51 protein-coding genes (2 of these 51 running past the window's edge) are annotated in these 57,118 nt (G+C 65.3%); 29 read left to right on the plus strand and 22 right to left on the minus strand.

Annotated elements, in window-relative coordinates:
- A protein-coding gene (recQ, locus tag ACE04A_RS10235) for a DNA helicase RecQ (RefSeq protein WP_100852943.1) crosses the window boundary here: on the plus strand, positions 1-327 show its end. It extends 1,503 nt beyond the left edge of the window; 327 of the gene's 1,830 nt are visible here — the last part of the coding sequence; its start codon lies off the left edge, out of view; it ends in the stop codon at positions 325-327.
- Between the two features lie 365 nt (positions 328-692).
- On the opposite strand, the gene ACE04A_RS10240 is transcribed toward recQ, so the two are convergent.
- Positions 693-1,748, minus strand: a complete 1,056-nt coding sequence (locus tag ACE04A_RS10240) for a cytochrome d ubiquinol oxidase subunit II (RefSeq protein WP_448715899.1) — start codon at positions 1,746-1,748, stop codon at positions 693-695.
- The gene (locus ACE04A_RS10245) at positions 1,745-3,088 is read right to left on the minus strand and encodes a cytochrome ubiquinol oxidase subunit I (protein WP_448715898.1); all 1,344 of its coding nucleotides are present in this window, start codon (positions 3,086-3,088) and stop codon (positions 1,745-1,747) included. Before ACE04A_RS10245 ends, ACE04A_RS10240 begins: the two co-directional genes overlap by 4 nt.
- A gap of 136 nt (positions 3,089-3,224) precedes the next feature.
- Between ACE04A_RS10245 and ACE04A_RS10250 the strand changes: the two genes are divergently transcribed.
- The 4 genes from ACE04A_RS10250 to minE all read left to right on the plus strand — a co-directional run bounded on the left by ACE04A_RS10250 (position 3,225) and on the right by minE (position 7,279).
- Positions 3,225-4,994, plus strand: coding sequence for a glutamine--tRNA ligase/YqeY domain fusion protein (locus ACE04A_RS10250; protein ID WP_438857567.1), 1,770 nt, complete (start codon positions 3,225-3,227; stop codon positions 4,992-4,994).
- Between the two features lie 158 nt (positions 4,995-5,152).
- Positions 5,153-6,046, plus strand: coding sequence for a septum site-determining protein MinC (gene minC, locus ACE04A_RS10255; RefSeq protein ID WP_259252345.1), 894 nt, complete (start codon positions 5,153-5,155; stop codon positions 6,044-6,046).
- A gap of 153 nt (positions 6,047-6,199) precedes the next feature.
- Positions 6,200-7,015, plus strand: coding sequence for a septum site-determining protein MinD (gene minD / locus ACE04A_RS10260; RefSeq protein ID WP_100852948.1), 816 nt, complete (start codon positions 6,200-6,202; stop codon positions 7,013-7,015).
- A gap of 3 nt (positions 7,016-7,018) precedes the next feature.
- On the plus strand, positions 7,019-7,279 hold the full coding sequence (gene minE, locus ACE04A_RS10265) for a cell division topological specificity factor MinE (RefSeq protein WP_259252348.1): 261 nt from the start codon (positions 7,019-7,021) through the stop codon (positions 7,277-7,279).
- A 73-nt stretch (positions 7,280-7,352) separates the two neighbouring features.
- On the opposite strand, the gene ACE04A_RS10270 is transcribed toward minE, so the two are convergent.
- From ACE04A_RS10270 to ACE04A_RS10285, 4 genes are all read right to left on the minus strand, one after another.
- A complete protein-coding gene (locus ACE04A_RS10270; RefSeq protein ID WP_100852949.1) occupies positions 7,353-7,577 on the minus strand; it encodes a YMGG-like glycine zipper-containing protein in 225 nt (74 codons plus the stop codon).
- Positions 7,578-7,766: 189 nt separating this feature from the next.
- Positions 7,767-8,300: an isochorismatase family protein gene (locus ACE04A_RS10275; RefSeq protein ID WP_259252352.1), complete on the minus strand. Its 534-nt coding sequence runs from the start codon at positions 8,298-8,300 to the stop codon at positions 7,767-7,769.
- Positions 8,301-8,640: 340 nt separating this feature from the next.
- Positions 8,641-10,314: an energy-dependent translational throttle protein EttA gene (ettA, locus tag ACE04A_RS10280; RefSeq protein ID WP_100852953.1), complete on the minus strand. Its 1,674-nt coding sequence runs from the start codon at positions 10,312-10,314 to the stop codon at positions 8,641-8,643.
- 86 nt (positions 10,315-10,400) lie between these two features.
- A complete protein-coding gene (locus ACE04A_RS10285; RefSeq protein WP_279994791.1) occupies positions 10,401-11,327 on the minus strand; it encodes a DMT family transporter in 927 nt (308 codons plus the stop codon).
- A 65-nt stretch (positions 11,328-11,392) separates the two neighbouring features.
- Here ACE04A_RS10285 and ACE04A_RS10290 point away from each other — a divergent pair, with 65 nt between their 5' ends.
- The gene (locus ACE04A_RS10290) at positions 11,393-11,518 is read left to right on the plus strand and encodes a hypothetical protein (RefSeq protein ID WP_448715897.1); all 126 of its coding nucleotides are present in this window, start codon (positions 11,393-11,395) and stop codon (positions 11,516-11,518) included.
- A gap of 125 nt (positions 11,519-11,643) precedes the next feature.
- The gene (locus tag ACE04A_RS10295) at positions 11,644-12,165 is read left to right on the plus strand and encodes a hypothetical protein (protein ID WP_259252357.1); all 522 of its coding nucleotides are present in this window, start codon (positions 11,644-11,646) and stop codon (positions 12,163-12,165) included.
- A gap of 95 nt (positions 12,166-12,260) precedes the next feature.
- Here ACE04A_RS10295 and ACE04A_RS10300 read toward each other — a convergent pair whose 3' ends face one another.
- From ACE04A_RS10300 to ACE04A_RS10325, 6 genes are all read right to left on the minus strand, one after another.
- The gene (locus ACE04A_RS10300) at positions 12,261-13,250 is read right to left on the minus strand and encodes an ABC transporter ATP-binding protein (protein ID WP_259252360.1); all 990 of its coding nucleotides are present in this window, start codon (positions 13,248-13,250) and stop codon (positions 12,261-12,263) included.
- Positions 13,247-14,227 carry an ABC transporter ATP-binding protein gene (locus ACE04A_RS10305; RefSeq protein WP_259252362.1) on the minus strand — a complete coding sequence of 327 codons (981 nt, stop codon included), beginning with the start codon at positions 14,225-14,227 and terminating at the stop codon, positions 13,247-13,249. The genes ACE04A_RS10300 and ACE04A_RS10305 overlap by 4 nt, the downstream gene beginning before the upstream one ends.
- 7 nt (positions 14,228-14,234) lie before the next feature.
- Positions 14,235-15,149: an ABC transporter permease gene (locus ACE04A_RS10310; RefSeq protein WP_259252364.1), complete on the minus strand. Its 915-nt coding sequence runs from the start codon at positions 15,147-15,149 to the stop codon at positions 14,235-14,237.
- Positions 15,149-16,138, minus strand: a complete 990-nt coding sequence (locus ACE04A_RS10315; RefSeq protein ID WP_100852959.1) for an ABC transporter permease — start codon at positions 16,136-16,138, stop codon at positions 15,149-15,151. The genes ACE04A_RS10310 and ACE04A_RS10315 overlap by 1 nt, the downstream gene beginning before the upstream one ends.
- A gap of 67 nt (positions 16,139-16,205) precedes the next feature.
- Positions 16,206-17,777 (minus strand): ABC transporter substrate-binding protein, encoded by a 1,572-nt coding sequence (locus ACE04A_RS10320; RefSeq protein WP_279994788.1) that lies wholly within the window; start codon positions 17,775-17,777, stop codon positions 16,206-16,208.
- A 201-nt stretch (positions 17,778-17,978) separates the two neighbouring features.
- The gene (locus tag ACE04A_RS10325) at positions 17,979-18,485 is read right to left on the minus strand and encodes a MarR family winged helix-turn-helix transcriptional regulator (RefSeq protein WP_259252368.1); all 507 of its coding nucleotides are present in this window, start codon (positions 18,483-18,485) and stop codon (positions 17,979-17,981) included.
- Between the two features lie 369 nt (positions 18,486-18,854).
- On the opposite strand from ACE04A_RS10325, the gene ACE04A_RS10330 reads away from it, so the two are divergent.
- The 14 genes from ACE04A_RS10330 to ACE04A_RS10395 all read left to right on the plus strand — a co-directional run bounded on the left by ACE04A_RS10330 (position 18,855) and on the right by ACE04A_RS10395 (position 36,186).
- Positions 18,855-21,101 (plus strand): thiamine pyrophosphate-dependent enzyme, encoded by a 2,247-nt coding sequence (locus ACE04A_RS10330; RefSeq protein WP_279994786.1) that lies wholly within the window; start codon positions 18,855-18,857, stop codon positions 21,099-21,101.
- Between the two features lie 13 nt (positions 21,102-21,114).
- Positions 21,115-22,659, plus strand: coding sequence for an indolepyruvate oxidoreductase subunit beta family protein (locus ACE04A_RS10335; RefSeq protein ID WP_485820083.1), 1,545 nt, complete (start codon positions 21,115-21,117; stop codon positions 22,657-22,659).
- 34 nt (positions 22,660-22,693) lie between these two features.
- Positions 22,694-23,671, plus strand: a complete 978-nt coding sequence (locus ACE04A_RS10340) for a PDR/VanB family oxidoreductase (protein ID WP_279994783.1) — start codon at positions 22,694-22,696, stop codon at positions 23,669-23,671.
- A gap of 30 nt (positions 23,672-23,701) precedes the next feature.
- Entirely contained in the window at positions 23,702-25,021 is a 1,320-nt protein-coding gene (locus ACE04A_RS10345; protein ID WP_485820084.1) for an aromatic ring-hydroxylating dioxygenase subunit alpha, read from the plus strand.
- Entirely contained in the window at positions 25,018-25,509 is a 492-nt protein-coding gene (locus tag ACE04A_RS10350; protein WP_279994780.1) for an aromatic-ring-hydroxylating dioxygenase subunit beta, read from the plus strand. The genes ACE04A_RS10345 and ACE04A_RS10350 overlap by 4 nt, the downstream gene beginning before the upstream one ends.
- A gap of 9 nt (positions 25,510-25,518) precedes the next feature.
- On the plus strand, positions 25,519-27,168 hold the full coding sequence (locus ACE04A_RS10355) for an AMP-binding protein (protein ID WP_485820085.1): 1,650 nt from the start codon (positions 25,519-25,521) through the stop codon (positions 27,166-27,168).
- Positions 27,165-28,334, plus strand: coding sequence for a thiolase family protein (locus ACE04A_RS10360; RefSeq protein WP_485820086.1), 1,170 nt, complete (start codon positions 27,165-27,167; stop codon positions 28,332-28,334). The genes ACE04A_RS10355 and ACE04A_RS10360 overlap by 4 nt, the downstream gene beginning before the upstream one ends.
- Positions 28,331-29,572, plus strand: a complete 1,242-nt coding sequence (locus tag ACE04A_RS10365) for an SDR family NAD(P)-dependent oxidoreductase (RefSeq protein WP_259252375.1) — start codon at positions 28,331-28,333, stop codon at positions 29,570-29,572. The genes ACE04A_RS10360 and ACE04A_RS10365 overlap by 4 nt, the downstream gene beginning before the upstream one ends.
- A gap of 92 nt (positions 29,573-29,664) precedes the next feature.
- Entirely contained in the window at positions 29,665-30,450 is a 786-nt protein-coding gene (locus ACE04A_RS10370) for a cyclase family protein (protein WP_100852969.1), read from the plus strand.
- Between the two features lie 35 nt (positions 30,451-30,485).
- Positions 30,486-31,214, plus strand: a complete 729-nt coding sequence (locus ACE04A_RS10375) for an SDR family NAD(P)-dependent oxidoreductase (protein ID WP_259252376.1) — start codon at positions 30,486-30,488, stop codon at positions 31,212-31,214.
- Between the two features lie 186 nt (positions 31,215-31,400).
- On the plus strand, positions 31,401-32,552 hold the full coding sequence (locus tag ACE04A_RS10380) for an ABC transporter substrate-binding protein (RefSeq protein ID WP_279994773.1): 1,152 nt from the start codon (positions 31,401-31,403) through the stop codon (positions 32,550-32,552).
- Between the two features lie 18 nt (positions 32,553-32,570).
- The gene (locus ACE04A_RS10385) at positions 32,571-33,611 is read left to right on the plus strand and encodes a branched-chain amino acid ABC transporter permease (RefSeq protein ID WP_447988033.1); all 1,041 of its coding nucleotides are present in this window, start codon (positions 32,571-32,573) and stop codon (positions 33,609-33,611) included.
- Positions 33,608-35,401 carry a branched-chain amino acid ABC transporter ATP-binding protein/permease gene (locus ACE04A_RS10390; protein ID WP_448715891.1) on the plus strand — a complete coding sequence of 598 codons (1,794 nt, stop codon included), beginning with the start codon at positions 33,608-33,610 and terminating at the stop codon, positions 35,399-35,401. The genes ACE04A_RS10385 and ACE04A_RS10390 overlap by 4 nt, the downstream gene beginning before the upstream one ends.
- On the plus strand, positions 35,401-36,186 hold the full coding sequence (locus ACE04A_RS10395) for an ABC transporter ATP-binding protein (RefSeq protein WP_448715890.1): 786 nt from the start codon (positions 35,401-35,403) through the stop codon (positions 36,184-36,186). The genes ACE04A_RS10390 and ACE04A_RS10395 overlap by 1 nt, the downstream gene beginning before the upstream one ends.
- On the opposite strand, the gene ACE04A_RS10400 is transcribed toward ACE04A_RS10395, so the two are convergent.
- Positions 36,183-37,118 carry a glycosyltransferase family 2 protein gene (locus ACE04A_RS10400; RefSeq protein WP_259252380.1) on the minus strand — a complete coding sequence of 312 codons (936 nt, stop codon included), beginning with the start codon at positions 37,116-37,118 and terminating at the stop codon, positions 36,183-36,185. The two genes, ACE04A_RS10395 and ACE04A_RS10400, sit on opposite strands and share 4 nt — an antisense overlap.
- Positions 37,119-37,342: 224 nt before the next feature.
- Here ACE04A_RS10400 and ACE04A_RS10405 point away from each other — a divergent pair, with 224 nt between their 5' ends.
- Entirely contained in the window at positions 37,343-38,308 is a 966-nt protein-coding gene (locus ACE04A_RS10405; protein ID WP_448715888.1) for a LysR family transcriptional regulator, read from the plus strand.
- Positions 38,309-38,429: 121 nt separating this feature from the next.
- Here ACE04A_RS10405 and ACE04A_RS10410 read toward each other — a convergent pair whose 3' ends face one another.
- Complete coding sequence (locus ACE04A_RS10410; protein WP_006226408.1) at positions 38,430-38,558, minus strand: hypothetical protein; 129 nt, start codon at positions 38,556-38,558, stop codon at positions 38,430-38,432.
- Between ACE04A_RS10410 and ACE04A_RS10415 the strand changes: the two genes are divergently transcribed.
- Positions 38,557-38,721 carry a hypothetical protein gene (locus ACE04A_RS10415; protein WP_448715887.1) on the plus strand — a complete coding sequence of 55 codons (165 nt, stop codon included), beginning with the start codon at positions 38,557-38,559 and terminating at the stop codon, positions 38,719-38,721. The two genes, ACE04A_RS10410 and ACE04A_RS10415, sit on opposite strands and share 2 nt — an antisense overlap.
- 24 nt (positions 38,722-38,745) lie before the next feature.
- Here the strand turns inward: ACE04A_RS10415 and ACE04A_RS10420 are convergent, their stop codons facing one another.
- The 3 genes from ACE04A_RS10420 to ACE04A_RS10430 are packed head-to-tail and all read right to left on the minus strand — an operon-like array spanning position 38,746 to position 41,132.
- Positions 38,746-39,684, minus strand: a complete 939-nt coding sequence (locus tag ACE04A_RS10420) for a sugar kinase (RefSeq protein WP_279994767.1) — start codon at positions 39,682-39,684, stop codon at positions 38,746-38,748.
- Complete coding sequence (locus ACE04A_RS10425; protein WP_100852978.1) at positions 39,677-40,324, minus strand: bifunctional 4-hydroxy-2-oxoglutarate aldolase/2-dehydro-3-deoxy-phosphogluconate aldolase; 648 nt, start codon at positions 40,322-40,324, stop codon at positions 39,677-39,679. Before ACE04A_RS10425 ends, ACE04A_RS10420 begins: the two co-directional genes overlap by 8 nt.
- A 22-nt stretch (positions 40,325-40,346) precedes the next feature.
- Positions 40,347-41,132 (minus strand): IclR family transcriptional regulator, encoded by a 786-nt coding sequence (locus ACE04A_RS10430; RefSeq protein ID WP_485820087.1) that lies wholly within the window; start codon positions 41,130-41,132, stop codon positions 40,347-40,349.
- 254 nt (positions 41,133-41,386) lie between these two features.
- Here ACE04A_RS10430 and uvrA point away from each other — a divergent pair, with 254 nt between their 5' ends.
- From uvrA to ACE04A_RS10445, 3 genes are all read left to right on the plus strand, one after another.
- Positions 41,387-47,167 carry an excinuclease ABC subunit UvrA gene (gene uvrA, locus ACE04A_RS10435; protein WP_485820088.1) on the plus strand — a complete coding sequence of 1,927 codons (5,781 nt, stop codon included), beginning with the start codon at positions 41,387-41,389 and terminating at the stop codon, positions 47,165-47,167.
- Positions 47,168-47,172: 5 nt separating this feature from the next.
- Positions 47,173-48,309: an aminodeoxychorismate synthase component I gene (locus ACE04A_RS10440; protein WP_485820089.1), complete on the plus strand. Its 1,137-nt coding sequence runs from the start codon at positions 47,173-47,175 to the stop codon at positions 48,307-48,309.
- A gap of 384 nt (positions 48,310-48,693) precedes the next feature.
- Entirely contained in the window at positions 48,694-49,326 is a 633-nt protein-coding gene (locus tag ACE04A_RS10445; RefSeq protein WP_259252387.1) for an aminotransferase class IV family protein, read from the plus strand.
- 52 nt (positions 49,327-49,378) lie between these two features.
- Here the strand turns inward: ACE04A_RS10445 and ACE04A_RS10450 are convergent, their stop codons facing one another.
- Complete coding sequence (locus ACE04A_RS10450) at positions 49,379-50,317, minus strand: LysR family transcriptional regulator (protein ID WP_448715882.1); 939 nt, start codon at positions 50,315-50,317, stop codon at positions 49,379-49,381.
- A gap of 111 nt (positions 50,318-50,428) precedes the next feature.
- Between ACE04A_RS10450 and ACE04A_RS10455 the strand changes: the two genes are divergently transcribed.
- From ACE04A_RS10455 to ACE04A_RS10465, 3 genes are read left to right on the plus strand one after another with little or no spacing between them, the layout of a single operon-like run.
- Complete coding sequence (locus tag ACE04A_RS10455) at positions 50,429-51,667, plus strand: aromatic ring-hydroxylating dioxygenase subunit alpha (RefSeq protein WP_448715881.1); 1,239 nt, start codon at positions 50,429-50,431, stop codon at positions 51,665-51,667.
- Positions 51,668-51,669: 2 nt separating this feature from the next.
- The gene (locus tag ACE04A_RS10460) at positions 51,670-52,143 is read left to right on the plus strand and encodes an aromatic-ring-hydroxylating dioxygenase subunit beta (RefSeq protein ID WP_268082508.1); all 474 of its coding nucleotides are present in this window, start codon (positions 51,670-51,672) and stop codon (positions 52,141-52,143) included.
- A 16-nt stretch (positions 52,144-52,159) separates the two neighbouring features.
- Complete coding sequence (locus ACE04A_RS10465; RefSeq protein ID WP_259252664.1) at positions 52,160-52,471, plus strand: non-heme iron oxygenase ferredoxin subunit; 312 nt, start codon at positions 52,160-52,162, stop codon at positions 52,469-52,471.
- Positions 52,472-52,538: 67 nt separating this feature from the next.
- Here the strand turns inward: ACE04A_RS10465 and ACE04A_RS10470 are convergent, their stop codons facing one another.
- The 4 genes in view from ACE04A_RS10470 to ACE04A_RS10485 are tightly spaced (at most 48 nt apart) and all read right to left on the minus strand, a layout consistent with a single transcriptional unit that may run on beyond the window.
- Positions 52,539-53,378 carry a tRNA threonylcarbamoyladenosine dehydratase gene (locus tag ACE04A_RS10470; RefSeq protein ID WP_448715880.1) on the minus strand — a complete coding sequence of 280 codons (840 nt, stop codon included), beginning with the start codon at positions 53,376-53,378 and terminating at the stop codon, positions 52,539-52,541.
- A gap of 48 nt (positions 53,379-53,426) precedes the next feature.
- Complete coding sequence (locus tag ACE04A_RS10475) at positions 53,427-54,848, minus strand: efflux transporter outer membrane subunit (RefSeq protein WP_259252392.1); 1,422 nt, start codon at positions 54,846-54,848, stop codon at positions 53,427-53,429.
- 5 nt (positions 54,849-54,853) lie between these two features.
- Entirely contained in the window at positions 54,854-56,812 is a 1,959-nt protein-coding gene (locus tag ACE04A_RS10480) for a MacB family efflux pump subunit (protein WP_438859526.1), read from the minus strand.
- A 1-nt stretch (position 56,813) separates the two neighbouring features.
- Positions 56,814-57,118, minus strand: the final stretch of a protein-coding gene (locus ACE04A_RS10485; RefSeq protein WP_448715878.1) for an efflux RND transporter periplasmic adaptor subunit. 898 nt of this gene lie beyond the right edge of the window; 305 of the gene's 1,203 nt are visible here — the last part of the coding sequence; the start codon falls outside the window, past its right edge; its stop codon occupies positions 56,814-56,816.

Consider the following 57,118-nt stretch of genomic DNA (forward strand, 5'->3'; position numbering starts at 1 on the left):
GGCGAACGCCAGTTGATGCTGCGCCGGGAATCCGAAAAGAAGACAAAGTCGGGCAAGACGAGCAGTGGCCGTACCAAGGCGGCGGCAATTGACCTGCCGGCTGAATTGCAACCGGTGTTTGAAGCACTGCGCGCCTGGCGCGGCGAAGTCGCCAAGAGCCACGGCGTGCCGGCCTACGTCATTTTCCACGACGCCACGCTACGCGAAATCGCCCTGGCCCAGCCGGATTCGATGGATGCCCTGAGCCACATCAGCGGCGTAGGCGCCCGCAAGCTGGAAGCCTACGGCGAAGAGATTCTGCAGCGGGTGGCAAGACCGGTGTTGTGACGGAGGGACGCCCACGGCGTGCGCGGAGGTGGATGGGTCGTCATGGGGCGTGGGGGGTGGTCCGGGATGTGATCCGTGGCCGTGGTCCGTGATGCGGTCCGTGGCCGTGGTCCGTGATCCGCGGTCGTGATCCGCAGTCGTGATCCGTGATCTTGATCTTGATCGTCGATTGTAGGATGGGTGAAGCGCGGCAGGCCTCATGGAAGAATGCCGACCTGAATCGCGCGTAACCCATCAGGCGGCCGCCCCACCGTAGCCCGCATTGCAAAAAATTCGGGGCGTTGCATGATGGGTTGCGCGCGATCGATGCCAGGGATTTTGCATCGACCTTCTCGCGCTACACCCATCCTACTGTTCGGACCATATCAATACGAGGGTGGCGGCAATAGCGGGACCGGTGCGCGTTCCTTGCCGAAGACCGACCGGTACGCCAGGATGTTGAACACCAGCACCACCGGCACCCCCACGACCGCGCCGGCCATGACCAGGCGCATCGAACCGAGCGCGCCCGCGCCGTCCCAGAGCGTCATGTCGTCCAGGATCAGATACGGGAACAGGCTGTAGGCCAGGCCGCTCAGCATCAGCAAGAACAGCCCCACGCACAGCACGAACGGCAGCCAGCTGAAACGCTCCGCCCGGCCGGGCAAGCGGGCCAGCAGCATCTCGGCCGCGACATACCCCGCCAGCATCAACACCCACACGCTTGCAGCCAGGCTCAGGTGAGCGATGTTGCTCCACTTGTAGAAGATGCCCGCGTTGGCCAGCCCCAGCGTCACCGCAATCGCCACCATGCCCACCGCCGTCCAGCGGATGGCATGCCGAGCCCAATAGGACGCGCGGCGTTGAAGATCGCCGTCCACCCGCATGACCAGCCACGATGCGCCCAGCAGCACATAGGCCGCCACGGCGCACAGGCCCACGAACATCGCGAACCAGCCATAGCCCGCGTCAGATTGATAGCCGGTGGCGATGCGCCCCAGCAGCACTCCCTGCCCGAACGCCGTAATGATGGAACCGGCCCAGAACCCGAAGATCCAGCGCGGCTTCATCTCGTTGCGCGCGCGGATGCGGAATTCGAACGACACGCTGCGCAGCACCACGCCCAGCACCATGAAGGTCAGCGGCCCGTACAGCTTGCCCAGCACCGCGCCCCATGCAAAGGGGAAGGCCGACGCGAACAGGCCCATGCCCAGCAGCAACCAGAATTCGTTGGCATCGCGCCAGGGGCTCAAGAGCGACATCATGCGGCCGCGCTCATGTTCGGGGGCCAGTTGCAGCAAAATGCCCACGCCCAGGTCAAAGCCATCCAGCACCATGCCCGCGGCAATCACCACGAACAACAGCCCCATGAAGGCCAGTGGCATCCAGAATGATGGGTCTTCGGGGCTAAGCCCCTGCGACGCGGCCAACATGGCGATCATGGCGATCCTCCGCCCAATTTACGCACCGGCACCACGCCGTAGCGGGCCGCGTGGAACAGCATGCCCGTGAAAGCGGCCAATAGCAGGGCATAAAGCAGGCCATAGCCCACCAATCCATAAAGCACCGTGCTTGCCGGCACCTGCCCCAGCACTTCGGACTGCGTAATGGTGCCGTTCACCACGAACGGTTGCAGGCCGATGATGGACACCCACCAGCCCGCCACCACGGCGATACCGCCCGAAAACATCATGCCGCACAGCACGCGCTGCCACCACACCGGCAGGGTCGAGGGGTCCATCCCGCGTCGGAACGTCCACAGAAACGTCACGCATGCCACGGCCAGCATCAGCAGGCCCAAAGCGACGGCCACGCGCAGCGACCAGAACGTCAGTGCCACGGGCGGCAGCATCCCGGAAAATTTATCCAGCCCCTCGTAGGTGCCTTCCGCATTGCGATGCAGCCAAGCGCCCCCCGCATTGCGCAGGGTCACGTCAGACACATTGGTGTGGCTGCGCGCATCGGGCCAGCCGAACAGCACCAGTTGCGGTTCGGGGCCGCTTTGCCAGAAACCCGCCGCCGCCGCGGCCTTGGCCGGTTGCAGCTTGGCCATGACATGGCCGGTGCCGGTGGCGACCGGAATCTGCATGAATGCGGCGACCACACCGATGACCAGCGCCGTCTTGAACGCGTTGCGCTCGCCATCGCCCAGCGGGCGGCGCAAGGCCTGCAACGCGGTCACGCCCATCATCAGGAACGAGACGGCCAGCGCCGCCCCTACCGCCACCATGGCCATGCGCCAACCCACCGACGGATTCAGCACCACGGCCACCCAGTCGTAGACCTGGTAGCGCCCGTCGACAAGAATGGCGCCGTCGGGCGTCTGCATCCAGGATTGCAAGGCCAGCACCCAGAACACCGCCACCAACTGGCCCACCGCCACCATCAGCACCGCCAGCGTGTGCGCGGTATCGGACACGCGGCGCTGGCCAAACAGCATCACACCCAGGAAGCATGACTTAAGGATGAAGACCGACAGGATGCCGTAGCCGAGCAAGGGGCCGGCCACGTTGCCGATCTTGTCCATCAGGCCCGCCCACAGGCTGCCGATCTGGATCAGCACGGGCACGCTGGCGGCAAGCGTCAGGACGAAAGCCAGGGCGAAAATGCGCACCCAGAAGCGGTAGGCGGCGGTCCAGCCCGGGCGGCCGGACCAGCGGGCGCGCACCTTGAAAAACAGCAGCACCCAGGCAAGGGCCAGGGAAACCGCCAGGAACAGCGCCAGAAAGCTCAGGCTGGCCACGAACTGCGCACGGGCCAGGGAAAGGGTGGATATATCCATGATGGCCCGTAGTGTAGAGCCAGTTACATGGCTGTGGGGACAGTTTGAAACCGGTTGCACCGGGTTCAAAAAGGCCCCGGTTGCGGAACGTGGCAAAATTGACGCTTTGTCGCCGCTTTTTCCTATTCTTTCAAGAATGACCTCCGCCACGACGCCGACCCCAGCTGCATCCAATTTCCTGCTTAACATCGTCCAGGACGACCTTGAAGCCAATCGCTTCCAGGGCAAACGCTGGGCGGGCAAGCCTGGCCCGGCCGACGTGCAGGCGCAGGGGACGGCCGATCCGGCCCGCATCCGCACCCGCTTCCCGCCGGAGCCCAACGGCTATCTGCACATCGGTCACGCCAAGAGCATCTGCGTGAACTTCGGCCTGGCGCGCGACTTCGGCGGGGTCTGTCATCTGCGCTTTGATGACACCAACCCCGAAAAGGAAGACCAGGAATACGTCGACGCCATCATCGAAGCCGTGCATTGGCTGGGCTTTGACTGGAAGGCCGACGACGGCCAGGAAAACCTGTACTTCGCTAGCGACTACTTCGGCTATATGTACGAGTTCGCCGAAGCCCTGGTCGAAGCCGGCCATGCCTACGTCGATGCGCAAAGCCCCGAAGAAATCCGCGCCAACCGTGGCACCCTGACCGAACCCGGCACCGATTCGCCCTGGCGCAACCGCCCGGCCGCGGAATCGATTGCCCTGCTGCGCGAAATGCGCGATGGCAAGCATCCGGACGGCAGCCTGGTGCTGCGCGCGAAGATCAACATGGCGTCGCCCAACATCAACCTGCGCGACCCGGTCATGTACCGCGTGCGCCACGCCACCCACCACCGCACGGGCAACCAATGGTGCATCTACCCGATGTACAGCTGGGCGCACCCGGTGGAAGACGCGCTGGAAGGCATCACGCACAGCGTCTGCACGCTGGAATTCGAAGACCAGCGCCCGTTCTACGACTGGATCCTGACGCGCCTGGCCGAACTGGGCAAGCTGGCCCAGCCGCTGCCGCACCAATATGAATTTGCCCGCCTGAACCTGAGCTACGTCGTCACCAGCAAGCGCAAGCTGCTGCAACTGGTGCGCGAAGGCCATGTGGACGGCTGGGACGACCCCCGCATGCCGACCATCTTCGGCCTGCGCCGCCGTGGGTACACGCCGGCCTCGATCCGCCTGTTCTGCGACCGTACCGCCGTGTCCAAGTCGGATTCGCGTATCGACTACAGCCTGCTCGAACAAGCCGTGCGCGACGACCTCGACCCCATCGCCGCCCGCTCCGTGGCCGTGCTGGATCCGATCAAGCTGGTGATCACCAACTACCCGGAAGGCCAGACCGAGCTCTGCACCGCCCCGCGCAACCCGCATGATCCGGAAGCGGGCGTGCGTGAATTCCCGCTGTCGCGCGAGCTCTGGATTGAACGCGACGACTTCCGCGAGGAAGCGCCGAAGAAGTATTTCCGCCTGTTCCCGGGCAACACCGTGCGCCTGAAGTACGGCTACGTGGTGCGATGCACCGGCTTCACCAAGAACGAAGCGGGCGAAGTCGTGGAAGTCCAGGCTGAATACCTGCCCGAAACCAAGAGCGGCACCCCGGGCGCGGACAGCGTCAAGGTCAAGGGCAACATCACCTGGGTCAGCGCGGCCCATGCGGTAGCCGCCCAGATCCACCTGTACGACCGCCTGTTCGCCGACGCGCGTCCCGACGGCGGCGACAAGGACTTCCTGACCTGCCTGAATCCGAACTCCAAGCAGACCGTCACGGCCTGGCTGGAACCGGGCACCGTCGCCACGCCGGGCGCCACCTGGCAATTCGAGCGCCTGGGCTATTTCACGGCCGACCTCAAGGATTCCACGGAAGCCGCTCCGGTGCTCAACCGCATCGTGACGCTCCGCGACTCCTGGGCTCAGGGCTAGGCATCCGCGCGCGTATCACGGGAAAAGGCGCCTTGTGCGCCTTTTTCTTTCAGTTTTCAGCCCGCGCGCCCCGGCGTTGGGCGGGTTATCATGCCCGACATCCCGCAGCCGGTTGAACGCGCCTTTTTTCGGCGCCCGGACCGCCAGCCAACATCAAGATGAACACTGAATCCCTAGCCCTGGACTTCAAAAGCGCCACCCTTTATGCCATCCGGGTGGTACTGCACAGCGCGGACCCCGAACGGCTCGCCGCCGCCCTTGCCAAGCGCATGGCCGACGCCGGCAGCTTCTTCGAAAATGAACCCGTGGTCATCGACGCCAGCCGCGTCGACGAAGCGGTCGACTGGAAAGCGCTTGTCGCCGCGCTGCGCGCGCACAACCTGCCCGCGATCGGCGTGGTGGCCGAAGGCGCCAACCTTGCGGCCGCGCGCGAAGCCGGCCTGACGCCGGTTGAGCTTTCCACGCCGCCCGCGCGCCCCGCTCCCGTCGTGGATACGGCGCCGCCCAACGATGTGTCGACGCCCGTGCCGTCGGTGCCGGCCGCCGCCGTTGAAACCGCGCCCGCGCCCACCGACACATCGGCTGCCGATGGCGCATCAAGCGACACCCCCGCCACGGACACGCCGGCCAAGCCCGCCTCGGCCGAACCGCTGCCGGCTCGCGAAGCCAGCGGCACCACCTCCGCCGCCACGCCCACGCAGGCCGCGCCGCATTCGGCGTCGGCACTTGTCATCACCAAACCCTTGCGATCGGGCCAGCGCGTGTACGCGCGCCACACGGACCTGGTCGTGATCGGCATGGTGAGCCAGGGCGCGGAAGTCATTGCCGATGGCAATGTGCACGTCTACGGCCCCTTGCGCGGCAAGGCCATGGCGGGCGCGCGCGGCGACACATCGGCCCGCATTTTCACGACGCATCTGGACGCCGAGCTGCTGGCCGTGGCCGGGGTGTACCGTGTCGTGGAAGACAAGCTGGACCGCACGTTGCAAAACCAGCCGGCGCTGGTGCGCCTGGATGGCGACACGCTGCGGATCGAAGCTTTGAAAAGCTGACGCGGTGACTGCTGCGCGGCGTGTGCGCCGGCGCGGTATCGCCGTCGAACATCAGCATCGAACATCAAGTCTCAACACATTCTGTAAGAAGCCTTACACAGGCTTTTTGCTTTACGATAACGCGGTTTCTTCGAACATAAGGGTTTGATCGTCATGACACGCATTGTTGTGGTGACTTCCGGCAAAGGCGGCGTGGGTAAAACCACGACGAGCGCCAGTTTTTCCGCGGGCCTCGCGATGCGGGGCCACAAGACCGCTGTCATCGACTTCGATGTCGGCCTGCGCAATCTCGACCTCATCATGGGCTGCGAGCGTCGCGTGGTGTACGACTTCGTCAACGTGATTCAGGGCGAAGCCACCCTCAACCAGGCGCTGATCAAGGACAAGCAGCTTGAAAACCTGTTCATCCTGCCCGCCTCGCAAACGCGCGACAAAGATGCGCTGACGCAGGAAGGCGTGGAAAAGGTCATCAACGACCTGAAGGAAATGGGTTTCGAATACATCATCTGCGACTCGCCCGCCGGTATCGAAACGGGTGCGCTGATGGCCGCCTATTTTGCCGACGACGCGCTGGTCGTGACGAACCCGGAAGTCTCGTCGGTGCGCGACTCCGATCGCATCCTGGGCATCCTCGCGGCCAAGTCCAAGCGCGCGGTGGATGGCGGTGAACCCGTCAAGGAATTCCTGCTGCTCACGCGCTACAACCCCAAGCGCGTGGTCGACGGTGAAATGCTGTCCTTGGGCGATATCGAAGACATCCTGCGCATCAAGCTGATCGGTGTCATTCCCGAATCGGAAGCCGTGCTGCAAGCGTCGAACCAAGGCCTGCCGGCGATTCACTTGAAAGAGACCGACGTTTCCGAAGCCTACAAGGATGTCGTGGCCCGCTACCTGGGCGAAGACAAAGCGCTGCGCTTTACCGACTACGAAAAGCCCGGTTTCCTGAAACGCCTGTTCGGAGGCAAGTAAGCAATGTCCTTCCTGTCGTTTCTGCTTGGTCAAAAGAAAACTTCCGCTTCCGTTGCAAAGGAAAGGTTGCAGATCATCCTGGCCCACGAGCGGGGCCGCGGCGACTCGCCCGACTACCTGCCGCAGTTGCAGCAGGAACTTATCGCGGTGATTTCAAAATACGTGAAGATCAACCCTGAAGACATCAAGGTGCACCTGGAACGCCAGGACACACTTGAGGTGTTGGAAGTGAAGATCGAGATGCCGCAAAACGAACAACCGTAATGCAGCTTGGCCGCCCTCGCGGCCATAAAAAAAAGCCCGGTATTGCCGGGCTTTTTGCATCAAGGACAGGCGTTTAGCGCTTGCCGACCTGATCGCCGATGACGCCGCCGATCGCCGCTCCACCCACCGTACCCAAGACGCCGCCGTTGGTGATCACGGCGCCTGCGACACCGCCCAATGCGGCGCCGCCCACTGTGCTCTTTTGGCGATGGCTCATGCCGTCCCAGGACGAGCAGCCCGCCATGGCGGCGGTCATCGCCAGTGCGACACAGATTTTGGAAAGAGATGCGATTTTCATGTTGAGGCTCCTATTCTTATCCCAGGGGCCGCACCATGGACCTGACGCGAGCGCGCGATCCCCATATGGGTTTAGAAACTTCAGGATCTCAAAATATTGGTGCGCGCGGTGTTAGGTTTGCCCAGGAATTGTGTCAAACAGCGAGAGAATCTTTGCGCGCCCCTGGGACGATGTTGCAAGCGCCGTCGGCTATTTGACTAGACGTAACACATCGCGAAAGCGCGGGTGCTCGCACGTTTCCATCCACTCAAATATGGCCATTTCCGAGGTGACGATATCGGCGCCATGCGCCCGCGCGCGCCGCAGGGCAGCGTGATGATCCGAGGGCTTGCGCGACCCCGCCGCGTCTGACACCAGCACGGCCTTGTAGCCCATGTCCACCAGGCCGATCACCGTTTGCAGCACGCAGATATGCGCTTCGCAACCGGCCACCAGAATGGTTTTTCGCGCCGCCGGCAACCACGCTTCAAAGCCAGGTTCGCGCGTGGAAGAGAAGTGCATTTTCTGAAAGGTGGACTGCACAAGGTCACGCAGGGGATCCACGGTAACGCCCAGCATCTTGCCGTGGTGTTCCGTGGCGACAACCGGCACATCAAGTATCCGCGCGGCTTGCGCGAGTTTGTGCGCGGTATGCAGCACGGCTTCGTTATCGTGAATGGCGGGCATCAACCGGCCCTGCATATCGACGATGAGTAACGTGGAGTCTGAGGCTTGCAGCAGCATGATGAGTGGCTCCCAAGTGGATGCCTAGAATCTACAGCAGGTCGTAGGATGGGTGAAGCGCGATACGACAAAGAAAAGAATGCGATATCAAACGCGCGCAACCCATCAAGCAACGGTGGACCATGGGGAGATTGGCCATAACGCGATGGTTGCGTGATGGGGTTGCGTGATGGGGTTGCGTGATGGGGTGCGTGATGGGTTGCGCGCGTTGGGGCGGCGGGGTTTTTGTGCAAACCGTACCGCGCTTCACCCATCCTACAAGGCATACAAGTCCTACAAGGCATACGCACAAAAAAATCCCGGCAATGCCGGGATTGTTTTCAACCACCTACTGCAAGGCTTACTTCAGTGCCTTGTAGCGCAGGCGCTTGGGCTTGGCGCCCTCTTCGCCCAGGCGGCGCTTCTTGTCGGCTTCGTACTCTTGGTAGTTGCCGTCGAAGAACACCACTTGCGAATCGCCTTCGAATGCCAGGATGTGGGTGGCGATGCGGTCCAGGAACCAGCGATCGTGGCTGATGACCATGACGCTGCCGGGGAACTCCAGCAAGGCGTCTTCCAGCGCGCGCAGCGTTTCAACGTCAAGGTCGTTGGACGGTTCGTCAAGCAGCAGGACGTTGCCACCGGCGATCAGCGTCTTGGCCATGTGCAGGCGGCCGCGTTCACCGCCGGACAGTTGGCCCACCACCTTGTTCTGGTCGCCGCCCTTGAAGTTGAAGCGGCCCAGATAGGCGCGCGACGACATTTCAAACTTGCCCACGGTCAGGATGTCGGCGCCGTCGGCCACCGCATCAAACACCGTCTTCTTGTCTTCCAGCGCATCGCGCGACTGGTCCACATAAGCCAGCTTCACGGTCTGGCCGATGGTGACCTCGCCCGAATCCGGCTGTTCGCGGCCCGCGATCATGCGGAACAGCGTGGACTTACCGGCGCCGTTGGGGCCGATGATGCCAACGATGGCGCCGGGCGGAATCTTGAAGCTCAGGTCGTCGATCAACAGGCGATCGCCATAGGCCTTGCTGACGTTCTTGAATTCAATGACCTCGTTGCCCAGGCGCTCGCCCACGGGAATGAAGATTTCCTGGGTTTCGTTGCGCTTCTGGTATTCGTAGGACGACAGTTCCTCGAAGCGGGCCAGACGCGCCTTGGCCTTGGCCTGACGGCCCTTCGGGTTCTGGCGCACCCATTCAAGTTCTTTCTTGATGGTCTTCTGGCGGGCCGATTCCGACGATTCTTCCTGCTTCAGGCGGTCTTCTTTCTGTTCCAGCCACGAGCTGTAGTTGCCCTTCCAGGGAATGCCGTAGCCACGGTCCAGTTCCAGGATCCATTCAGCGGCGTTGTCCAGGAAGTAGCGATCGTGGGTCACGCCGACCACGGTGCCGGGGAACTTGTGCAGGAATTGCTCCAGCCATTCCACGCTTTCGGCGTCCAAGTGGTTGGTGGGTTCGTCAAGCAGCAGCATGTCGGGCTTGGACAGCAGCAGGCGGCACAGGGCCACGCGGCGCTTTTCACCACCGGACAGGTTGCCGACGATAGCGTCCCAGGGCGGCAGGCGCAGTGCGTCCGCGGCGATTTCCATCTGGTGTTCGATGTCGTCCGAACCGCTGGAGGCGGCGGCGGCGATGATGGCTTCCAGGTCGGCTTGCTCAGCGGCCAGCGCATCGAAGTCGGCGTCCGGCTCGGCGTAGGCGGCGTAGACCTCGTCCAGGCGCTTCTTGGCGGTGACGACGGCGCCCAGGCCTTCTTCGACCGATTGGCGCACCGTGTGCTCGGGGTTCAGTTGCGGTTCCTGCGGCAGGTAGCCGATGTTCAGGCCCGGCATGGGGATGGCTTCGCCTTCGATCTCTTTATCGACGCCAGCCATGATCTTCAGCAGCGTCGACTTGCCCGAGCCGTTCAGGCCCAGCACGCCGATCTTGGCGCCAGGAAAAAACGAAAGCGAGATATCACGCAAAATCTGCCGCTTGGGCGGCACGATCTTGCCGACGCGGTTCATGGTGTAGACGTATTGGGCCATGGGCTCGTATAGGGAAAGAAAGCTGATGAACCGTCGATTGTAGGCCGGAACCCTGACAGGCGCGCGTCAGGGACGGAACCGCCCGTTCAACCCGCCGCTTTGCCTGCGCGCCCACCCAGGCGAGGCGTGCGCATCTGCGCCAGCATCACACCGGCAAGCGCCAGCAAACCGCCCACGATGTGGAACAGATGTGGCTTTTCGTCCAGGAAGACAGACGCAATGGCCACCGTGCCCACCGGCATCAGGTTCAGGAAAATGCTGGCGCGGTTGGGACCAAGGTGCTTGACGCCCTGCATCCACAGGAAGGGCGCGAACAGGGACGGAAAGATCGCGGCATACAGCACCAGCGGCACGTTGTCGGCATTCAGCGGCGACGGCGCGGCCATCAGGAACGCAGGCAGTTGGAACAGCACGCCGAAGCCGATCTGCACGTAGAGTGACACCCACGGCCCCACCGGCAAGCCCCAGCGGCGCAGCAACACGCCATACAGCGCATAGGCCAGCGCGGCCAGCCCCATCAGCAGGTCGCCGGGGTTCGCGCCCACGGACAGCAACCGGGCCGGGTCGCCTTCGCCGATCAGCAGCGCCAGGCCCGCCAGCGACACCAGGCCGCCCAGCATCGCCATCAGCGTGGGCCGCTGGCGCAACACCACCGTGCCCACCGCGATGGTCAAGAGCGGGATCATGGCGGTGATGATGCCCATGTTGGTGGCCGTGGTGCTGGAGGCCGCCACATAGGCCAGCCCCTGGTATAGCGCCATACCCAAGCCGCCCAGCACGGCGAATTTCGGCAGATAGGGCCAGATCAGCCTGCGCTGCGTCCACACGCCCCGCAGGGCAAACGGGGTCAGCACGGCGCCGGCCAGGGCCCAGCGGTAAAAGCCGATGACGGCAGGCGAAATGACCCCGGCGGCCATCTTGGTAACGATCATATTGACCGACCAGATCAGGGCCGCCAGCAGCGGAAACAGCAAATAGCGGGCGGGAATTGCGATAGGTTCGGAGCGCGTCATGGGCGGTGATGCGTAATGGGAATAGGGGAACAGGCCGCAAGTGTAGGCCCTGTTCGAATGACCGTGTGTCACCGCCATCCGCCATCTGGATACCGCCGCAAGCCTGGCAATACCGCCAGAAGGAAGGGCAAGAGAAGGCGCAGGGCATTACGCCTGAAACACGATTGCGCCCCACGCCCACGCCGGCCTGACAGCCTTGTCACGCCGCGTCATCCAAGCGCCTGATGCAACGCAACGCCGATCGCGCGACAATAGCGCCTGACTTTATGTATCTTGCCGTGCCGTCGCGGCTTCATCGCGCCCAGGAATCCCCTTCATGTCCGCCTCTGCCACTCCCCCCGCCTCCGTGACCCATTTCAGTGCACCCGAACTGGACATGCTGGCCAAGACCGCCGATGCGCTCAGCGCCTACCTGGGCAAGCCCGTGCTGGCCGAAGTGATCCTGGGCGACGAAGGCACCGAGTGGGTCACGTTCGGTGTCCCGCTGGACGAAGGCGCCGAAGCGGACGAAGAGCAGACCCACGTGCAGATGGGCGGCGCGGGCTCGCGCCTGCTGGGCAATCGCGGCGGCCTGCCGCATGCCGATGACGACACCTACGATTGCCTCTACCTGTGGGCCGTGCAAATTTCTTTGAATGAAGGCGAACGCTTCATCAAGCTGGACCACGACGGCGAAGAGTCCGCGTGGTCCGACACTCTGGAAGACGTCCTGCCCTTCGCCCTGACCGAGGAACCGCAGCCGGATCCGACCGCGCAGGAAGACGAAGAGGACGAAGACGATGAAGATGACGAGGACGACGACACGCCGTATGACTCGGTCCACGAGCCCCGCCACTGAAACTTGGGCGGGGTCGGCGTTGGCCCTGACGGCCCACGCGCGACCCTCCGGCGCGCTATTGCGGCGCGCCCCTCCACCTCCGGCCCGCCCTGCATTTACGCGCGGCCTTCCTCCACCGCGTGGCACGCCACGACTGAAACCCCCGCCAGCATCGCCACCGGTGCTTCGGCCCGGCACCGGTCATTCGCATGCGGGCAACGCGGATGAAACGTGCACCCTGATGGCGGATTCAACGGGTTCGGCACCTCCCCCGCCACCGCCGTGCGCGATTTTCCGGCCCCGTTGATGTCCGGAATGGCTTCCAGCAGCATGCGCGTATACGGATGCCGTGGCCGCGCGAACAGCTCGTCGCGCGGCGCCACTTCCACCATGCGGCCCAGGTACATCACGCCCACCCGGTCGGCCACGTGATGCACCACCGCCAGGTTGTGCGAAATGAACAGGTAGGTCAGCCCCAGCTCGCGCTGCAGGTCTTTCATCAGGTTCAGCACCTGCGCCTGCACCGACACATCCAGCGCCGAGGTAGGCTCGTCGCACACCAGGAATTCCGGGTTCACCGCCAGCGCCCGCGCAATCGAAATGCGTTGCCGCTGGCCGCCTGAAAACTGGTGCGGATAGCGGCCCTGGTCCGCCGGGTCCAGGCCCACCTGCTTGAGCAGTTCGCTGACGCGGGCCACCCGCTCGTCGGCCGTCATCTGCGTATGCGTCAGCATCGGCTCCGCAATGATGCGGCCCACGCGCCAGCGCGGGTTCAGGCTGGCATAGGGATCCTGGAAAATCATCTGCAAGCGCTTGCGCAAGTTGCGCCCGCCTTTCTCAGACATCCGCGACAACGGCTGGCCATCGAAACGGATATCGCCGCGCGTCAGCCCGTACAGGCCCACCAGCATGCGCGCGACCGTGGATTTTCCACAGCCCGATTCGCCCACCAGCGCCAGCGTTTCGCCGCGCGCGATGTCGAACGACACGCCGTCCACCGCGCGCAGCATCACGCGCGGCTTGCCGGCCAGCTTGCGTTCCAGCCAGGGCGGCGACACATCGAACCAGCGCGCCGCGTCTTTAACTTCCACCAAGGGCGTGCTCATGCGGCCACCATCGTTTTATCGTCATGCAACCAACAGGCCGCGCGGGACGTGCCCGCCGGCATCAATTCGGGGCGCTCGGTCGCGCAGCGCGGCAAGCGCTGGCCGCAACGCGGGTTGAACGCACAGCCCGGCGGAATGGCGTTCAGCCGAGGCATGCTGCCGTCAATCTGCACCAGCCGTTCCGTGTGTCCGTCCATGGACGGAATCGACCCCATCAGCCCCGACGTATACGGATGTCGCGGTTTGTGGATCACGTCGGCCACCGGCCCGATCTCGGCCACGCGGCCCGCGTACATCACCGCCACGCGGTCGGCGGTTTCAGCGATCACGCCCATGTCGTGCGTGATCAGCATCACCGCCGTGCCATGCTCGCGGCACAGCCGTTTCAGCAGTTCAATGATCTGCGCCTGAATGGATACGTCCAGCGCGGTCGTCGGTTCGTCGGCCACCACCAGCTTGGGCTCGGCCGCCAGTGCCAGCGCGATCACCACCCGTTGGCGCATGCCGCCCGAGAACTGGTGCGGATAGTGGTCGATGCGTTCGCGCGCGGCCGGAATGCCGGTGGACGCCAGCAATTCCACCGCGCGGTTGCGCGCCTGCGACCATGTCATGTCCAGGTGCGTGACGATGGTTTCTGCCAATTGCCGGCCCACCGTGTACAGCGGGTTCAAGGACGTCAGCGGGTCTTGGAACACCGCGCCGATTTCGCGGCCGCGCACGCGGCGCATCTGCTCGTCGGGCAGGTTGTCGATGCGGCGGCCCGCCAGCAGGATTTCACCCGCGGCAATGCGCCCCGGGGGTTCCAAAAGGCCGATGATGGACGCGCCGGTCAGCGATTTGCCCGCGCCCGATTCCCCCACCACGCCCAGCACTTCTCCGGCCTGGATGGAGAAGGACACGTCGTCCAGGGCGCGTAGCGTGCCGCGGCGCGTGGGAAATTCCACGCGCAGGTTGCGGACTTCTAGGAGTGCGCTCATGGTTACCTCAATTCAGCCGCGGGTTGAGCGCATCGCGCAGCCAGTCACCCAGTAGGTTGACCGACAGCACCAGCAGCACCAGCGCCGCGCCCGGGAAAATGGTGATCCACCATTCGCCGGAAAACAGGAAGTCGTTGCCGATACGGATCAGCGTGCCCAGCGACGGCGCGGTCGGCGGAACGCCCACCCCCAGGAACGACAGCGTCGCCTCGGTGATGATGGCGGTGGCCAGGTGCACCGTGGCCAGCACCAGCACCGGCCCCAGCACATTGGGCAGCACGTGGCGGAACATGATCACGGGCGAAGCCACGCCGATCACGCGCGCCGCCTGCACGTATTCGCGGTTCTTCTCCACCAGCGTGGAACCGCGCACCGTGCGTGCGTACTGCGGCCAGCCGGCCAGCGCGATGGCGCCGATCAGCACGGGGAACGCGATCAGTTCATGCATGTCGCGCGGCACCGCGGCCCGCGCCACGCCATCGATCAACAGCGCAATCAGAATGGCGGGGAACGACAACTGCACGTCCGCCACACGCATGATGAAGGCGTCGATGCGTCCGCCCGCGTAGCCCGAGATCAGGCCCAGCACAATGCCGATCAGCATCGACAGCAGCACCGACGCCAGCCCGATCAAGAGCGATACGCGGGTGCCATACAGAATGGCCGAGAACAGATCGCGGCCCTGGCTGTCGGTGCCCAGCAGATAGTTGGCCTGGCCGTTGTCCTCCCAGGCGGGCGGCAACAAGGCGTCCAGCAGTTCTACCGTGGTCAGGTCGAAGGGGTTGTGCGGCGCGACCCAGCCGGCGCCGAACGAGCCGATCAGCAAGATTGCCAACAGCAGCGTCGCCAGAATGGCCACGGGCGCCCGGCGCCAGGCCCAGGCAATGTCGCTGTCCCACCAGCGTTTGAGTACGGCGCGCATCAGTGAGCCCCCCCGGCGCGAGTCATCCCCGAACGCAAGCGCGGGTCTACGACAAAATAAAGAAGATCGACAACCAGGTTGATCACCACGAACACCAGCGCGATCAGGCACAGGTACGCGGCCATGACCGGCACGTCGGCGAATTGCACCGCCTGGATGAACAGCAAGCCCATGCCCGGCCACTGGAACACGGTTTCCGTGACGATGGCGAAGGCGATGATGCCGCCCAACTGCAAGCCGGTAATCGTAATGACGGGCACCATTGTGTTCTTCAGCGCATGGCCGAAGTGGATGGCGCGGCGCTTCAAGCCCCGGGCGCGGGCGAACTTGATGTAGTCCGACCGCAGCACTTCCAGCATTTCCGAACGCACCAGGCGCAGCACCAGCGTCATCTGGAAGAGCGACAAGGTAATGGACGGCAGGATCAGGTGCTTCCAGCCGGTGGCCGTGAACAGGCCCGACGTCCACCAGCCCACGGCGACGGTTTCGCCTCGGCCGTAGCTGGGCAACCAGCCCAGTTGCACGGAGAACACCAGGATCAGCAGGATGCCGATCAGGAAGGTGGGCAGCGATACGCCCAACAAGGATCCGGCCAGCAGCATCTGGGACACCAGGCTGTTGCGCTTGAGCGCGGTGTACACGCCCAGCGGCACGCCCACTACCAAGGCCAGCAAGGCCGCCACCATGGATAGCTCAAGCGTGGCCGGCAAGCGGGATTTCAACAGGGTGGAAACGGGTTCGCTCTGACGCAGGGAGATGCCGAAATTTCCTTGCGCGGCGTTGGCCACGAAATGGCCGAATTGAACGATGGCGGGCTCGTTCAGCCCCAGGCGCTCACGCAGCTCGATGCGCTCGGCATCGGTGGCGTCCTGCCCCAGCATGATGGTGACAGGGTCGCCGACGTATTGAAAAAGCACAAAGGCCAGTAGCGCGACGGTGAGCATCACCGCTACGGCCTGCAACAGGCGACGCAGTATGAAAGCAAACATAGGCGGGAAAAACCAAAAGCAAAACGGCGGGAGCCGGGTAGGCTCCACGCCGTCTGGTTAGCCGGGATCAGTCAACCTTGACCCAATCGGCAACAAGGCGATTGTCGGCACGGTGGATGACCGTGACGTTCTTGCGCATCGCCCAGGGGATGACCTGGTCATGCAGCGGGATATGCCCGAAGTCCTTGGCGTGCCCTTGCAGCACGGTGATGATGTCGGCGTCGCGCTTGGCCGGATCGGTCTCGGTCTTGATGCGATCGATGATCACGTCAAGTTCCTTGTTGCTGTAGCCGCCCAGGTTGTACATGCCGTCGGCGCCCTCACCCTTGGTGCGGATCAGGTTCTGCAACGAGTACATGGCGTCGAACGTGGGCACGCCCCAGCCGAACAGGTAGGCGCTGGTGTCAAACGACTGCACCTTGGGGAAGTACGTGGAACGCGGCATGGCGTTCATCGTGGCCTTCACGCCCACCTTGGCCCACATGCCAACCACCGCCTGACAGATGGCTTCGTCGTTGATGTAGCGGTTGTTGGGGCAGTCCAGCGTGAAGTTCAGGGTGCCGTCGTAGCCGGCTTCCTTCAGCAGCGCGCGGGATTTTGCGGGGTCGTAGGGCACGCGCTTGTGCACCGATTCCGACCAGCCATGCACCTGCGGCGCAATCATCGTGCCGGTGGGCGCGGACAGGCCACGCATCACGGCGCGCTTGATGGCGTCCACGTCGATGGCGCGGTACAGCGCTTCACGCACGCGGATGTCCTGGAACGGGTTCTTGCCCTTGATGTTCGAGTACTGCAACTCCGGACGCTTCTGGTCCAGGCCCAGGTAGATGGTGCGGTATTCGTTGCCTTCCACCACTTTCTGCGCCTGGCGCAGGCGTTCCAGATCTTGCGCGGCGGGGTCCAGCACGAAGTCGATTTCGCCCGACAGCAGCGCGGCGGTGCGGGTGGCGTTCTGCTTGATCGGCGTGAACACCACTTCGGTCACGTTGCCAACCTTGCCGGCCTTGTTCCACCAGTCCTTGTTTTCTTCAAAGACGGTGCGCACGTCCACTTCGCGCGTCTTCAGCTTGTACGGGCCGGTGCCGTTGGTGTTGCGCGCGCCGAAGGTCTCTTCCTTGTTGACGTAGTCCTGCGGCTTGGCGATGTTGTTCTTTTCCGACCAGGCCTTGTTCATGATGAACACGTTGGTCAGTTGGCGCAGCAGCACGGGGTTGGGCGCCGACGTTTCGATCTCGATCGTCAGGTCGTCAATCTTGCGTGCTTCCTTGATGCCGGTCGTGTAGGCCTTGTAGTTCGACGTGGGCGCCATGGCGCGGTGAATCGAGAACACCGCGTCGTCCGCCGTGAAGGCGGCGCCGTCATGGAACTTCACGCCGGGGCGCAGCTTGAAGCGGTACAGGGTCGGCGACAGTTGTTCCCATTCCGTGGCCAGGCGCGGCACCACCTTGAACGTCTTGTCGTAGTCCACCAGCGGTTCGTAGATGTAGCTGTTGGCGGCGATCGTCATGCCCTCGTTTTGCGAGTGCGGGTCGAACGTAAGAATGTCGCCCTGGGCGGCCCAACGGAAAGTCTTGGCCTGCCCGATCGAGGGCACGGCCACGGCGGCGGCGATCGCGATAGCAATCAAAGTGCGGCGCATAGTGGGTTAACTCCTGACATTAGTCTGAATACCGGCGCGAGTGTGCCTAGCGCCAAGACCCCCGTCAATTCAGGGTTTATGCGTACCGTGACCCCTTTTCACAGAGGAAGATCTATTAAGGGACGTATATGCAAGTAACAAAATAATTGGGTCGAACAGCGTTCGAGTGCGCCGATGCAACGGACGAGGATGCCTCGCTGCTCATTCCTCGTCGTCGATCGGCAACTCCAGCGGCACGTGCTCGGTCATCAGCACTTCCAGCATGTCGATCAGCAGCGCCGCTTTTTCTTCGCCGAATGGCGCCAGCACCGCTTTCTGATGCTGCAAGGCCTGCTCGCACAAGCCGGCGATCAGGTTGGTGCCCTTGGTGGTGATGCACACGCGCGTTTGCCGGCGGTCGGCCCGCACGCCCGTGCGTGCCACCAGGCCATCGGCTTCCATGCGCTGCACCACCTTGCTCAAGGTGGGCTGCTTGGTGATGGCCAGCACCGCCAGGGTGCCGATGGTTTCGCCGGGGCTGCCTTCCAGGCTGGCCAGCACCCGCCATTCAGTCACCGACAACCCGGCCGCCTTCACCTGCAAATGAAATTCGGCCGAGATGCGCTGGCTGGCCTGCGCCAGCAGATAGGCCAGGTAGCCGTCAACAAAACGCGGCCCCGACGTACCGCGACCGGTCAGAAGTGTGTCCCGCTGCTTGTCCAACCGCATGTTGCTGTGCTCCCACGCACCGGAATTTCGTGAACGGCCCAGGGCCGGAAAGCGCATTGCACCACGACGGCGCAAACGCGCGCCATGTTGTGCCGCAATGCTGTTGCGCAGCACAGGGTATACCCCGAATCGCAACCCGTTTTTGCACCATGCCGGGGATGAAAACACGGCAGGTAGCTAGAGAACAACCAGTATATACATCCTTGTTTTCGCGTGATATTTTTTGATTTCCATGAAATTTCATCTTTTTTGTTGACAGCTAAAACGTTGACTCCTAAAGTATTTTTTAGACGGAAATTTCGTGACACGACGATGCTGCACGGCAGCAAGGCTTGAGGACCGGTAAGCCGGCCCGACCAGGAGTTCGAGATGGCTGAAAGGTCTTTCAAGAAAGAAGTCCAGCAGTTGCGAATTGGCGCCGGCGAAGAGTTTCGCGGCGAAGGCATACTTGCCGTCACGAAGGCCTTGCTGCAATCGGGCGTGGGCTATGTGGCGGGCTACCAGGGTTCACCCATCTCGCACCTGATGGACGTGCTGGCGGACGCCAACGAGATCCTGCAAGAGCTCGGCGTGCACTTCGAGGCCAGCGCCTCGGAAGCCACCGCCGCCGCCACGCTGGCCGCGTCCGTCATGTACCCGATACGCGGCGCCGTCACGTGGAAGTCCACCGTGGGCACCAACGTGGCTTCGGACGCGCTGGCCAACCTGGCATCAGGCGGCGTCACGGGCGGCGCGCTGGTCATCGTGGGCGAAGACTACGGCGAAGGCTCGTCCATCATGCAGGAACGCTCGCATGCGTTCGCCATGAAATCGCAGATCTGGCTGCTGGACCCGCGCCCCAACCTGGAAAGCATGGTCAAGGCCGTGGAAGACGGCTTTGAATTGTCGGAAGCCAGCAAGACGCCGGTCATGCTGCAACTACGAATTCGCGGCTGCCACGTGCATGGCCGCTTCATCGCCAAGGAAAACAAGCGGCCGACGTTCTCGCTGGCCCAGGCGCTGGAAAGCCCGGCGCGCGACACCAGCCGCATCGTGCTGCCGCCCGCGTCCTTCCTGCACGAACAGGAAAAGATCAAGGATCGCTGGCCCGCCGCCATCCGCTACATCAAAGAGCACAAGCTGAACGAGCACTTTGACGGCGACCAGAACGACATCGGCCTGATCCTGCAAGGCGGCCTGTACAACGGCGTCATCCGCTCGCTGCAACTCTTGGGCCTGGCCGACAACTTCGGCAACAGCCGCATTCCGCTTTACGTCATGAACGTGACCTATCCCGTCATCGAAGACGAGGTCACCGAGTTCTGCCGCGGCAAGCGCGCCGTGCTGCTGCTGGAAGAAGGCCAGCCCGATTACATCGAACAGAACCTGCATGCCGTGCTGCGCAAGGCGGGCATCGACACGCATCTGTCCGGCAAGGACGTGCTGCCGATGGCGGGCGAATACACCACGCAGGTGATGCGTGACGGTCTGCGCGAATTCCTGAAGCGCCATCGCCCCGAATCGCTACAGACGCATGCGGCAGTGGCGGTGGATGCACAGGCCGAAGCACAAGCCGCAACCCGCCAACTGGAAATCACGGAAGTCTCGCGACCGAAGCCTGCCACTCCGCCCACCAAACCGGTCGAACAGCCCATCACCTTCCACAAGCAGGTGCAGGGCCTGGCGTCGGTGGTGCCGCCGCGCCCCGCCGGCTTCTGTACGGGCTGTCCCGAACGCCCCATCTTTTCCGCGTTGACGCTGGCGCAGGAAACGCTGGGCCAGCACCATATTTCCTGCGACATCGGCTGCCACCTGTTTTCCATCCTGCCGCCCTTCAACCTGGGCGCCACCACCATGGGCTACGGGCTGGGCGCGTCCAGCGCGGCGGCGTTCAACGTGCCCGCCGCCAAGCGGCCCATCTCGATCATGGGTGATGGCGGCTTCTGGCATAACGGCTTGTCGTCCGGCATTGGCAACGCGGTCTTCAACAAGTACGACGGCGTCATCGTCATCGTCGACAACTTCTACGCCTCGGCCACGGGCGGGCAGGACATCCTGTCGTCACGCGCCGACAACCCCGACCGGTCCACCAACAACCCCATCGACCATGCCGTGCGCGGCGTGGGCGTGAAGTGGGTGCGCACGCTGGACCGCACGTATGACGTGGCCAAGGTCCGCGCCACGATCGAAGAAGCGCTGACCACCGACATCAAGGGCCCGAAGGTCATCATTGCGCAGTCAGAATGCATGCTGAACAAGCAGCGCCGCGTGAAGCCGCTGTTCAACAAGGCTGTCAAGGAAGGCCGCCGCATGGTCAAGGAACGCTTTGGCGTGGACCCCGACGTCTGCACCGGCGACCACGCCTGTATCCGGCTGTCGGGCTGCCCGTCCTTGTCGGTCAAGGACAGCGGCGACCCCTTGAAGGAAGACCCCGTGGCGCACGTGGAAAGCAGTTGCGTGGGCTGCGGCAACTGCGGCGAAGTGGCCCATGCCGCCGTGCTGTGCCCGTCTTTCTACCGCGCCGACATCGTGCACAACCCAACCGGCACCGACCGCTTCCTGGCGCGCGTGCGCGGCGCGGTCATCGGTTTCCTGCAACGCCGCCGCGCAGCGCGGCTGGCTCAATACGCCCTGTAAGGACAAGCCCTTCATGAACCCGGTGGCAATGCAGCAAGGCAACCCGATCAAGATCGCCATCCTGGCCATGGGCGGCCAGGGCGGCGGGGGGGGGGCCGACTGGATCGTCGACATGGCCGAGCACGCCGGCTGGTGGGCGCAGACCACCTCGGTGCCCGGCGTGGCGCAGCGCACCGGCGCCACCATCTACTACCTGGAACTGCTGCCCGAAGCCGACGTGGCAAGCGCCGGCCGCGCGCCCGCGTTGGCCTTGATGCCCACGCCGGGCGACGTGGACCTGGTGGTGGCCGCTGAACTGATGGAAGGCGGCCGCGCCATCCAGCGCGGCCTGGTCACGCCGGAACGCACCGTACTGCTGTCCTCGTCGCATCGCAGCTACGCCGTCAGCGAAAAGTCCGCGCCCGGCAACGGCATTGCCGACCCCAACAAGGTGCTGGAAGCCGGCCGCGCCGCCGCCAAGCGCTTCCTGTGTTTCGACCTGCAAGACCTGGCCGACCGCGCCGGCAGCGTCATCAGCGCCAGCCTGTTTGGCGCGGTGGCCGGCAGCGGCTCACTGCCCTTCACGCGCGAAGATTTCGAAGCCACCGTGCGCCGCGCCGGACTGGGCGTGGACGCCAGCCTGCGCGCCTTCGCGCTGGGTTTCGACGCGGCGCATCAGGCGCCCGCCCAACCCGCCGCCATCGACCTGACGCGCCCCGTGCCCGACGTGCCCGAACGCGCCGCCAGCCCGAAGACGCAAGCGCTGCTGGACACCATCAAGCGCGACTTCCCCGCCTGCGCGCAGCCCATGCTGACGGCCGGCGTGCGCCGCCAGCTTGAATTCCAGGACGCCGCCTACGCCGCCGACTATCTGCGCCACATGAAGGCGCTACGCGACCTGGATGCGCAACACGGCGGCGACGCCCAAGGCTGGGCGCTGACCTGTGCCGCCGCGCGCTACGTCGCCACCGCCATGGCCTATGACGACGTGATCCGCGTGGCCGATCTGAAAACACGTGGCACGCGCTTTGAACGGGTGCGAAACGAAGTGGGTGCACGGCCGGATCAACTGGTGATGACCACCGACTACATGCACCCGCGCCTGGAAGAAATCTGCGGCACCTTGCCCACGGGCCTGGGCCGCTGGCTGGAAAATTCCAAGTCCTTCGGCGGCTTTGTGGAACGCCGTCTGGGCAAGGGCCGGCTGATGCAAAGCGGCACGCTGAGCGGGTTTCTGATGCTGTATTCGCTGGCCGGCATGCGCCGCTTTCGCCGTCGCACGCTGCGCCATCAGATCGAAGCCGAAGGCTTGCGGCAATGGCTGGGCCTGATTGCCCGGCTGGTGCCACGGGACTACGCGCTGGCGGTTGAAGCCGTCAACTGCCGCCGCCTGGTCAAGGGCTATAGCGATACGCACGTGCGCGGTGGCGGCAAGTATCGCCAACTGCTTGCGGCGGCCGAGCAACTGGTGGGCCGGCCCGACGCCGCCGCCTCGTTGCGCGCCTTGCGCGACACCGCGCTGGCCGACGAGAAGTGCGGCCCCATGGAACGCCAACTGGCCGAAAAGCTGGCGGCCTGATCCAAAAACCCGAATACCGATAGAGACAAACGCCGTGCAGACACTGAAACTCATCATCCGCGAAGTCCGGCAAGAGTCGCCGCTGATCCGATCCTTCCGCCTGGCGCGCGAAGACGCCGGGCCGCTCCCCGCCTTCGGCCCCGGCGCGCACCTGAAAGTAACGGTGCCGGGCTTGCGCGAACCGCGCTGCTATTCGCTGGTGCAACTGACGCCCGACGCCGGCCAGTTCGCGCAGCCCACGGAATACCGGCTGGGTGTGCGGCTGGAGGAAGCCAGCCAGGGCGGATCGCGCCACATGCACGCGCTGGCCGAAGGCGCCACGCTTAGCGTCGAAGGCCCCAAGAACGATTTCCCGCTGCATGAATCCCCGGCAGGCGACGAGCCCGTGGTGCTGATCGCGGGCGGCATCGGCATCACGCCGGTTGCCTCCATGGCCGCCGCGCTCAAAGCCGCTGGCCGCGACTTTCATCTGCACTACTGTGGCCGCAGCAAGGATCAACTGGCCTTCCTGCCCGAACTGGAAGCGCTGGCAGGCAGCAGCCTGACCGTGCACGCGGACGACGACCCCGCCTGCCGCTTCGACCTGCAAGCGCTGCTGGCCGCCTCCAACCCCCGCCAGCACCTGTACGTGTGCGGCCCCAAGGGCCTGATCGACGCCGTCATCGCCGGCGCCAAGGCCCGCCATTGGCCGGATGCCCACATCCACTTTGAACTCTTCGTCACCGCCGCCGCGCAAGCCGGCGACCAAGCCTTTGAAGTGGAACTGCGCCAATCCGGCCGCACGCTGACCATCCCCGCCGACAAGACCATCGTCGACGTCATGGAAGAAGAAGGCTGCGACCCGATGTACGACTGCAAGCGCGGCGAATGCGGCGTCTGCCAGGCGACGGTGCTGGAAGGCGAACCCGACCATCGCGACTACTACCTCTCGGACACCGAGAAGGCCAGCGGCAAGATCATCCAGATCTGCATCTCGCGCGCGAAATCGCAGCGCCTGGTGCTGGACCTGTAAGGCCGCCGGCCCGACGACAAGGAAGCGACCATGGCCAAATACCGCGACAACCCCGACGCCATCCGCGCCCTGCTGCGCGACACGGAAGTGCACAAGGACCTGTTCATCGACCAGGAACTGTTCGACCTGGAAATGGAGCGCCTGTACGCCAACACCTGGGTCTACGTCGGCCACGACAGCCAGGTGCCGAACAACGGCGACTACATCACCACCACCGTCGGCAACCAGCCCGTGGTGATGGTTCGCCACAGCGACAAGAGCGTGCGCGTGCTGCACAACCGCTGCCCCCACAAGGGCACGATGGTGGCGGGCGATGCCTGCGGCAACACCGGCAAGTTCTTCCGCTGCCCCTACCACGCCTGGACGTTCAAGACCGACGGCAGCCTGCTGTCGATACCGCTGAAGAAAGGCTACGAGAACACCGGCCTGGAAAACTGCGAAGCCAGCCAGGGCATGGCGGCCGTCAAGGATGTGAAGAACCATCGCGGCTTCGTGTTCTGCCGACTGAACCCGGAAGGCCAGTCGTTCGAGGACTTCTTTGGCGAATCGCTGTCCACGCTGGACAACATGGTGGACCGCTCACCCGAAGGCCGCCTGGAAGTGGCTGGTGGCGTGTTGCGCTACATGCACCGCTGCAACTGGAAGATGCTGGTCGACAACCAGACCGACACCTGCCACCCGATGGTGGCGCATGAATCGTCGGCGGGCACGGCCGTGAAGGTGTGGGAGAAGGCACCCGAAGGCACCCCCAAGCCCATGGCGGTGGAACTGTTCGCGCCGTTTATCTCGCCCTATGAATTCTTCGAGAACATGGGCATCCGGGTGTGGGAAAACGGCCACGGCCATACCGGCGTGTCGGACTCCATCCACGCCTCGTATTCCGGCGTGCCGGGCTATTGGGATTCGATGGTTGCCGCCTACGGCGAAGAACGTGCCAAGCAGATCCTGGGCGACGTGCGTCACAACACCGTGTACTTCCCCAACATCATGGTGAAAGGTCCGATCCAGACGCTGCGCATCTTCAAGCCCATCGCCGCCGACCGCACACTGGTCGAGTCCTGGACGTTCCGCCTGGTGGGCGCGCCCGACCTGCTGCTGGAACGCACGCTGATGTACAACCGGCTGATCAACGCGCCCACGTCCGTCGTCGGCCATGACGACCTGGAAATGTACGAACGCGCGCAAGACGGCTTGAATTCGCGCGCGCGCGACTGGGTCAACGTGGGCCGGCTGTATACGCCCGACGAGGCCGGCCAGAAAAACGTCACCACCAACGGCACCAACGAATGGCAGATGCGCAACCAATACCGCGCATGGGGCCGCTACATGACCGGACCGGAGTCGGTATGAGCGCAAGCGACCGCGAGTTGATCGATTTTGTCTACGCCGAAGCGCGCCTCTTGGACGAGCTGCGCTTTGAAGACTGGCTGAACCTGTACACCGAAGACGGCTACTACTGGATGCCGCTGGCGCATGGCCAGACGGACCCGAAGCTGCACGCTTCCCTGATGTACGAAGACAAGCTGTTGCTGCGCGTGCGCGTGGAACGCCTTGCCGGCCAGCGCACCTTTTCGCAGCAGCCCAAAAGCCGCTGCCATCATTTGCTGCAAGCGCCCACGGTGGAGCACGACCACCCTGACGCCGCGCCCGCCGAAGGCCGCCATGTAGTGCGCACCGCCTTTCACTATGTTGAAACCCGGCAGGACACGCAGACGCTGTTTGCCGGTTGGACCACGCACCACCTGGTGGAACAGGACGGCGCGCTGCGCATTCGCTTGAAACGCGTTGACCTCGTCAACTGCGATGCCGCCTTTGGCAACATTCAATTGTTCATGTAGGAGCGGCTTGTGAGCACCACCGTCCATCAGGCTTTCAGCGACACCGCCGCCCGTTACGGCGCCCAGCCCTTCTTGTGCATCCTGCCGGAAACGGCCGACGTCTATGGCATAGCCGCCGGCGAACTCTCGTATGGCCGCGCGGCCGACGCCATTGAAACGCTGCGCGCCGCCTACGCGGCAGCCGGCTACGGCCACGGCCATCGTGTCGGGCTGCTGCTGGAGAACCGCCCCGCCTTCTTCCTGCACTGGTTCGCGTTGAACGCGCTGGGCGTGTCGGTCGTGCCGATCAACCCGGACCTGCGCGCGGCCGAACTTGAGTATCTGACGGGCCACTCCGAGATCGCCCTGGCCGTCGCCCTGCCCCAGCGCCACGCCGACCTGATGGCCGCCGCCGAACGCGCCGGCCGCCCCTTGCGTGTGATGGGCCCGGACGACGCGCCCCCAGCCGCGCCCTTTGCCGCGCCGCTGGCCGACACCGCGCCCACCGAATTGAGCGAATGCGCCCTGCTGTACACGTCCGGCACCACGGGCCGCCCCAAGGGCTGCATCCTGCCCAACCGCTATTTCCTGCACGCGGGCGGCTGGTATGCGCGCATCGGCGGGCTGGCCGCGCTGCGCCCCGGTCAGGAGCGCATGCTGACCCCGCTGCCGCTGGTGCACATGAACGCCATGGCGTATTCCGCCATGGCCATGGTGCTGACGGGCGGCTGCCTGATTCCGCTAGACCGCTTCCACCCCAAGACCTGGTGGGACAGCGTGCGCGACTCCGGCGCCACCGTGCTGCATTACCTGGGCGTGATGCCCGCCATCCTGATGAAGGCCGCGCCGTCCGACCGCGACTTGCAGCCCGCCATCCGCTTCGGCTTTGGCGCGGGCGTGGACCGCACCCTGCACGCGCCTTTTGAAGCGCGCTTCGGCTTCCCCTTGCTGGAAGCCTGGGCCATGACCGAGACCGGCGCGGGCGCCGTCATCATCGCAAACCAGGAACCCCGCTACATCGGCACCAGCAGCTTCGGCCGCGAGGAAGACGATGTGCAGGTCCGCATCGTGACCGACGCCGGCCAGCCCGCCGCCGTGGGCGAGCCCGGCGAACTGCTGGTGCGCCACGCGGGCGACGACCCGCGCTACGGCTTCTTTGCCGGGTATCTGAAGGACGAGGCCGCCACCGACGAAGCCTGGCAGGACGGCTGGTTCCACACCGGTGACATCGTGCGCCGCGAAGCCGACGGCGCGCTGCGCTTCGTGGATCGCAAGAAGAATGTGATCCGCCGCAGCGGCGAAAACATCTCGGCCGTGGAAGTGGAAAGCGTGCTGATGCAGCATCCGCTGGTCAAGGCCGTGGCCGTGGCCGCCGTGCCCGACCCGGTGCGTGGCGACGAAGTGCTGGCCTGCGTCGTGCCCGAAGCCCTGCCCGCCGATGACGCCGCCATGGCCGAGGCCGCGCGCGGCATCGTGCAGTGGTGCCTGCAGCAACTGGCCTATTACAAGGCGCCCGGCTACGTGGCCTTTGTGGACAGCCTGCCGCTGACCACCACCAACAAGATCCAGCGCGGCGAAATGAAAACGCTGGCGCCGACCTTGCCCGGCACGGCGCGCTGCATCGACACCAACGCCATGAAAAAGCGCCAGGAGCCTGCCCGCCTGGAGTCTGCCAAATGAGCCGCCTGGGATACGACGGCATCGTGGCGGCCCTGCCCGTCACCATTCCGTACGAACGCTATTCCACTCACGCCGCGCACTGGTGGCTGGGCCGCGCGCTGGGCGCGCTGATCCGGCAATCCGGCGTGGCCAAGACCGACGTCGACGGCCTGTGCGTGTCCAGCTTCACGCTGGCGCCCGACACCGCGGTGGGTCTGGTTCAGCACCTGGGCATGAGCCCGCGCTGGCTGGACCACATCCCCATGGGCGGCGCCAGCGGCGTGGCCGCCTTGCGCCGCGCGGCCCGCGCGGTGCAGGCGGGCGACGCGAACATCGTGGCCTGCATCGCCGGCGACACCAACCACGTCGACTCGTTTCGCAACACCGTCAGCCAGTTCTCGCGCTTTGCTCAGGACGCCGTCTACCCCTATGGCGCGGGCGGGCCCAACGCCAGCTTCGCGCTGCTGACCGCGCACTACATGCGCGCGACGGGCGCCACGCGCGAAGACTTCGGCAAGCTTTGCGTGGCCCAACGCGACAACGCGCTGCGCTACCCGCACGCGCTGATGAAAAAGCCGCTGACGTTGCAGCAGTACCTGGACGCACGCGTCATCACCGACCCCATCCATCTGTTCGACTGCGTGATGCCCTGCGCGGGCGCCGACGCATTTTTGGTGATGCGCGAAGACCAGGCCCGCGCGCTGAACCTGCCCTACGCCCGCATCCTGTCCACCATCGAACGCCACAACGCCTGGACCGACGACCCCATCCAGACGCGCGGCGGCTGGACCATGGATGTGGACGAACTCTACGGCCAGGCCAAGGCCACGCCGGCCGACATGGACTTCCTGCAAGCCTATGACGACTACCCCGTCATCAATCTGATGCAGATCGAAGACCTGGGTTTTTGCGAAAAAGGCGCCGCGCCGGCATTCGTCCGCGAGCACACGTTCACCGTGGACGGCCGCTTTCCCTTCAACACCAACGGCGGCCAGTTGTCGGTGGGCCAGGCGGGCGCCGCCGGCGGCTACCTGGGCATGGTCGAAGCGCTGCGCCAATTGACCGGCACGGCGGGCGGCACGCAAGTTCCGGATGCCCGCATCGGCATGGTCAGCGGTTTCGGCATGATCAATTACGACCGTGGGCTATGCACCGCCGCGGCCATCCTGGCAAGGAGCGACGCATGACCGAGCCACTAGCCAAGCCGCCCCGGAAGAACCCGGTTGCGCGCACCCGCCAGCCCACCTTGCCGCCCGGCTCACGCAGCCGCACGGCGCTGGGGCTGACGGCCGCCGCCGCCGAAGGCCGCTTTGATTTGCAAACCTGCGCCGATTGCGGCGCGGTGCAATACCCGCCGCGCGAAGTCTGCGGCCATTGCCTGTCCGAACACCTGCCCTGGCGTCCTGCCGACCCCAACGGCGTGCTGCTGGTCAGCACCACCTTGCATCACAGCAACGACCTGTATTTCCGCGAACGCCTGCCCTGGCGCGTCGGCACGGTGGTGATGGACGCCGGCCCGTCGGTCGTGGCCCACGTGCACCAGGATTGCGCCGACGGCGCGCGCGTGCGGCTGGCCCTGAAACTGGACCGCAGCGGCCAAGCCGTGATGATCGCCCTGCCTGAAAGGAACACGCCCAACATGGAAGACGACAAGACCCTGCGCGAGACCTCGTGCGACCCGAAATTCCGCCGCGCGCTGGTCACCGACGGCAAGACCGCCGTGGGCCAGGCCGTGGCGCGGGCCTTGCTGGACGCGGGCTGCCCCACCGTATTCCTGGGCGACGCCCAGGCATGGAAGCGCGACGCCGCCTTTGACGCGCTGGCCGCCGACCCGCGCGTGCAGTCGGTTGCCCTGGACGTAACCGACTCCGATTCCGTGGACCGGCTGGCCGCCTCCATCGGCGGCAAGGTGGAAATCCTGGTGAACACGGCCGACCTGGAACGCGAAGGCGGCCTGCTGTACCGCAAGGACGTGAACACCGCGCGCGACGCCATGGACGTGAACGTGCTGGGCCTGATGCGCCTGGCGCAAAGCTTCGGCCCCGCCTTGTGCGGCCGCGCCGCCGACGGCGTGAACAACGCCACCGCCTGGGTCAACGTGCTGTCCATCTACGCGCACATGAACCTGCCGTCACGCGGCATGTGGTCGGCGTCGAAGGCCGCCGCGCTGTCGCTGGCCCAATGCCTGCGCGCGGAAATGCGCGGCGCGGGCGTGCGGGTGGTGAATGTATTCCCCGGTCCGGTCGACCACGAATGGGAACAGCGCACGCCGCCGCCGCGCGTCGCCCCCGCCGCCATCGCCTCCGCCATCGTGCGGGCCCTGAAGGACGGCGTGGAAGACGTGTATGTGGGTGACGTGGCGCAGGAATTCCGTGCACGCCTAGCCGACAACCCCAAGGGGCTGGAACGCGAGCTCGGCGCCTGACCGCGCCCGCCACGCCACTGCCCCCAAGACAACGCCCCAGATTCCCTCCGGCGCATCGCGCAAGCGACGCGCCCACACCCAGGAGCCGCAGCATGAGCCAGAACATTCTTGCCCAATTCATGACGGAACTCGTCACCGGCCGCATCGGCCTGGTGGACCTGACCGAGACGCTGACGCCGGAATTCCCCACCATCGTGCTGCCGCCGGAGTTCGGCCAGGCCTGGCCCTTCCGCATGGAAGAGATCTCGCGCTATGACGAGCGCGGTCCCGCCTGGTACTGGAACAATTTCTCGTGTTCCGAACACACGGGCACCCACTTCGACGCACCCGCGCACTGGGTGTCGGGCAAGGACCAGCCCGACAACACGGTCGACACCATACCCATCGACGCCTTCATCGCCAGCGCCTGCGTCATCGACTGTTCCGCCGAGGCCCGAGACAACCCCGACTTCCTGTTGACCATCGACTTCGTCAAGGCCTGGGAAGAAAAGCATGGCCGCATCCCCGCGCGTTCGTGGGTGCTGATGCGCACCGACTGGTCCAAGCGCGCCAAGCCGGTTGAGTACCTGAACATGCAGGAAGACGGCGCGCACTCGCCCGGCCCCGACGCGGACGTGGTGCCGTGGCTGATCAAGGAACGCGACGTGCATGGCTTCGGCACGGAATCCGTGGGCACCGATGCCGGTCAGGCCCATCACCTGAACCCGCCCTACCCCTGCCACTACTACATGCACGGCAACAACCGCTACGGCTTGCAGTGCCTGACCAACCTGGACCAGTTGCCGCCAACCGGCGCGGTGATTTTCTCGGCCCCGCTGAAGATCCGCAGCGGCTCGGGCAGCCCGTTGCGCGTGCTGGCGCTGGCGCCGAAAGCCTGAGCCCGATGAAGACGGCAACGTAACCAAGGACACGCATGACTCAACAACACGTAGCGCTGGTCACGGGTGGCAGCGCCGGCATTGGCGCCGAGATCTGCCGCAGCATGCTGGATGCCGGCTATGAAGTGATTTCGATGGCGCGCCGCGCCGCCGACTTCAGCCACCCGCGCCTGCACAACATGCAGGTGGACCTGCTGGACGCCGACGCCACCGCGCAGGCGGGCCAGGAGGCGGCCGCCAAATTCCCCATCAGCCACGTGATCCACAACGCTGGCGTCATCTGGCCGAACCTGCTGCCGCAGGTCACGCAGGAAGAGCTGCACGGCCTGACCCAGATTCACCTGGGCGCGGCGATCAGCCTGGTGCAGGCGGCGCTGCCCGGCATGCAGGAACGTCATTTCGGCCGCATTGTGATGATGTCGTCCCGTGGCGCGCTGGGCCTGCCCACCCGCACCGCCTATTCGGCCACCAAGGCCGGCATGGTCGGCATGGCGCGTACCTGGTCGCTGGAGCTTGCGCCCTACGGCATCACGGTCAACGTGGTGGCGCCCGGCCCCATCCAGACGGACATGTTCTACGAAGTGATCGAACCCGGCAGCGAACGCGAAAAGCAGTTGGCCAACGGCATTCCGGTCAAGCGGCTGGGCCGGTCCGACGACGTGGCGCGCGCCGTGATGTTCTTTGCCGACCCCGCCAACAGCTTCGTCACCGGCCAGACGCTGTTCGTCTGCGGCGGCGCCAGCGTCAGCTCCATCACCATCTAGCGAGCCTTGCGCCATGCATGCTTCGGGTTTTGACGGATAGGTAAGCACCAAGAGCCCGTCTACAGTGCTGATCCTTGCAGGTTAGAAATTTTAAGCAACAAGTAATTCCCGCAGTCCCCACGCTGTTCCTGTTTTCTCCGCTTTTCAGCTGCACCCCCACTCTGCTCCCTATCCGGAGGTTTTGCCATGCTGTCGAAGAAACTCCCCCTGGCCGCGGCCGCCGCCGTTGCCGCCCTGTTCGCCCTGCCCGCCTTGGCGCAAATGAAGGTCGGCGTCGTCACGTCTTCCACGGGCCCGACCGCGCTGGTCGGCATTCCGCAGAAGAACACCGTGCCGTTGCTGCCCAAGAAAATCGGCGACCTGACCGTGGAATACATCTCGCTGGACGACGCCAGCGATTCCACCAACTCGGTCACGGCGTTCAAGAAACTGATTTCGGAACAGAAGGTGGACGCGCTGATCGGCCCGTCGGGCTCGCCCAACGCCATGGGCGTGATCCAGTTCGCCGCCGAAGCCGGCGTGCCGATGCTGGCGCCGGTGGGCACGGCAGCCGTGGTCCTGCCCATGAACGACCAGAAGAAGTGGGTGTTCAAGACCACGCAGAACGACGACATCATCGCCCGCGCGCTGGTGGACCACATGGCCAAGACCGGCATCAAGACGGTGGGCTTCATCGGCCTGAACGACCCGTATGGCGAGAATTGGTACAAGGTGTTCTCGGGCCTGGCCACCGAGAAAGGCATCAAGATCACCGCCAACGAACGCTATCTGCGCTTTGACAGCTCGGTCACGGGCCAGGCGCTGAAGATCCTGGCCGCCAAGCCCGACGCCGTGCTGGTAGCCGCCCCCGGCGCCGCCAGCGTGCTGCCGCAAACCACGCTGTTCGATCAAGGCTACAAGGGCAAGTTCTATCAAACCCACGGCGCGGCCCTGCCCGACTTCCTGAAGCTGGGCGGCAAGAAGGTCGAAGGCACGGTGCTGGCCGCCAGCCTGATGCTGGTGCTGCCGGAAATGCCCGACAGCAACCCGTCCAAGAAGGTCGCCACCGACTACATCGCCGCGTACGAAAAGCTGAACGGGTCCAAGCCCGCCACCTTCGGCGCCAACGTCTATGACGCCGGCCTGCTGCTGGAAAAGGCCGTACCCATCGCGGAAAAGGCCGGCAAGCCGGGCACCAAGGAATTCCGCAGCGCCTTGCGCGACGCGCTGGAACAAACCAAGGAGCTGGTGGGCACGCAGGGCGTCTACAACATGAGCGCCGCCGACCACAGCGGCTTTGATGACCGCGGCCGCGAGCTCATCACCGTCAAAGACGGCAACTGGACGCTCGTGAAGTAACGGCGTGGACCTTTTCGCATGAATGCTCAGATCGCCTTGATACTCGGGCAGGACGGCATCACCAACGGCGCGATCTATGCGTTGTTGGCGTTGTCGATCCTGCTGGTCTTCACCGTTACCCGCGTGCTGTTCATCCCCCAGGGCGAGTTCGTCGCCTTCGGCGCGCTGACCATGGCGGCCATCCAGGCCGGCAAGCCCGTGCTGCTGGTCTGGTTGCTGCTGGCGTTCGCGCTGGCGGAAGCCGTGGCCGACCTCATGGCCCGGGCCAAGCGCCCGGGCCGGTCCCGAGGGCTTTGGCGCATCGCGGCCAAGGCGATCTACCCGCTGATCCTGGCGGCCTTGCTGTACCGGCTGCCGCTGGCGCAACTGCCGATGGCCGTGCAGGCCTTGCTGACACTGTTGCTGGTGGTGCCGATGGGACCGCAGTTGTACCGGCTGTTCTACCAGCCGATCGCCTCGGCCTCGACGCTGGTGCTGCTGATCGTGTCCATCGCCGTGCACCTGGCGCTGGTGGGCCTGGGCCTCTTGGCCTTCGGCGCCGAGGGTGCGCGCACCGCGCCGTTTTCCGAAGCCAGCCTGGCGCTGGGACCCATCAACGTCAACAGCCAGGCGCTGTGGGTGGTGGCGGTGTCGGCCTTGCTGATCATCGTGCTGTATCAGTTCTTTGAACGCTCGATGTACGGCAAGGCGTTGCGGGCGGCGGCATTCAACCGGCTGGGCGCGCGGCTGATGGGCATTTCGCCCATCTTCGCGGGCCGCGCCACGTTCTTTCTGGCCGCGCTGATCGGCACGGTGTCGGGCATCTTGATCGCCCCCATCACCACCATGTATTTCGATTCCGGCTTCATGGTCAGCCTGAAGGGCTTCGTGGGCGCCATCATCGGCGGCCTGGTCAGCTACCCGCTGGCCGCGGCCGGCGCGGTGCTGGTCGGCCTGATTGAAGCGTTCTCGTCGTTCTGGGCCAGCGCCTACAAGGAAATCATCGTCTTCACGCTGATCATTCCCGTGCTGCTCTGGCGCTCGTTGAAAAGCCACCACGTCGAGGAAGAAGACGAATGAATCCCCGCATCATCCTCTTCGTGTTTTTGGCGCTTTTGGCGCTGGGGCCACTGGCCCTGCCGCCTTTCTATGTGACCTTGCTGAACTACATCGGGCTGTACGCGCAGGTGGCGCTGGGCCTGGTGCTGCTGACCGGCGTGGGCGGCTTGACCAGCTTCGGCCAGGCCGCCTTCGTGGGCGTGGGCGCCTACACCACGGCGCTGTTGACCACGCGCGCCGACTCCCTGCCGTCGTGGCTGGCGTGGCTGGGCGCCTCGCCCTGGCTGACGCTGCTGGCCGGGCTGGTGTTGACGCTGGTCATCGCCTATTTGCTGGGCGCCATCACGCTCAAGCTGTCCGGGCACTTCCTGCCGCTGGGCACCATTGCCTGGGGCTTGTCGCTGTACTTCGCTTTCGGCTCCGTCGAAGGGCTGGGCGGCCACACCGGCATTCCCGACATTCCCGCCATCAGCCTGTTCGGCTGGTCGCTGCATGAAGGCGGCAACATCTATTACCTGATCTGGGCCTTTCTGCTGTTGGCGGTGTGGTCCACGCAGAACCTGCTGGATTCGCGCGAAGGCCGCGCCATCCGCGCGCTCAAGGGCGGGCGCGTGATGGCGGAATCCATGGGCGTGGACACGGCGCGTTCGCGCATGGTGATCTTCATCATCGCGGCGTTGCAGGCCTGCGCATCGGGCTGGCTGTACGCCCACATGCAGCGCTTCGTGAACCCCAACCCCTTCGGCTTGCAGATGGGTATTGAATACCTGTTCATGACCGTCATTGGCGGCGCGGGCCAGGTCTGGGGCGCGCTGGTCGGCGCGGGCGTGTTCACGGTGGCCAAGCAATGGCTGCAAGACTGGCTGCCCAAGGTGCTGGGCCAGACGGGCAACTTTGAAGTCATCGTGTTCGGCTTCGGCATGGTGCTGCTGCTGCACCGCGCTCGCAGTGGCTTGTGGCCGCTGTTGACGCGCTGGATCCGCGTGAAGAAGCCCGTGCGCCGCCTGGACATGAATGCCGAACCGCTGCCGCGCAAACCCATGCCGGCGCGGGGCGAGGTGGTGTTGAAGGCGGTGGACGTGACGCGCAAGTTCGGCGGCCTGGTCGCCAACAACGCCATGAACCTGGAGATCCGCGCAGGCGAAATCCTGGCGCTGATCGGCCCCAATGGCGCGGGCAAGAGCACCATGTTCAACCAGATCTCGGGGGTGGACACGCCCACGTCCGGGCAAGTGACGCTGCTGGGCCAGTCCGTGGCCGGCGCGGGCGCGCGCAAGATCGCGCGGCTGGGCCTGTCGCGCACCTTCCAGCACGTGCGCTTGCTGGGCCGCATGAGCGTGCTGGAAAACGTGGCCATCGGGGCGCACCTGCGCGGCCATCGCGGCGTGCTGCCTGCCGCCTGGCGCCTGGACCGGGCCGAAGAGGCGCGCCTGTTGGCCGAGGCCGCGCGCCAGGTCGAACGGGTTGGGCTGGGCAAGCACCTGCACGACGAAGCGGGCTCGCTGGCGCTGGGGCAACAGCGCATCCTGGAAATCGCGCGCGCGCTGGCGTCCGACCCCTGCATCCTGCTGCTGGACGAACCCGCGGCCGGGCTGCGCTATCAAGAAAAATGCGAGCTTGCCGACCTGCTGAAGAAGCTGCGCGCGGAAGGCATGGCCATCTTGCTGGTTGAACACGACATGGACTTCGTGATGGGCCTGGTGGACCGCGTGGTGGTCATGGACTTTGGCGAGAAGATCGCCGAGGGCCTGCCCGCCGAGATCCAGAACAACCCTGCGGTGCTTGAAGCCTATCTGGGCGGAGTGGAGTGATGAGCGCGAATCTGCTGGAAGTGCGCGACCTGCGCGTGGCCTACGACAAGGTGGAAGCCGTATCGGGCGTCAGCCTGACGGTGGGCGAAGGCCAGATCGTGACCGTGATCGGCCCCAATGGCGCGGGCAAGACCACCTTGCTGTCCGCCATCATGGGCGTGCTGCCGTCCACCGGCCACATCGTCTTCGGCGGCAAGCCGCAAGAACATGCCGAGATCGAGGAAATGGTGGCCGCCGGCATGAACCTGGTGCCCGAAAAGCGCGAACTGTTCGCCGAAATGACGGTGGAAGACAACCTGATGCTGGGCGGCTTTCACCGCTTTCGCAGCGGAGTGCGCGACCAGGACAAGACGCTGGCGGAAGTCTATGAGCTGTTTCCGCGCCTGCAAGAGCGGCATGCGCAATTGGCCGGCACCTTGTCGGGCGGCGAACGCCAGATGCTGGCGGTGGGCCGCGCGCTGATGGCCAAGCCGCGCCTGCTGATGCTGGACGAACCCAGCCTGGGCCTGGCGCCGCGCATCGTGCGCGAAGTGTTCCGCATCGTGGCGCGGCTGCGCGAGATGGGCGTGTCGATTTTGCTGATCGAGCAGAACGCGCGCGCGGCGCTGCAAGTGGCCGACTACGCCTATGTGCTGGAAACGGGCGCCGTCACGCTGGAAGGCCCCGCCGTCGAGGTGGCGGTGGACCCGCGCGTGGTCGAGGTGTATCTGGGCCTGGGGCATGGGGCGCCTGCGCCTGCCGTGCCCACCGCACCCGCGGCGACCACTGCGCCCACCGCGCCCTAAGCCACGCCGCGGCGCCGGTCGCGGCGGTACAGCGCATAGCCCAAGGGCCACATCGCCGCCACCATGAAGGTCGCCATGGGGTTGGTCAGCCGGTACGTGCCTACCGCCGTGGGCACGCCGGAGTGCTTCAGGTGCAGGCGAAAGCGCGTGTACCGCGCGGCCGCCATGATGAATTCGCGCGGCCGGTAGCGGAAAAATTCCAGGTGATGCTGCAGCATGTCCCAGGCCAGCAGATACAGGCCCTGTGCGTTGCTGCCCACCGAGACGGCGCCTTGTGACAGGCCGCCCGGCGTGTCGTGATACGTGCGCACCACGCGGTTGATGAAGCGGCTGAGATACCCCGCGCGCGCCACCGCCCACCACACCAGGCTTTCCGGCACGAAACCGGCCACGTCTTCAGGAAACGGAAACTTCCTGAGGATGTCGGTACGCATACAGCCGAATTTCTCGCCTTTGATGCGATAGCGGAAGTACACGTCCACCGCCGTACTGTCGAACACGTCCTGCGGATAGCGATCGCCCACGATGCTGCCGTCGGGCCGCGCGCACAGACCCGTGATCGCCACATAGGAGTCGCGGCGCGCGGGCGGGATGGCGTCCCACGCCTCTTTGAAGATGGCCAGCGCGTCCGGCGGCATTTCGTCGTCGCTGTCCAGGGCCACGATCATCTGGCCTTGCGCTTCGCGCACGCCCCGATTGAAGGCGGTTTTCTTGTGCTGGTTGTTCTGCCAGATGTAGCGAATGGGGAAATCCGCGCGCGCCTGCCAGGCCAGAATCGACTCGTGCGTGTTGTCGGTGGAACCGTCGTCCACCACCACCCATTCGAAGTCCCTGAAAGTCTGCCGGGAAAGCGATTCATACACCCGGTGCAGCGTGCCCGCCCGGTTGTAGGTGGGCGTAAGAACGGTGAAAAACGTTGGTGTATCGGTCATGCCTGCTATGCCCCTTTGCGATCGACGTGCCACCGCTGCGGTCTTGGTCTGCTTCTTTTCGCCTGAAGTGTAGGGGATATGCCCCCGCTAACCGATGCCATGGCATGCAAATTTGCAATCAAATCTGTCAACCCGTGGATTTTTTGGGCGCTCTTCGCGTTTTTTTTGCATGGGGACGCGGGCGGGAGTGGCGTAAACTCGTGCGGCCAAAAACCGGAATGCCTATGGAAGCTTCGACCGTCCAGCTCAATGACATCGCCTTGTTCGTAGAGGTTGCCAAGCGCAAGAGCTTCAGCCTGGCGGCGCGCGCGCTGGATATGCCCACGTCCACGCTCTCGCGGCGCATCAGCGAACTGGAACGCGCCATCGGGTTGCGGCTGATCAACCGCAATACGCGCAGGCTGGACCTGACCGAGGCGGGCGCGGCCTATATGCGCCGCTGCCAAGGGCTGATTGACGAGGCACGGCTGGCGCATGAACAACTGCTGTCGCTGTCGGGCGGCCCGTCGGGCAACCTGCGCGTGTCCATGCCCTTCAGCCTGGCGATCTGGCTGCTGCCGGAAACCATCAAGGACTTCACCGACCGCTACCCGGACGTGGAATGCGAATTTGATCTGAGCATGATGACCGCGTCCGACGCGCAAGGCACGCCGTTTGACGTGGTGCTGCGCTTTGGCCGCGACTCGGACTTTTCCACCGCCACGAGCGACAACGGCAATGGCAATGGCGGCGCCTCCGGGCGTCCGACCGGCGCCGTGGTGCAGGAACTGGTGTCGCTGGACAACTACCTGTATGCGTCCGACCGCTACCTGGAACGCCACGGCGAACCCAAGACGCCCGGCGAACTGACGCAACACCAGTGCCTGCGCACCACCATCGACGACGCCCATTCGCACTGGACGCTGCACAACGGCACCATCAGCGAAGTGGTGCCGGTCAGCGGCCACCTGGCGGCCAACAACATGAGCATCGCCGGCATGCTGGCCGGGCTGGACCTGGCCATCACGCGCATGCCGCACTGCCAGGCGCTGGACCCGATCATCAAGCGCAACTCGCTCAAGCGGGTGCTGCCGGGCTGGTCCGTGGACCCGATCTCTATTTACGTGGTGTTCCCGTCAAGCATCCAACCCGCGAAGACGCGCGCGTTCATGGATTTCATCACCCCGAAACTGGGGCCGGCGGGCGGTTGATGGAAGAACGCCCGCAAAGAAGTACGCCCCAAAGAAGTACGCCCCAACGAAGTACGCCCCCAAAGAAAAATCCCCGCAAGGCGCGAGCCCTGCGGGGATTTTTCAAAACCAAGAGCGTTGATTAGACGCGCTTGATCTTTTCCAGCATCTTGAAAACACCCTTGGGCGACTTGACGAACAAGCGCTTGAAGGCCTTGCCCAGGCAACGGCGTTCCAGGGTGTTACGACGCACGCGTTTGCGTTCAGCCATGTTGATTCTCCTGTTGATTTTGCGGAAAAAAGTCACCGCACAACCGGAAATCTGGCTGGCGGAAAAAATTCGGATAACTTGGCATTTTAGCCTGAAATTTGAAGGCTGCGCCAATGGCAGGGAAAAGGGACGATCAGGGGCGAAACTGAATCTGTCCCCGTAACTGCCCTTCCCTGCCGGGCGGTGTTCAGCCGCCCAGCGATTTCAGCCGTTCCCGCACCTGTTCAGCCCGGGGCAGCGGGTCGACCGCGCCATAGCCCAGCGTGGACAGCGCCGCCGCGGCGTTGGCGTAACGCACCGCGTCTTCCCAGCTATCGCCCTGGCTGCGCCGCGCCAGCAGGCTGCCCGCGAAACAGTCGCCCGCCCCGGTGGCGTCCACCGCGTCCACGCGCAGCGCGGCCACCGGCGTGCGCGTCTTGCCGTCGTCGATGATGGAACCATCCTTACCCAGCTTCAACACCACCACGCCGGTTGCACCGCCGTCGCGGATCCAGTCCAGCGTGCGTTCGGGGTCGTTGTTGCCGGTCAGGTGCTGCATGTCGTCCATGCTGGGCAGGAACAGGTCTGCCTGACGCATGGTTTCGCGCAGGATGGCTCGGGCGCGGTCAACCGGCCACAAGCGCAGCCGCAGATTGGAATCCAGGCTGACCTGCGTTTGCGCGGCATGGGCGCGTTCGATCGCGGCGAACACCGTGTCGCAGGCGCTGGTGCTGATGGCCAGGCTGATGCCGGACACGTGCAGGAAGCGGCTGCGCTCGATCAGGCCGCTTTGCAGCAGCGCCGGCGTCATCAGGCTGGCGGCCGAACCCCGGCGCAGGTAGCTGAAGGCGTGGCCGTCTGGTCCGTGCTGCACGAAATACAGGCCGGTATGGGCGTCGTCATCGCTTTGCACACCCGAGGTATCCACGCCTTCGGTTTTCCACAGGTCCAGGAATTGCGCGCCGAAGGCGTCGTTGCCCACTCGCGTCAGATAAGAGCAGCGCGCGCCTTGCCGGGCCGCCGCGATGACGGCGTTGGACGTATCGCCGCCAAAGCCTTGCAGATACTGCTGCTTGCCCTTGTGGGTCTGGTTCAGTTCAACCAGGGGCTCGCCCAGCGCGACGATGTCGAAATCGAAGTCAGCCATGGGCGGCCTCGCGGGTGCGGGTGATTTGCGCCACCAGGGCGGCGGTGTCGCGCGCGGCGAACGCGGCCTTGTCATACAGATTGCTGCCGATGCCCACCAGCCCGGCGCCGGCCGCGAAATACGTGCCCATGTTGTCCTGCGTGATGCCGCCCGTGGGGCAGAAGATGGTGTCGGGGTAAACCGACTTCAGCGCGGCCAGATGCTTGGGGCCGCCGGTGTCGGCCGGAAACACCTTCACCACGTCCACGCCCGCGCGGCGGGCCGCCAGCACTTCGGTGGGCGTGAAGGCGCCCAGCAGGCACAGGGCGTCGGCGGCGTGCGCCAGGTCGACGATGTCGGTGGCCAAGGCGGGCGACACCAGGAAGTCGGCGCCGGCCACCAGCGCGTCGCGCGCCTGGCTTTCGTCCAGCACCGTGCCCACGCCCAGCAGCAGGCTGGGGCCGTGCTTGTCGCGCAGCGCGCGCACCAAGTCGGTCACGCCGGGAATCGTCCAGGTCAGTTCCAGGGTGGTGCAGCCGGCCGCCACGGCCACTTCGGCGGCATAGGCAGCGGTAGCGGCGTCGGTATAGCGCAGCACGGGCACGACCCGGGCTGCCAGCAGGGCGGAAAGCTTCGATGCGAGGGGAGCGGATGCGGTCATGGAATTCCTCTGGGGCTGACGGTCAGGCGCCGCCGGCTGACACCGGCAAGACGGCAAGTTTGGCCACGGCGGCATCGCGCAGCCGCAGCAAGGGATCGATATAGGCGGATTGCGGGTCAGGCTGGCGCCGGAACAGCAGCGTGCTGACGCTGACGCCCGCCACGGGCCGGCCGGCCGCGTCGCACAGCGCCACGCCATAGCAGACGATACCGGGTTCATTTTCCTGGTCGTCCATGGCGTAGCCACGGCCGCGCGCTTCGTCCAGCACGGCGCGCAAGGCAGGCAGGCTGGTGACGGTGCCGGGCATGCGGGCGGGCAGCGCCAGGCCGCGCAGCAGGCGTTCGCGGGCGGCCTCATCCAGCGCGGCCAGATACGCTTTGCCGACTGCGCTGGAATGCAAGGCCACCGACGAGCCGACGCGCGACACCATGCGCACCGGGCCGGGGCTTTCCAGCTTGTCGATATAGATCATTTCTTGGCCGGCGGGCACGGCCAGATGCACGGTTTCGCCCGTGGCGTCGCGCAGCGCCTGCAAATCGGGCACCAACGCGGCGCGCAGGTCAAATTGCGACCACGCGCGGCTGGCCAGCGACATCAGGCGCGTGCCCAGGCGATAGGCGCCGCCTGACTCGGTAAGCATGCCCTGCTCGGCCAGCGCCGCCACGATGCGGTAGACGGTGGGACGCGGATAGCCGCAAGTGCGCGCGAGCAGCGCGGCCGTGGGCGGCTCGGGCGCGTCGGCCACGGCTTGCAGCACCGCCATGAATTTCGCAAACGCCGCGGCGCCCGCGACCTTGGTTTCCAACAAGTTCGTCCCCAGATCAAGACCCATGCGTGATGACAAAGCGCCATCCACAATGAATCCGCAGAATTCGCAAGGCTGACAGTACGAAAATCAGACGAATCTGCGATACTGTTTATTTGTACAGCTACATCGCCTAAGTTTGTCCACAATATGGACAAGCGCCTCACAATATAGGCAATTATTCCATATCGCCGCGCTTGGAACCAGCGAAGGGTTATCGCTCGGGCAGGCGCCTACCTCAGGCTACGATACCGTCCATGAGCTCCCAAATCCGCATCGTTGGCGCACGCCAGAACAACCTCAAGAACCTGGACCTTACCCTTGCCACCGGCGAACTGGTCGTTGTGACCGGTGTGTCGGGATCCGGCAAAAGCTCCCTGGCTTTCGACACCCTCTACGCCGAGGGGCAGCGGCGCTACGTGGAAACCTTCTCGCCCTATGCGCGCCAGTTCCTGGACCGCATGGACAAGCCGCAGGTTGACCGCATCGAAGGCATCCTGCCCGCCATCGCCATTGACCAGACCAACCCGGTGCGCAGCTCGCGCAGCACGGTCGGCACAATGACCGAACTGAACGACCACCTGAAATTGCTGTTCGCGCGCGGCGCCCGGCTGTACTGCCGGGGTTGCGGCAAGGTGGTCAGGCGCGATACGCCCGATTCCATCTACCACTCGCTGGCCGAACGCGCCGCCGTGGCCGGCGACCCGCGCCTGGTGGTGACCTTTCCCATCGCCGTGCCCGCCAACTTCACCGAAGACGAAGTACGCGGCTTTCTTGAGCAGCAGGGCTATACCCGCGTGCACGCCGAGGAAACCGCCGTGCCGCGCGCCACCGTCGCAAAGCCCGCGAAAGGCGCCAAGAAAGCGAAAGCCGCCAAGGACGCCGGCGAAGAACGCCGCATCCTGCACGTCATCCAGGACCGCTTCCGCTTTGCCGGCACCGAACGCGAGCGCGTGATGGAAGCGCTGGACACCGCGCTGCGCATGGGAGCCGGGCACCTGGCCGTCTACGTCGTGAACGCCGACGGCGACAACGCGCATATCTGGAAATACAGCGACCGCCTGCACTGCGCCGACTGCAACATCGAATACACCGACCCGCTGCCCAGCAGCTTCTCGTTCAATTCCCCGCTGGGCGCCTGCGAAGCGTGCCGGGGCTTTGGCCGCGTGATCGGTATCGACTTCGGCCTGGTCATCCCCGACGAAAACAAGACCTTGATGGAAGGCGCCATCAAGCCGTGGACCACGCCTTCCTACAAGGAATGCCAGGACGAACTGCAAAAGTACGCGCCGCGCGCGGGCGTGCCGCTGGGCGTGCCCTGGAAAAGCCTTAGCGAAGAACACAAGCACTGGGTGCTGTACGGCACGCCTGACTGGAAAGGCGGCAACGACGCCTGGAAGCACCAGTGGTACGGCGTGCAGCGCTTTTTTGACTGGCTGGAAACCAAGGCCTACAAGATGCACGTGCGCGTGCTGCTGTCCAAGTACCGCAGCTACACGCCCTGCCCCACCTGCAACGGCGCGCGCCTGAAACCCGACGCGCTGCTGTGGCGCCTGGGCACGAAAGAAGAAGCCGACACCGTGCTGCCGCCCGAAGACGGCCGCTATCAGCGCTTCATGCCGGTGGGCGCCAACTGGTCGCGCGACCAACTCAACAATATCGGCGGCCTGTCTATCCATGACGTGATGCTGCTGCCCATTGAACGGGTGCGGCGTTTCTTTGACGGGCTGTCGTTCTCGGGCGCGCTGGACGCGGCCACCGACCTGCTCATGACCGAGGTGCGCGCGCGCCTGAAGTTCCTGTGCGACGTGGGCCTGGGCTACCTGACGCTGGACCGCCAGAGCCGCACGCTGTCCGGGGGCGAAGTGCAGCGCATCAACCTGACCACCGCGCTGGGTACCTCGCTGGTGAACACGCTGTTCGTGCTGGACGAGCCGTCCATCGGCCTGCACCCGCGCGACATGCACCGCGTGGTTGAAGTCATGCACCGCTTGCGCAACGCCGGCAACACGCTGGTGGTGGTGGAGCACGACCCGCAAGTCATGGTGGCGGCCGATCGCATCATCGACATCGGCCCCGGCCCCGGCGAGCGCGGCGGCTACATCGTTTTTGACGGCACGCCCAAGCAACTGCGCGCGGCCGACACGCTCACGGGCAACTACCTGGGCGGACGCCAGCGCGTGGAAGCGCCGCGCCCCATGCCGGTGGCGGCCAACACGCCGCGCCTGCTGCTCGAAGGCGTCAACGCGCACAACCTGAAAAACGTGTCCGTCGAACTGCCGCTGGGCCGTCTCGTCTGCGTGACCGGCGTGTCCGGCTCGGGCAAGTCCACCCTGGTGCAGGACGTGCTGTACCCCGCGCTGTTGAAGCAAAAGGGCAAGCCGTCGGAATCGCCTGGCGCGTTCGACCGCCTCTTGGGCGCCGAACAGATTGCCGACGTGGTCATGGTGGACCAGACCCCCATCGGCAAGACCGCGCGCTCGAACCCCGCCAGCTACGTGGGCGCCTTTGACGCCATCCGCAAGCTGTTCGCCCAAGCCCCGCTGGCGCGCGAACGCGCGTACACGGCCGGCACGTTCAGCTTCAACGGTGGCGACGGCCGCTGCCCCACCTGCGGTGGCACGGGCTTTGAACATGTGGAAATGCAGTTCCTGTCGGACGTGTACCTGCGCTGCCCCGACTGCGACGGCAAGCGCTTCCGCCCCGAAGTGCTGGAAGTGCGTGTCGAACATCTGGGCAAGAGCGCATCCATCGACGAAGTGCTGGCCATGACGGTCAGCGAAGCGCTGGACTTCTTCAAGGGCCTGCGCGACGTGCAGACCGGCCTGGCGCCGTTGGCCGACGTGGGCCTGGAATACGTGCGGCTGGGGCAACCCGTGCCCACGCTGTCCGGCGGCGAGGCCCAACGCCTGAAGCTGGCCGGCCACTTGGCCGAGGCCGCCCGCAGCGGTATTTCCACCGCCAAGGTGGCCAAGAAGGGCAGCCTGTTCCTGTTCGACGAACCCACCACCGGCCTGCACTTTGACGACGTGGCACGTCTGATGCGCGCGTTCCGCAAGCTGCTGGCCGCTGGCCACACGCTGCTGGTCATCGAACACAATCTGGACGTGATCCGCGCGGCCGACTGGCTGATTGACCTGGGCCCCGAGGGCGGCGACGCCGGCGGCCTGCTGATCGGCGTGGGCACGCCGCAGGACCTGATGGACAACCCCAAGTCGCACACGGGCGCGGCCCTGCGCGATTACGAAGTCAGCATCCTGCCGGCCGACGTGGTGGTCACCAGCGACATCGACGCGCAGGAAGTCGAGCAAGCCGGCCTGACCGCCCGCATCGCCGAACCCACCGCGACCTACAACGAAGCCAGTGGCGCGGGCGACGGCACGCCGCTGCAATCCGTGATGCGCGCGCGTCGCCAGGGCAATATGGCCATCGAGATCCGCAACGCGCGCGAGCACAACCTGAAGAACATCAGCGTTGAAATCCCGCACGACAAATTCACCGTGATCACCGGCGTGTCCGGCTCGGGCAAGTCGACGCTGGCGTTCGACATCCTGTTCAACGAAGGCCAGCGCCGCTACCTGGAATCGCTGAACGCCTACGCGCGCGCCATCGTGCAGCCGGCCGGCAAGCCCGACGTGGACGCCATCTTCGGCATTCCGCCCACCGTGGCCATCGAACAGCGCACCAGCCGTGGCGGGCGCAAGTCCACCGTGGCCACGATGACGGAAATCCACCATTTCCTGCGCCTGCTCTATGTGAAGCTGGGCACGCAATACTGCCCGGATTGCAACGTGGCCGTTGAGCCGCAGAACACGGACCAGATCGTGGCGCGCCTGCTGCGCGACCACAAGGGCGTGCACATCGGGCTGCTGGCCCCGCTGGTCACCGCGCGCAAGGGTTATTACACGGACCTTGCCAAGTGGGCCGGTTCGAAGGGCCATTCGCACCTGCGCGTGGACGGCGAGTTCATCCCCGTGGCCCCGTGGCCGCGTCTGGACCGCTACAAGGAACACACCATCGAACTGCCCGTGGCGGACGTGGTGGTGGACCCGGCCAACGAGGCCGACCTGCGCGCCGCCGTCAAAAGCGCGCTGGAAAACGGCCAGGGCGTGATGTCGGTGGTGTGGCCGGTGAACAAGCTGCATGAAGCGCTGAACAGCGAATTGCAGCAGCAGCATTTTTCGGTCAAGCGCGCGTGCCCGTCTTGCGGCACCAGCTTTCCCGAACCCGATCCGCGCCTGTTCTCGTACAACTCCAAGCACGGCTGGTGCACGGGCTGCTACGGCACGGGCCTGCAATTGCAGGGCTTTGACGAAGAACAGACCGGCGAGGAAACCGCCTGGAACGCCTGGTATGAAGGCGAGGCCAAGGCCTGCACGCAATGCGACGGGCAGCGCCTGAACCGCGTGGCGCGCGCCGTGCGCTGGCGCGACAAGTCCATTGCCGAACTGGCGTCGCTGCCGGTGTCGGACGCGCACACCTTCTTCACCGGACTGGTGGCGCGCGGCCGCGAAGGCGAGATCGCCCGCGACATCCTCACCGAAATCCGCGGCCGTTTGAACTTCATGCAGGAAGTGGGCCTGAACTACCTGGCGCTGGACCGCGCCGCGCCCACGCTGTCTGGTGGCGAAGCGCAGCGCATCCGTCTGGCCGCGCAACTGGGTTCCAACCTGCAAGGTGTTTGCTACGTGCTGGACGAGCCCACCATCGGCCTGCACCCGCGCGACAACCGCATCCTGCTGGACGCCCTGGCGCGCCTGGAAGGCAACGGCAACACGCTGGTGGTGGTGGAACATGACGACGACACCATCCGCCGCGCCTCGCACGTGATCGACATCGGACCCGGCGCGGGCATCCGTGGCGGCCGGGTCGTGGCGCAAGGCACGGTGGAAGACGTGATGAACGCGCCGGAATCCATCACCGGCCGCTACCTGAAGACGCCGCTGGCGCATCCGCTGCAAGGCCGCCGCGCGGTCGAGGCCGACACGCCCATGATCGAAATTCGTGGCGCGCGCCTGCACAACCTGCGCAGCGTGGACGCCAAGATTCCGGTGGGCCGCTTGAGCGTCGTGACCGGCGTGTCCGGTTCCGGCAAGTCCACGCTGGCGCGCGAAGTGCTGCTGGACAACCTGATGCAAGCCGTGTCCCAAGGCAAGGCGCCAGGTTGGGCCGGCTGCGAGAGCATCAAGGGTTGGGAAGCCATCGACCGCGTGCTGGAAGTGGACCAGACCCCCATCGGCAAGACGCCGCGTTCGTGCCCGGCCACCTACGTGGGCTTCTGGGACGACGTGCGCAAGCAGTTCGCCGACACCCGCGAAGCCCGCATGCGCGGCTGGACGGCGGCGCGCTTCTCGTTCAACACCGGCGACGGCCGCTGCCCCATCTGCGAAGGCCAGGGCATGCGCACCATCGAAATGAACTTCCTGCCCGACGTCAAAGTGCCGTGCGACGCCTGCAACGGCGCGCGCTTCAACAGCGACACGCTTAGCGTGCAGATGCGCGGCAAGAACGCCGGCGAGTTGCTGTCCATGGAAGTGGATGACGCCATCGGCTACTTCGCGGCGCACCCGAAGATCCATCGCCCGCTGCAACTGATGCAAGACGTGGGCCTGGGTTACCTGACGCTGGGCCAGCCGTCGCCCACGCTGTCGGGCGGCGAGGCGCAGCGCATCAAGCTGGTGACCGAGCTGTCCAAGGCGCGTCTGACCGATGGTCTGATCAAGACCGGCCGCGCCTCGCGCATTCCGCACACGCTGTACGTGCTGGACGAACCGACGGTGGGCTTGTCGATGGCCGACGTCGAAAAGCTGATCCACGTGCTGCATCGCCTGGTGGAAGCCGGCAATACGGTGGTGGTGATTGAGCATAATCTGGACGTCATCGCCGAAGCCGACTGGCTGCTGGACCTGGGCCCCGAAGGCGGCACGGGCGGCGGCCAACTGGTGGCCGAAGGCTCGCCGGAACATGTGATGACCCTGGCCGATCATTCCCACACCGGCCGTGTCCTGACGGAATTCCTGGCACATCAAGCGCGGTAGCAAGCATGGATTGTCGTTTTGAAGACCGGCTGGCCGGCCGCGCGTTTCGGTTCGAGGGCTTTTGCTCCCGGATCGAAGCGCGCACCGCCGCCGACGTCGCGCCCGCGCTGGCGGCCATCGAGGCCGCGCGGCAACAGGGGCGCTGGGTGGCCCTGTTGCTGGACTATGAACTGGGTGAATGGCTGCTGCCCGAAGCCGCCCTGGCCGCGCCGGCCGGCCCCTGGACGCCTCCGCAAGACGACGGCCGGCCCCGGCTGACGGCGCTGGTCTTCGAACGCAAGGTGGACGACACCCCCTGGGACGCGCCGGACGCCGCCAGCGCCCCCGCCGCCATCAGCCTGCCCACGCCGCGCATGACCGAGGCCGACTACGTGCGCCAGGTCGACGCCATACGCGGCCTGATCGAAGACGGCGAGCTGTATCAAGTCAATTACACCCAGCCGCTGGACCTGCAATACCAGGGTGATCCGGCAACCTTGTACCGACGCATTGCCGCGCGCAACCCGGTGGCGCATGGCGCATTCATCCAGGATGGCGAGCGCACGGTGCTGTCGTGTTCGCCTGAACTATTTGTGCGGCGTGAGGGACCGCGGCTGACGACCCGCCCCATGAAAGGCACCGCGCCGCGCCATCCCGACCCGATCGAAGACGCGCGCCTGGGCCAGGGCTTGCTGGCCAGCGAGAAGAACCGCGCCGAAAACCTGATGATCGTGGACCTGCTGCGCAACGACCTGGGCCGCCTGGCGCAGCCGGGCTCGGTCAAGGTGGATGCGCTGTTTTCATTGGAACGCTACCCCACCGTGTGGACCATGACGTCCACGGTGTCCGCCGAGGCGCCGGGGGCCGGGCTGCAAGCGGTGTTGCATGCGCTGTTTCCTTGCGGGTCGATTACCGGCGCCCCGAAGGTGGCTGCAATGCGAAGAATCCGCCAAATGGAAACCGCCCCGCGCGGCTTGTATTGCGGCAGCGTCGGCTGGCTGGCGCCGAATGGCGATTTTTCACTGAACGTCGCGATCCGCACGCTGGTGCTGGATGCGCACGGCCACGGCGTGTATAGCGTAGGCGGCGGGATCGTGCATGATTCCGACCCCGCGGAGGAATGGCAGGAATGCCATTGGAAAGCGCGGATATTGCGGGGTTGATGGAAGGGCGACGACGTGTCGGCGTGTGGGCGCAGCGGCGTGTTGGCGCAGCGGCCCATCGGTGCAACGGCGCAACGGCGCATCGGTGCAACGGCCCAACGGCCCATCGGCCCATCGGCGCAACGGCGCGATGGCGCGATGGCAATCGTAGGATGGGTGAAGCGCGCGAGGGGGTGCGCAAGAACGCGAGCGGTTGCCGCGCGTAACCCATCATGCAGCGTTTGCGATGTATCCGGCGCCGATTGATGGGTTACGCGCGATTGACGAAGGTGTTCTTGGGGCGGGCGTGCCGCGCTTCACCCATCCTACGACCATGTCCCGCGATCCACCACTCGGTAGTAGCATAGAGCGCGGTCCACAACCGCGATTTTCCAGGAGCGTCCCATGCAACCCGAATTGATCGAGACCATCCTGGTCGATGCCGAACAGCGCGTGCCCTTGCTGGCGCGCCATCTGAAGCGGCTGGAGGCGGCCTGCAAGGACCTGGGTTATGCCTGGGCCGGGCGCGCCGTTGAAGGCGACATCATGATCGCCGCCATGGGCCTGGTCACGCCGGGCCCGCACCGCCTGCGCCTGCTGGTGGCGCGCGACGGCAGCCGCCATATCCAGACCGCCCCGCTGCCTCCGCTGCCCGCCGTGCAGGAAGTGATGCTGGCGCCCGAAACGCTGCGGTCTTCCGAACCGCTGCTGCGCTACAAGACCACGCACCGGCCCTGGTACACCAAGACCATCGAATGGCTGCCCGCGCATCCCAACATTTTTGACCTGCTCTACCTGAACGAACGCGGCGAGCTCTGCGAAGGCAGCCGCAGCAACGTCTACCTGCTGCTGGACGGCCGCTGGTACACGCCGCCCGTATCCAGCGGCTGCCTGCCCGGCGTGCAACGCGGCGAACTGCTGGACACCGCCAACGCAAGCGAGCGCGTACTGACCTTGGCCGACCTGCACGAGGCCGACGAAATCCGCCTGTCCAACGCGCTGCGCGGCTGGTTCACCGTCACGCTACGGGAAACCTGACTCCCCTGCCGTCTCACCACCACGCGACGCGAAACCTGACTCCCCCTGCCGTTCACCGCCGCGCTGCGGGAAGCCTGCCCCCTCCGTCCTGGTCCGCGAACTGTTCCACCACCACCTGGCGCAGCCATTGATTGGCCGGCTCGCGGTGGTTGCGCGCGTGCCAGAACACATTGATGACCGACTCGGGAATCTTCACCGGACAGGGCGCCATCGCCAGCCCGAAAGGCGTACAGGCGCAGTCGGCAAAGCGCCGCGGCACCACCGCGATCATGTCGGTGGCTTGCAGCACCGGCCCCACCGCCATGAAGTGCGGCACCGTCAGCCGCAAGCGGCGGCGGATGCCGGCGCGGGCAATCACCTCGTCCACCACTCCATGCCCCGTGCCCTCGGACACAATCGCCACGTGCTCGGCCGCACGGAATTGCTTGGCCGTCACCCCCGAGCGCGCCAGCGGATGATCGCGCCGAAAGATGCACACATAAGGCTGGCTGAACAGCTTGCGTTGAAAGAAGCCGCTTTGCAGACTGGGTAGAAAGCCCATGGCCAGATCGATACGGCCGCGTTCCATTTCATCGCGCACATCAATCGACGTCGTACGCACCGTGCGTATCGTGACGCCCGGTGCGGCGGTGTCCAGGGCCCGCATCAAGCGCGGCAGGAAATAGGTTTCGCCCACATCGTTCACGCCGATCACAAACGCCCGTTCGCTGCGCGCCGGGTCGAACACGGCGCGCGCGTTCAGCGTGCCGTGCAACGCGCCCAAGGCATCCGCAATGGGCTGCGCCAGCGCCTCGGCATAGGGCGTCGGCACCATTCCGCGCGAGGTGCGCAGGAACAATTCATCGCCCAGCAGCTTGCGCAAGCGGCTCAGCGCATTGCTGACGCCGGGTTGCGAAATACCCAGGCTTTGCGCGGCGGCCGACACCCGGCCGTGCTTGTGCAGTTCGTTGAAGACGACCAGCAGGTTCAGGTCCACGTCTTTCAGGTTCATGCGCTTGTCTCCACCAATATTGATGTTGGTGATGTCTTCTATTGATCAGATTCTATTTATTTATTTCATCGCCTGCCCGATGATGAAGCGATAAAAAATAGGAGACAAACCATGCAAATCGACCCGCCCTGGCAGGGCGACGGTTCCCACCGTATTCCCTTCGGCGTCTACACCGACGCCGCGCTGCACCAGCGCGAGCTGGAACGCTTCTTCTACCGGGCGCACTGGTGTTACGTCGGTCTGGAAGCCGAAATTCCCAACCCAGGCGACTTCAAGCGCACCGCCGTCGGCGAGCGCTCGGTGATTCTGCTGCGCGACCAGAGCGGCCAGGTGCGCGTGGTGGAAAACGTGTGCGCCCATCGCGGCGTGCAGTTCTGCCGCGAACGCGCCGGCAACCGCAGCGAATTCGTCTGCCCCTATCACCAATGGAATTACGACCTGGAAGGCAACCTGATCGGCGTGCCCTTCCGGCGCGGCGTCAAACAAGACGGCAAGGTCAACGGCGGCATGCCGCCCGATTTCAAGACCGAAGACCACGGCCTGACCAAGCTGGCGGTGGCCTGTCGAAACGGCGTGGTGTTCGCCTCGTTCGACCACGACGCCGAATCGCTGGAAGACTATCTGGGACCCGACATCCTGCACTATTTCGACCGTGTCTTCGATGGCCGTGAACTGGTCATCCATGGCTACAGCCGCCAGCGCATCCCGGGCAACTGGAAGCTGATGCAGGAAAACATCAAGGACCCCTATCACCCCGGCCTGCTGCACACCTGGTTCGTCACCTTCGGCCTCTGGCGCGCGGACAACCGGTCGGAACTCAAGATGGACCGCCATTTCCGCCACGCGGCCATGATTTCCACGCGCGGCCAGGGCGGCAAGGGCAGCGTCACCAGCGGCGTGTCCAGCTTCAAGGAGCAGATGTCGCTGAACGACGATCGCTTTCTGGACATCGTGCCGGAGCCCTGGTGGAACGGCCCCACCGCCGTGCTGATGACGCTGTTTCCCAGCGTGATCATCCAGCAGCAGGTCAATTCGCTATCCACCCGCCACATCCAGCCCGTGGGCCACGACGCCTTTGACTTCGTCTGGACGCACTTCGGTTTTGCCGAAGACACGCCCGAGATGACGCGCCGGCGGCTGCGCCAGGCCAACCTGTTCGGCCCGGCCGGGTTTGTATCGGCGGACGACGGCGAAGTGATTGAATTTTCGCAATCGGGTTTTGAACAGAAACCGTGGCATCGCAGCGTGGCGGAACTGGGCGGCAAGACCGCCGAGAACACCGACCACATGGTGACCGAAACGCTGATACGCGGCATGTATGCGTATTGGCGCCGCGTGATGGAGGCATGACGATGCTGGACTTTCCGCTCTACTACCGCCTGACCTGCCTGTACACCGACTACGCCGCCGCGCTGGACGCCGAGCAATGGGAGAAATGGCCCGACTTCTTTTTGGAAGACTGCACCTACAAGGTACTGCCCCGCGAAAACCACGAACGCGGCTATCCCTTGGCCACCATGGCGTTCGAAAGCCGCGCCATGTTGAAAGACCGTATCTACGGCGCCACCGAAACGATCTTCCACGACCCCTACTACCAGCGCCATGTGGTGGGCGCGCCGCGCGTGTTGTCGGTGCAAGGTGACCGCATCGAATCCGAAGCCAACTACGCCGTCTTTCGCACCAAGCCCAACCAGTTCACCACGGTGTTCAACGTGGGCCGCTACCTGGACGTGGTGCGCAGCACGCCGGACGGGCTGAAGTTTGAATCGCGGCTGTGCATCTTCGACAGCGAGCTGGTGCCCAATTCGCTTATCTACCCTATCTAGGATCACCGCCATGACTATGACTACCCAATGGATCAAGGCCATCGCCCATGCCGATGTGCCCGAAGACGACGTGATCGCCGTGCAGGCAGGCGACCGCGAAATCGCGCTGTATGGCGTGGACGGCCAGGTCTACGCCACCGACAACCTCTGTACGCACGGCAACGCCCGCTTATGCGATGGCTTCTTGACCGGCCATGAAATCGAATGCCCGCTGCATCAGGGGCGCTTTGACGTGCGCGACGGCCGCGCGCTTTGTTCACCCTTGCGCGACAACGTGGCGACCTACCCGGTCAGGATCGAAGACGGGATGGTGTTCGTGGGAATGTAGCGGCCGCTGCGACTACCGACGCCGCAGCCCACGTGGCCACCGCGATAGCAACCCGGGCGCCCCGCGTTCAGATCGCCATCCGCAACGCTTCGTTGGCCGCCGCCATGCCCATGGCCGCGGTCACCGTCACCACCGCCCCGTAACCCGCGCAAGACAAACCCTGCGGCGCGGGGCTCTGCGCCGCCGCGCCCATATCGTCTTCGCCCTCGGTGGGGCGGGTCCAGGCGTCCGGCAGAATGGCCGGCTGGTCGAACCACAGCGCATGCACGCCCATCTTCGGCACGCGCTTGAGCGCCTTGCCGTTCTGGTCGGACGCGCGGGGAAAGCCGTGCTCGCGGCGCAGCTTGTTGCGCAGCTTGGCCAGCAAGGCGTCGTTCACCGCCGCCGACAGGTCGCCCGCCCGCAAGGCCAGCGGGTCGGTCTTGCCGCCCGCGCCGCCGCACAGCAGCATGGGCACGCCCAGCGCGCGCGCATGCAGAATCATGGCGATCTTGGCGTCCGCCTGGTCGGTGCAATCGATGATGACGGTGTAAGGCCCCGGCAAGACCTCGGCCACGTTCTCGGGCGACACAAAGTCGTCAATGCGCGTCAGGCGGCATTCGGGGTTGATCTCCAACACCCGCTCGGCCATGGCATCGACCTTGGATTGCCCCAGCGTGGACGTCAGTGCATGGATCTGACGATTGACGTTGGATTCGGCAATGTGGTCCAGGTCGATCAGCGTCAACGCGCCCACGCCGCAACGCACCAGGGCCTCGACCGTCCAGGACCCCACCCCGCCCAGTCCGGCGACGGCAACGTGCGCCTGTTGAAGCCGGGCGGGCGCCTGGGGGCCATACAAACGGGACAGACCGCCAAAACGGCGGTCCAGGTCGGCGGAGGGGGCTGGGTGGTCGGGCGAGTTCATGGCGGCTATTTTAGGGCAGGCATCAAGCTTGTAACTTCAACCCCAGCCTCAGCCCGCATCATCCCCGCCCAGCGCCCGGTACACCGTCACCTGGTTCACCAAGCGGTTCAGGCCGTTCTCGTCGCGGGCAATCTCGGCCGTGCGCCGCTTTTCCTGCGCGTCCAGCCAATCCTTCAAGGACACGGCTCCTGCCCGATATCGCACTTCGTACAGGCGTTCGGCCTCGCGCGCCGCGCGCAACGACACCGCAAGCTGCTCGGCCTGCAAGGCCAGCTGGGTGCGGTTGGACAGCGCGTTTTCCACATCAGCCATGGCCTGATACAGCGACTGCCGGAAATTGACGACGCGCTCTTCGTAATCGGCCTTCGAGATCTTGATGTTCAGCTGCATCTGGTTCCATTGCAGGAACGGCAGCGTCAGGCCCACGCCCAGCGTGGCCACGGGGTTTTGCAGCATGTTCGACAGCGTGGGGCTGGCGCTGCCCACCGCGCCCGTCAGCGTCACTGGCGGGTAGAAGCTGGCGCGGGTGGCGTCAACGGTGGCCAGCGCCTCGCGCAGGCGCAGCTCGGTGGCGCGCAGGTCGGGGCGGCGGCCCAGCAGGTCCGCCGGCACGCCGGCGCGGGCCTCGGGCAGCGGATATTCCGGCAGGCGGGGCGGGTTGGCCATGCTGCGGTCTGGCGGGCCGTCGAACAGAATCGTCAACGCATTGGTGTATTCCACGCGCTGCTGCACCAGCAAGGTGTGCGCTGCCTGCTGGCTGGCCACGGTCTGCTCGGCTTCGGCCAGTTCCAGCGCCGACGCGCCGCCCGCGGCGTACTGCGCGCGCACCAGGTCTTGCGTGCGGCGCGCGTAGGCGATGCTTTCCTCGCTGCTGGCAATGCGTTGGTTGATGAAGGCCGTCTGCCAATACAGCGTGGCGGTGGTGCCCACCAGCGACAAGGCGGCGGACTGGCGGTCTTGCTCGGTGGCCAACGCTTCCCATTGCGCCGCATCGCGCTGGCGCGACAGCTTGCCCCACAGGTCCACTTCGTAGCTGACGGTCAGTTGGGCCTGGTTGGCGCGCGTGATGGCGCGGTCGCCATACAGGTTGCGGTTGCGCGTCACGTTGGCGTCGCCGCCTAGCTGCGGGATCAGCTTGTCTTCGGTCAGGCCCGCCTGGTATTGCGCGCGGCGCACGCGGATGGCGGCCGCGGCCAGGTCGTTATTGCGCGCCAGAACGGCGTCGACCAGCCCGTTCAGCACCGGGTCGTTGAAGTTGCGCCACCAGGCGCCGCCGTCTGCCAGGGGGGCTTGCGCGCCGGCCTGTCCGTCTGCCGCTCCACCGTAGGTCCACGCGGCGGGCGTCTGCGTCAGCGGCGGCTCGTAGTCGGTGCGCAGCAGGCTGCCGCATCCCGCTAAAGCCAAAGGCAGGGCCAAGGCCAGCGCCAACGTCCGCGCGACAGGTTTGCAAATCAGGGAAACCGCTTTCATCGTCCTCATTCCCGGGCCAGCGCCTCGACGGGATCCAGGCGCGCCGCGTTGCGCGCCGGCAAATAGCCAAAAAGCACACCGATCAGCGTCGAGCACGTAAATGCCGCCACCATCGATGCCGTGGAATAAATCATCTGGAACGAGCCGCCGGTGGCCTTGGACACCAGCACGCCCAGCGCCAGCGACAAAATGATGCCCAGCGCCCCGCCGATCAGGCAGACCAGCACGGCTTCAATCAGGAACTGCTGCATGATGTCGCTGCGCCGCGCGCCCACCGCCATCCGCACGCCGATTTCCCGGGTGCGCTCGGTGACCGACACCAGCATGATGTTCATGACGCCAATGCCGCCCACCATCAGCGAAATCAGCGCAATCAGCGACACCAGCAGCGTCATGGTGGCCGTGGTGCGTTCGATGGTCTTGCGGATGGCGTCCGTGTTGAACACGAAGAAATCCTTCACCACGTGGCGGCGCATCAACACGCGCTCGATGGCCTTCTCGGCGGCGGCGGGCGGCGTGGCGTCGCTGACGCGCACCGTGATGCTCTTCAGGTGCTGCTGCCCCAACACGCGCGATAAGGCGGTGGTGTACGGAATCCAGACGTTCAGGGACTCGTTATTGCCGAACACCGAGTCCTTCTTGGCGGTCACCCCGATCACGCGCGCCGGCATGGACCCCAGGAAGATGACCTGCCCGATGGGCTCCGTGTGCGAGCCGAACAGCGCCCGCCGCGTGCCGTCGTCGATCACCACTTCCTGCGCCCGGCGCACGACGCTGGTTTCATCGAAGAACTTGCCCGCTGCCAGCTTGATGGCGCGCACGCGAAAGTACTGTTCGCCCACACCCTGTATGGATCCGTTGACCGACACGTTGCGATAGCGCAGCGTATTGCTGGTGGCGACTTCCGGCGTGACGCTGTCCACATAGGGTTCGCGCGCCAGGGCATCGGCGTCGGCCGCGACCAGCGTGCGGATGTTCACGGCTTTCTCGTCGCCGAAATCCTTGCCGGGAAAGACCTCCACCGTATTGGTGCCGATGGCGCTGATGTCTTCCAGGATCTTGCGCCGCGAGCCCTCGCCCAGCGCCACCACCGACACCACGGCGGCAATGCCGATGATGATGCCCAGCATGGTCAGCGACGTGCGCAGCCGGTGTGCGTTCATCGACAACAGCGCCATGCGCAAGGCTTCGCCGCAGCGGTCCAGGTACGACTGCCAGGCGGGCCGCCTGGGCAATTCGGGCGGCGCGTCGCGCGCGGCGTCCCGGTGTGGGGCGTCGGGGTTGCGCTTGTCCGCCACGATCTCGCCGTCGCTGATCTCGATGATGCGTTGCGCGTGGCGCGCCACGTTCATGTCGTGCGTGACGATGATGATGGTGTGCCCGGCGGCGTTCAGCTCTTCCAGGATGCGCAGCACTTCCTGGCCGGTGTGTGTGTCCAGCGCGCCGGTGGGTTCATCGGCCAGGATGATGTCGCCGCCGTTCATCAGCGCGCGCGCGATGCTCACGCGCTGCTGCTGGCCGCCGGACAACTGGCCGGGGCGGTGTTCCGAGCGGTCGCCCAGGCCCAGCCGTTCCAGCAGTTGGTCGGCGCGGTCGATGCGCGCCTCGCGGCGCTTGCCGGCGTAGACGGCGGGCATTTCGACGTTGCCCTGCGCGCTCAGGTCGGACAGCAGGTGATAGCGCTGGAAGATGAAGCCGAAATGTTCGCGACGCAGTTCGGCCAGTTCGTCCGGGTCCAGCTCGCCCGTGCTGCGGCCGTCGACGCGGTAGTCGCCCCGGGTCGGGCGGTCCAGGCAGCCCAGGATGTTCATCAGCGTGGACTTGCCCGAACCGGACGCGCCCACGATGGCGACCATTTCGCCGGCCTCGATGGTCAGGTTGACGTCTTTCAGGACGGCAATGGTCTGGTCGCCCGCGGGAAACTCGCGGCGCACCCCGGACAGGGCGATCAGCGGACCGCTCATGTCAGGCCCCCGGCGCTGCCGGGCCGGCCGCCGCGGCACCGGCCGCCGCCGAGTCCGCCGACACGACCCGGTCGCCTACCTCAAGCCCTTCCAGCACCTGCGCCTGGACGTTGTTGTTCATGCCGATCTTGACCTGGCGCACCTCGGTCTTGTTGTCTTGCAGGACCACGCGCACCGCATAGCGGCCATCGTCGCCGCGCTTGCCCAGCGCCGAGGCGGGCACCACCACGGCATCCTTGGCTTCGCCCAGCACGATGAACACCTGCGCGGTCATCGAGATGCGCAGCTTTTCGTCGGGGTTGGGCA

This window comes from Achromobacter colocynthidis (genome assembly GCF_057334535.1).

Excerpts from the sequence above, each read along its gene's own strand:
- ACE04A_RS10425 (WP_100852978.1), bottom strand. The coding sequence starts at position 40,324 with ATGACCGCATCCGCTCCCCTCGCATCGAAGCTTTCCGCCCTGCTGGCA.
- ACE04A_RS10410 (WP_006226408.1), bottom strand. The coding sequence starts at position 38,558 with ATGGCTGAACGCAAACGCGTGCGTCGTAACACCCTGGAACGCCGTTGC.
- ACE04A_RS10245 (WP_448715898.1), bottom strand. The coding sequence starts at position 3,088 with ATGGATATATCCACCCTTTCCCTGGCCCGTGCGCAGTTCGTGGCCAGC.
- ACE04A_RS10285 (WP_279994791.1), bottom strand. The coding sequence starts at position 11,327 with ATGACGCGCTCCGAACCTATCGCAATTCCCGCCCGCTATTTGCTGTTT.
- ACE04A_RS10375 (WP_259252376.1), top strand. The coding sequence starts at position 30,486 with ATGACTCAACAACACGTAGCGCTGGTCACGGGTGGCAGCGCCGGCATT.
- ACE04A_RS10275 (WP_259252352.1), bottom strand. The coding sequence starts at position 8,300 with ATGCTGCTGCAAGCCTCAGACTCCACGTTACTCATCGTCGATATGCAG.
- ACE04A_RS10320 (WP_279994788.1), bottom strand. The coding sequence starts at position 17,777 with ATGCGCCGCACTTTGATTGCTATCGCGATCGCCGCCGCCGTGGCCGTG.
- ACE04A_RS10415 (WP_448715887.1), top strand. The coding sequence starts at position 38,557 with ATGTTGATTCTCCTGTTGATTTTGCGGAAAAAAGTCACCGCACAACCG.
- ACE04A_RS10315 (WP_100852959.1), bottom strand. The coding sequence starts at position 16,138 with ATGTTTGCTTTCATACTGCGTCGCCTGTTGCAGGCCGTAGCGGTGATG.
- minE (WP_259252348.1), top strand. The coding sequence starts at position 7,019 with ATGTCCTTCCTGTCGTTTCTGCTTGGTCAAAAGAAAACTTCCGCTTCC.
- ACE04A_RS10370 (WP_100852969.1), top strand. The coding sequence starts at position 29,665 with ATGAGCCAGAACATTCTTGCCCAATTCATGACGGAACTCGTCACCGGC.
- ACE04A_RS10305 (WP_259252362.1), bottom strand. The coding sequence starts at position 14,227 with ATGAGCGCACTCCTAGAAGTCCGCAACCTGCGCGTGGAATTTCCCACG.
- ACE04A_RS10325 (WP_259252368.1), bottom strand. The coding sequence starts at position 18,485 with ATGCGGTTGGACAAGCAGCGGGACACACTTCTGACCGGTCGCGGTACG.
- ACE04A_RS10350 (WP_279994780.1), top strand. The coding sequence starts at position 25,018 with ATGAGCGCAAGCGACCGCGAGTTGATCGATTTTGTCTACGCCGAAGCG.
- ACE04A_RS10360 (WP_485820086.1), top strand. The coding sequence starts at position 27,165 with ATGAGCCGCCTGGGATACGACGGCATCGTGGCGGCCCTGCCCGTCACC.
- ACE04A_RS10345 (WP_485820084.1), top strand. The coding sequence starts at position 23,702 with ATGGCCAAATACCGCGACAACCCCGACGCCATCCGCGCCCTGCTGCGC.
- ACE04A_RS10395 (WP_448715890.1), top strand. The coding sequence starts at position 35,401 with ATGAGCGCGAATCTGCTGGAAGTGCGCGACCTGCGCGTGGCCTACGAC.
- ACE04A_RS10250 (WP_438857567.1), top strand. The coding sequence starts at position 3,225 with ATGACCTCCGCCACGACGCCGACCCCAGCTGCATCCAATTTCCTGCTT.
- ACE04A_RS10440 (WP_485820089.1), top strand. The coding sequence starts at position 47,173 with ATGGATTGTCGTTTTGAAGACCGGCTGGCCGGCCGCGCGTTTCGGTTC.
- ACE04A_RS10295 (WP_259252357.1), top strand. The coding sequence starts at position 11,644 with ATGTCCGCCTCTGCCACTCCCCCCGCCTCCGTGACCCATTTCAGTGCA.
- ACE04A_RS10365 (WP_259252375.1), top strand. The coding sequence starts at position 28,331 with ATGACCGAGCCACTAGCCAAGCCGCCCCGGAAGAACCCGGTTGCGCGC.
- ACE04A_RS10460 (WP_268082508.1), top strand. The coding sequence starts at position 51,670 with ATGCTGGACTTTCCGCTCTACTACCGCCTGACCTGCCTGTACACCGAC.
- ettA (WP_100852953.1), bottom strand. The coding sequence starts at position 10,314 with ATGGCCCAATACGTCTACACCATGAACCGCGTCGGCAAGATCGTGCCG.
- ACE04A_RS10450 (WP_448715882.1), bottom strand. The coding sequence starts at position 50,317 with ATGAACCTGAAAGACGTGGACCTGAACCTGCTGGTCGTCTTCAACGAA.
- minC (WP_259252345.1), top strand. The coding sequence starts at position 5,153 with ATGAACACTGAATCCCTAGCCCTGGACTTCAAAAGCGCCACCCTTTAT.
- ACE04A_RS10405 (WP_448715888.1), top strand. The coding sequence starts at position 37,343 with ATGGAAGCTTCGACCGTCCAGCTCAATGACATCGCCTTGTTCGTAGAG.
- ACE04A_RS10475 (WP_259252392.1), bottom strand. The coding sequence starts at position 54,848 with ATGAAAGCGGTTTCCCTGATTTGCAAACCTGTCGCGCGGACGTTGGCG.
- ACE04A_RS10240 (WP_448715899.1), bottom strand. The coding sequence starts at position 1,748 with ATGATCGCCATGTTGGCCGCGTCGCAGGGGCTTAGCCCCGAAGACCCA.
- ACE04A_RS10420 (WP_279994767.1), bottom strand. The coding sequence starts at position 39,684 with ATGGCTGACTTCGATTTCGACATCGTCGCGCTGGGCGAGCCCCTGGTT.
- ACE04A_RS10390 (WP_448715891.1), top strand. The coding sequence starts at position 33,608 with ATGAATCCCCGCATCATCCTCTTCGTGTTTTTGGCGCTTTTGGCGCTG.
- ACE04A_RS10445 (WP_259252387.1), top strand. The coding sequence starts at position 48,694 with ATGCAACCCGAATTGATCGAGACCATCCTGGTCGATGCCGAACAGCGC.
- ACE04A_RS10470 (WP_448715880.1), bottom strand. The coding sequence starts at position 53,378 with ATGAACTCGCCCGACCACCCAGCCCCCTCCGCCGACCTGGACCGCCGT.
- ACE04A_RS10270 (WP_100852949.1), bottom strand. The coding sequence starts at position 7,577 with ATGAAAATCGCATCTCTTTCCAAAATCTGTGTCGCACTGGCGATGACC.
- ACE04A_RS10330 (WP_279994786.1), top strand. The coding sequence starts at position 18,855 with ATGGCTGAAAGGTCTTTCAAGAAAGAAGTCCAGCAGTTGCGAATTGGC.
- ACE04A_RS10300 (WP_259252360.1), bottom strand. The coding sequence starts at position 13,250 with ATGAGCACGCCCTTGGTGGAAGTTAAAGACGCGGCGCGCTGGTTCGAT.
- ACE04A_RS10400 (WP_259252380.1), bottom strand. The coding sequence starts at position 37,118 with ATGACCGATACACCAACGTTTTTCACCGTTCTTACGCCCACCTACAAC.
- ACE04A_RS10480 (WP_438859526.1), bottom strand. The coding sequence starts at position 56,812 with ATGAGCGGTCCGCTGATCGCCCTGTCCGGGGTGCGCCGCGAGTTTCCC.
- ACE04A_RS10385 (WP_447988033.1), top strand. The coding sequence starts at position 32,571 with ATGAATGCTCAGATCGCCTTGATACTCGGGCAGGACGGCATCACCAAC.
- ACE04A_RS10455 (WP_448715881.1), top strand. The coding sequence starts at position 50,429 with ATGCAAATCGACCCGCCCTGGCAGGGCGACGGTTCCCACCGTATTCCC.
- ACE04A_RS10310 (WP_259252364.1), bottom strand. The coding sequence starts at position 15,149 with ATGCGCGCCGTACTCAAACGCTGGTGGGACAGCGACATTGCCTGGGCC.
- ACE04A_RS10380 (WP_279994773.1), top strand. The coding sequence starts at position 31,401 with ATGCTGTCGAAGAAACTCCCCCTGGCCGCGGCCGCCGCCGTTGCCGCC.
- ACE04A_RS10335 (WP_485820083.1), top strand. The coding sequence starts at position 21,115 with ATGAACCCGGTGGCAATGCAGCAAGGCAACCCGATCAAGATCGCCATC.
- minD (WP_100852948.1), top strand. The coding sequence starts at position 6,200 with ATGACACGCATTGTTGTGGTGACTTCCGGCAAAGGCGGCGTGGGTAAA.
- uvrA (WP_485820088.1), top strand. The coding sequence starts at position 41,387 with ATGAGCTCCCAAATCCGCATCGTTGGCGCACGCCAGAACAACCTCAAG.
- ACE04A_RS10465 (WP_259252664.1), top strand. The coding sequence starts at position 52,160 with ATGACTACCCAATGGATCAAGGCCATCGCCCATGCCGATGTGCCCGAA.